This window comes from Chromobacterium haemolyticum (genome assembly GCF_002081825.1).
Taxonomy (GTDB): domain Bacteria; phylum Pseudomonadota; class Gammaproteobacteria; order Burkholderiales; family Chromobacteriaceae; genus Chromobacterium; species Chromobacterium fluminis.
Window position 1 is genome coordinate 110,359 of sequence record NZ_MUKU01000010.1, and the last position, 54,565, is coordinate 164,923.

Sequence of the window (54,565 nt, forward strand, 5' to 3'; positions counted from 1 at the left end):
GCCGGTGGCGGGCCACCACTTGCGCGGCGCCGGGGAGGATGGTGGCTTCCGCGTCGCCGTCCACTAGCAGGAAGCTGTCGTCGCTGCTGATTTCCGGAGGGTTGACACTGGTCGCCATTCGGTTGGAGCGTTGCAAGGCCCAGGCCAGCCAGTCATCCCAGTCCAGCTTGCGGCGCTCGTCTACGCGCCAGCAGCGATACCAGGCGCAGCGCCGGCCGCTTAAGGGGCTGTAGTTGAGCGCGCCGGGATGGCAGCGGGCCCGGCCGCATAATTCGACCTGACCCAACGCCGCGCTGCCCAGCCTGGAGGTGGGCGTGTCCGCCACCTGGCGATAATGACGGTAGTTCATGCGCCAGCTTATCAGCCCGACGATGGCCGCGATCAGCAGGCCGTGGCGGGCTTCTCCGCCAAGGAGCCATATGGCTGCGGCCAGCAGATACAGGGTCAGCCCCAGGACCTGCAGCACAGAGGGGAGAGCCGGCATGTCAGTCGCGCGCGAACAGCGCTTTCATGTCCACGTCGCGGGTTTCCGAGGCGGCAAAACGCAGCGGCCGGGCCGGCGGGAAGTGAAATAATCGGGCCAGCAGCACATCGGGGAACTGTTCGATGCGGGCGTTGTGGAGTTTGACCGCCTCATTGTAAAGTTCGCGGCGATCCGCCAGCGCTTCTTCCAGTTGGCTGATGCGCGCGCTTAATTGCGAGAATTGCTGATCCGCCTGCAGCGCCGGATAGGCTTCGACCACCGCGTACAGCTGGCTGATCAGACCGTGCAGGCGGCCTTCCGCTGCGCCGAGGGCTTCCGGATCCCGGGCCCGGGCGGAATCGGCCACCGCGCCGCGGGCGGCCATGACCTGAGTCAGGGTTTCCTGTTCGAACTGGGCGTATTGCCGGCACACCTCCACCAGCTTAGGCAACTCGTCGTGTCGCTGTTTGAGGATGACATCGATATTGGCCCAGCTTTGCGTCAACTGGTGCTTCAAATTGATCAGCGCGTTGTATAGCGTGATCAGGTAGAGAAAGACGGCGGCGATGACGCCGAGAAAAACGGCGAGCTTCATGGTGGGATCTCTCCGGAGGCAGGCGTCGCCGATGCGCGGCGTCCTTGCATCGCATTATCGTGCAACGATGTTTTTTTGTCTGCGCCCGGGTCGGGTCTCGCCCAGGCGGTTGAGATATTCAGGGGGGGGCAGCGTGATTCGGATCAACATCATAGGCGCGGGGCGCCTGGGCAAGACCTTGGCGGCGTTGGCGCGGCGTTCCGGCCGCTACAGCGTGCAGGACGTGATGACGCGCAATATGGACTCCGCCGCCGCCGCCTGCGCCTTCATCGGCATGGGCCGGCCGGTGACGGAGTGGGCGGATTTGGCCGCCGCCGATCTTTATCTGCTGGCGGTGCCGGATGCGGCGATCGCCGATTGCGCCCAGCGGCTGGCCGCGTCCGGCGTGCCGTCCGGCGCTGTGGTGTTTCACGCCAGCGGCGTCAGCGGGTCCGAATTATTGCGGCCGACGGCGGCGCGCGGCGCGCATATCGGCAGCCTGCATCCGGCATTTTCCTTCGCCGATCCCGCTGTCGCGCTTGAAGGGTTTTCCGGCGTGCTGTGCGCGCTGGAGGGCGATGCCGAGGCGTGCGCCGCTTTGCGGGCGCTGGCGCAGGCCATAGGCGGCCTGCCGTTTCGGTTGGCCGACGGCGGCAAACCGGCCTATCACGCGGCCTTGTCGGTGGCGTCCAATTATCTAGTGACGCTGATGGCCATCGCGCGGCGTTTAGCCTGCCAGGGCGGCGTGCCGGAAGAATTGTTGACGCCTTTGCTGGGAGGGTTGATGCGGCAGACCTTGGGCAATGCGTTGGCGCTAGGGCCGCAAGCGGCCTTGACCGGGCCGATCGCGCGGGGCGACGCGTCGACGGTGGCCCTGCATTTGCAGGCGATGGACGATGGCGAGTTGCGCGCCGTCTATCAAGCCTTGGGCAGGCAGACGGTCGCGCTGGCCGGCGAAGGGTTGCCAGAACCGGCGCGCCGGCAAGTGCTGAGCGCGCTGGCGTCCGAGGAGGGCTCCGAGCCTGTTCAAGGTCTCGCGAGCTAGGGCGAGACAGGCGAAAACGGCTGAGAAAGCGGAATGTACGCATGGTACATGAGCATTTCGAAGCCGGCATTCATCGCACAATTTCCCTTCCGACGCGCAGCGGACTTTGAGTACGCTCTCAGGTTGGCAGCGCCACCTTGAATACCTGGCGCAGATAGGCGAGGAAGGTTTCGTCGCTGCACATGGTCTTGCCCGGGCTGTCGGACAGCTTGGCCACCGGCTGGCCGTTGCAGCTGACCAATTTGAGGACGATTTGCAGCGGCTCAAGCCCCATGTCGTTGGTGAAATGAGTGCCGATGCCGAAGCTGACTTGTATGTTGGGGCTGAAGTGGCGGTGCAGGTCCAGCGCGCTGTCCACGCTCAGGCCGTCGCTGAAGGTCAGCATTTTGGTGGCCGGGTCGATGCGCAGCTTGCGGTAATGCGCGATCGCCTTTTCGCCCCATTGATAGGGGTCGCCGCTGTCATGGCGCAGGCCGTCGAACAGCTTGGCGAAATAAAGGTCAAAGTCCGCCAGGAAGGCGTCCATGCCCACCACGTCGGTTAGCGCGATGCCGAGGTCGCCGCGATATTCCTGCACCCAGGACTCCAATGCCGCCTTCTGGAAATCGCGCAGCCGCACCCCCAGCGCCTGGAAGGCTTGGAAAAACTCATGCGCCATGGTGCCTATCGGGGTGATGCCCAGTTTCCAGGCCAGATAAACATTGCTGGTGCCGCGGAAAATGTCCGGCAGCGCGTTGTTCAGGCGTTCCACCACGTGCTGCTGCCATTCCCGACTGAAGCGGCGGCGGGTGCCGAAATCGGCGATCAGCAAGGGGAAGCGTTGCTGTTCGGCCTCGCTGTCGCGGAAGCGTTCCAGCACGGCGATTTTCGCTTCCAGCCGGCGCAGGCCCTCGGCGCGGACCTCGGCTGAATCGAGGCGGCGGAAATACAGTTCGTTGACGATGGCGAGCACGAAGATTTCAAAGAACATCGCTTGCACCAGCGGGCCCTTGATGCGAATCACCAGTTCCTCGTCTTGGCAGGACACAGTGATGAAGCGCCGCTGCAGGTGGAACAGCTCCAGGTAATCGACGAAATCGCTCTTGATGAAGCGTAGCGTGCGCAGATGGGCCAGCTCTTCCTGGGTGAAGTGCAACTGGCACAGCCAGTCCAGTTGCGCTTCCAACTCCTTCTTCAGCTGGGTCAGCGGCATGTCTGGACGGTTGCGGCACTTGAACTCGTACTCTCCGTGCGAGGCGGGGAACTGGTGCAGCACCACTTGCAGCATGGTGAACTTGTAAAGATCGGTATCCAGCAGGGAGTGGATCAGCGGCGGAATTTTGGCCATGGGCGGGCTCAGGCGGCGTGAATGATGAAAATGGCCGGACGTTTGTGCAGATCCGGCGCGTCTTTGGGCCAGTCCTTGACCCGGCGACTGACGATGGTCTGGCTCGGCAAAGTCAGGTCGCAAGCCACTGCCAGCCGGGTGGCGGGGGATAGCGTGTCCCGCAGCTGTTGCAGCAAGGCGTTGTTGCGGTACGGCGTTTCGATGAAGACTTGAGTTTCGTTGCGCTGGCGCGAACGCAGCTCCAGTTCCTTGACGATTTTGGCCTTGTCCGCGGCGTCCACCGGCAGATAGCCGTGGAAGGCGAAGCACTGTCCATTGGCGCCGCTGGCCATCAGCGCCAGCAGGATGGAGGAGGGGCCGATCAAGGGCTCCACTCGCAAGCCGCGTTCGTGCGCCAGCGCCACCAGTTGCGCGCCGGGGTCGGCCACCGCCGGGCAGCCGGCTTCGGAAATCAGGCCGAGGTCGTGGCCGTCCAGCAGCGGCTGGAGCAAGGCGGCCACGTCGGCGGCCGGGGTGTGCTCGTTCAGCGTGCTCATGGCGAGTTCGCGGATGGGCGCGCTGACGCCCAGCGCCTTCAGATGCTTGCGCGCGGTTTTTTCGGCCTCCACCACGAAGCGGGTCAGGTGCAGCACCTTGGCGCGTTCGGCTTCGGGCAGCCAGGCGATGGATTCGTCGCCCAAGGGGGCGGGGATTAGAAACAGGGTGCCGCTCATCGCAAAATCTCCACGCCTTCGTTGGCCAGCATCGTAATCAATTTGAACAAGGGCACGCCGATCAACGCGTTGGGGTCGTCGGATTCCACGCGTTCCAGCAGCGCGCCGCCCAGGCCTTCGCTCTTGGCGCTGCCGGCGCAGTGCAGCGCGTCCGGTTCGCGTTCCAGGTAGTTGCGGATTTGCGCTTCGCTCAGTTCGCGTAAGGTAACGCGGGTGATGCCCACCGTTTCCTGCAGGCGGCCTTCGGCGCTGTTGTACAAGGCCAGCGCCGAATGGAAGACGACGGTACGGCCGCTCATCCATTGCAACATCTTGACGCCGTTTTCAAACGATCCTGGCTTGCCTATCTGCTGTCCGTCAAGCAAAGCCACTTGGTCGGAACCTATAATCAGCGCTTGCGGATGCTTCTCCGCCAGCGATTGCGCCTTGGCGCGCGCCAGCCTCAGCGCGGTTTCCAGCGCGGTTTCGCCCGGCAGCGGGGTTTCGTCGCACACCGGCGGTTCAGCGTGGAAGGGCAGGCCCAGACGGGCGATGATTTCTTGGCGATAGCGGGAAGTGGAGGCCAGTACGATCTGCATGGTGTGGACGTCGCTTGTTGCGGAGCCGGGGCGGCCTGGCGGCGCGCGCGGAGGGCTCCTTGTTTCTTTTGACAAATCAGGGGAATGGATTGTACCATGCGAGGTTTATGTCTAAACCGATTTTGATCGATCCGCTCAAGTTCGCCCGGGAAGGGCGTTCGCAAGCCGGCAAACTGCCGGTTGGCGAGCTGGATGAGCGTGTGCACAGCGACCTGTCCGACGCCTCCGGGGAAGTAAAATACGCCCTGGACGGTTTTCGCGACCGGTTGAACCGTTTGTCGCTGCGTCTTCATTTGTCGGCGGAACTCAAAGTGACTTGCCAGCGCTGCATGGAAAGCATGCCGTACAGCCTGGACACCGATTCGGTGGTCACCTTGTTTACCGATCCGGACAAGCTGGAAGAAGCTTGCGAGCAAGACGAAGAGCTGGACGCGATCATCGCCGAGCCGGAACTGAACCTGACTGCGCTGATCGAAGACGAAATCATTATGGGCTTGCCGTTGTCGCCGAAACACGACGATTGCGGCAGGGAAACTCTCTCGCTCGCCAAGGCTGACAAGCCCAATCCGTTTGCGGTGCTGGCGGCGCTTAAGAGACCCAAGTCCGAGTAAAACCCGGATTCGAACCGAATCTACTTGAATTTCTTAGGAGTCGACCATGGCTGTTCAACAGAACAAAAAGTCCCCGTCCAAGCGCGGCATGCATCGTGCACACGATTTTCTGACCGCCCCGGCATTGGCCGTAGAAGCCAGCACCGGTGAAGCACACCTGCGCCACCACATCAGCCCGAACGGTTTTTACCGCGGCCGCAAAGTTGTGAAGACCAAGGGCGAGTAATCTCCCCGTTTTCCTACTTTCCTCACTGATTAGGCAGCACTATTACCGCACTCGTTGATGACTATCACCGTCGCGGTTGATGCAATGGGCGGTGACGTTGGCCTCAAGGTTACCGTCCCTGCATCGATCCAATTCCTGCAGAACCATCCCGACACCCGTTTGATTCTTGTTGGCGACCAGCCTGCCCTAGAGGCGGAACTGGACGCGCACCAAGGCGTCGCGCGTGAACGCATCCGCATCCAGCACGCTACCCAAGTGGTGGGCATGGATGAGGCGCCTCAGCTCGCCTTGAAAAACAAGAAAGACTCGTCGATGCGGGTGGCCATCAATCTGGTCAAAGAAGGCGAGGCTCAGGCCGCCGTGTCCGCCGGCAATACCGGCGCTCTAATGGCGACCGCGCGTTTCGTGCTCAAGACCATTCCCGGCATCGACCGGCCCGCCATCGCCAAGATGCTGCCCACCGTCAAGGGCTTGTCTTGCGTGCTGGACTTGGGCGCCAACGTCGATTGCACTCCAGAACAACTGTTGCAGTTCGGCATCATGGGGTCCGAACTGGTGGTGTGCCTTAGCGGCATCGCCACTCCTAGCGTGGGCCTGCTGAACATCGGCTCGGAAGACATCAAGGGCAACGACAATATCAAGAAGACCGCTGAACTGCTGCGCCAGTCCGAACTCAATTTCCACGGCAACGTGGAGGGCGACGACATCTGTAAAGGCACGGTGGATGTGGTAGTCTGCGACGGTTTCACCGGCAATGTGGCTTTGAAGACAGCTGAGGGGCTGGCTCACATGTTCGCCGTGTTCCTGAGAGAAGAGTTTGGCCGCAGTTGGTGGACGCGCTTGTGCGCGCTGGCCGCGCTGCCGGTGCTCAAGCTCTTCAAGAAACGCATCGATCCTCGCCGCTACAACGGCGCCAGCTTGCTGGGGTTGCGCGGCATCGTGGTGAAAAGCCACGGCGGGACCGATGTCACAGGATTCCGTTACGCGCTGGAGCAGGCTTGCGAGGAAGCCGGCTCCGACGTGATTGGTCACATCGCCGACCGGATTGCTCACCAATTAAACAATCTCAAGCAGTCCGAGGCGGAAGCGAACTGACAACCATGGGCTATTCCCGCATTCTAGGCACCGGCAGCTTTCTGCCCGAGCAGGTGCTCACCAATGCGCAGTTGGCCGAACGCGTGGATACCAGCGACGAGTGGATAGTCTCGCGCACTGGCATCCACGCGCGCCATATTGCGGCAGAGGAACACAAAACCAGCGATCTCGCGCTCAAGGCGGCGGAAGCCGCGATCCAGAGCGCGGGCATCGACAAGCACGAGATCGATCTGATCATCGTCGCCACCACCACTCCCGACATGGTCTTCCCCAGCACCGCCTGTTTGCTGCAGGAAAAAATGGGCATTCCCGGCTGCGCGGCTTTCGACGTGCAGGCGGTGTGCGCCGGCTTCATGTTCGCCTTGGTGACCGCCAACAACTACATCAAGAGCGGCATGGCCCGTCGCGCCTTGGTAGTGGGCGCGGAAATCATGTCGCGGGTGCTGGATTGGGACGACCGCCGCACCTGCGTGCTGTTCGGCGACGGCGCCGGCGCGGTGATTCTCGGCGATTCCGACGAGCCGGGCATTCTGCACGCCAAGCTGGCGGCGGATGGACGCTACAAGGACATTCTCAATACTCCGGCTCAGATTTCAGGCGGCAAGATCCAGGGCATGCCCTATCTGCACATGGATGGCCCGGCTGTGTTCAAATTCGCGGTCAAGGCCTTGTCCGACATCGCCGTCAAGACGCTGGCGGAAGCCGGCGTCGACAAGAGCGAAGTGGACTGGCTGGTGCCGCATCAGGCCAATTTGCGCATCATCGAATCCACCGCCAAGCATTTGGGCTTGCCGATGGACCGCGTGATCGTCACATTGCCGCAACAGGGCAATACTTCCGCCGCATCGATTCCGCTGGCCTTGGACAGCGCGGTGCGAGACGGGCGCATTCATCGAGGCCAGACCGTATTGCTTGAAGGTATAGGCGGCGGTTTCGCCTGGGGCGCTGTATTGTTGAAGATCTGATCCAAACATTGGCGCGCAAGCCGCCGACGGCTGACCGTGAGGTCACTAGCTTGAGCGATATTTGATCGTTAGGCTTGGCAGACGTCGCCGGTTTGCGTCATTCTTGCGTCGAATTCTCAGGAGTCGACTATGGCGTTTGCATTTCTGTTCCCGGGCCAAGGCTCGCAAAGCTTGAAAATGATGGATGGCTTTGCTGATCTGCCCGTGGTGAAACACACTTTTGACGAAGCATCGGATGCCTTGAGCGTCGACCTGTGGGCGATGCTGCAGGCGGACTCGGCCGACGAGATCAACGCCACCGTCAATACCCAGCCCATCATGCTGGCCGCCGGCTACGCCACTTACCTGGCTTGGCAGGAGTTGAACGGCCGGCAGCCGACGCTGGTGGCCGGCCACAGCTTGGGCGAATACACCGCCCTGGTGGCGGCGGCGGCGCTGCCCTTCGCCGAGGCGGTGAAACTGGTGCGCCTGCGCGCCGAGGCGATGCAATCCGCGGTGCCGGTGGGCGTCGGCGCGATGGCAGCCATCCTGAACTTGTCCGACGAGGACATCCGCGCCGCTTGCGCGGAAGCGGCTCAGGGCGAAGTGGTGGAAGCGGTCAATTTCAATTCGCCGGGCCAGGTGGTGATCGCCGGGCATAAAGGCGCGGTGGAACGGGCCATGGAGCAGTGCAAGGCCCGCGGCGCCAAGCGCGCCTTGCCCTTGCCGGTGTCCGTGCCCTCGCATTGCGCGTTGATGCGGCCTGCGGCGGTGCAGTTGGCCGCGGCGCTGGCGCAAGCGGATATCAGCGCTCCGGCCATCCCGGTGCTGCACAACGCCGACGTCGCCAGCTATAGCGAGCCGGCCCAGATCCGCGACGCGCTGACCCGTCAGCTGTACATGCCGGTGCGTTGGACCGAGACCATCCAGAAGCTGGTTGTCGACGGCGTGACACAGATGGCGGAATGCGGGCCGGGCAGGGTGCTGGCCGGTTTGGCCAAGCGCATCGACGGCAACGTCAAATGCCTGGCGCTGACCGATGTGGCGGCGGTGGAAGCCGCCCGCGGCGAACTGAACTGAATGCAATGCGGCCTCGCCAAGACGGGGCCGGGAATAACGATAAGGAGACTGCAATGAGCCTGCAAGGCAAAGTGGCATTGGTCACCGGCGCGTCGCGCGGCATCGGCGCGGCGATCGCCTCGGCGCTGGCCGCCGAAGGCGCTGTGGTGATCGGCACCGCGACCAGCGAGGCCGGCGCAGCGAGCATCCATGAGCGTCTATCCGCACAGGGCGGCGCCGGCAGGGTGCTAAATGTGACCGAGGCCGGCGCGATCGACGCGCTGGTCGAATCCATCGAGAAAGAATTCGGCGCAATCGCGATCCTAGTCAATAATGCCGGCATCACTCGCGACGGCTTGCTGATGCGGATGAAGGACGAGGACTGGGACGACATCATGGACACCAATCTGAAGTCGGTGTTCAAGGCGTCCAAGGCTGTGCTGCGGGGCATGATGAAGGCGCGCTTCGGCCGCATCATCAACATCGCCTCGGTAGTGGGCGTGTCCGGCAATCCGGGCCAGACCAACTACTCGGCGGCCAAGGCCGGCATCATCGGTTTCACCAAGTCGATGGCGCGCGAAGTGGGTAGCCGCAACATCACCGTCAATTGCGTGGCGCCCGGCTTCATCGACACAGACATGACCCGCGCGCTGCCGGAAGCGCAACGCGCGGCGCTGGTCGAGCAGATTGCCCTGGGCCGCCTGGGCGACGCCAAGGATATCGCCGACGCCACCGCGTTTTTGGCGTCGGATCGCGCTGGCTATATCACCGGCCAGACGCTACATGTCAACGGCGGCATGTTGATGCCGTGAACGAGTTTGCGGCCTGCCTGGAGATTTAGGTAGGCTGCTCTAATTTTTTTTTGTAGAATACCGGGGTTTTGTTATCCCGAATCAGAAAGGTCAAGGGTTTAAACAAATGGAAAACATCGAAGCGCGCGTTAAGAAGATCGTTGCCGAACAACTGGGCGTGAACGAAGCCGAAGTGAAAATCGAATCTTCGTTCGTGGACGATCTGGGCGCCGACTCCCTCGACACCGTTGAGCTGGTAATGGCTCTGGAAGAAGAGTTCGAGTGCGAAATTCCGGATGAAGAGGCCGAGAAGATCACCACCGTTCAGCAAGCCGTCGACTACGTCACTGCTCACTTGAACAAGTAATTCCTTCCCTTTCGAGGGGTATTAGGACCTCTGCCCGGAGCCTTCTGGTCTCTTCGCAGAGGTCTTTTGCCAAGAGGATGCCAAACGCGCGTTTGATCCCTGCCAAACCGTAGGGCATCGTAATGCGTGGACGGTCTCGTCGGGAGACTGCCCTCCCATCTCTCACGGAGATTCTTCGTGTCAAAACGCAGAGTTGTAGTAACCGGCCTGGGCCATGTGTCCCCGGTCGGCAACGATGTCGTCACCGGTTGGGCCAATTTGCTGGCCGGCCACAGTGGCATCGCCAAGATTACCCGTTTCGACGCCAGCGACATGGCTTGCCAGATCGCGGGCGAAGTGAAGGGCTTTGAGATCAGCGACTATATCTCGCCGAAGGAAGCCCGCCGCAACGACCTGTTCATCCACTACGGCATCGCCGCGGCCTTGCAGGCGGTGGCGGACGCTGGGCTGGATGATATTCCGGGCCTGGACAAGACCCGGGTCGGCGTCAACATCGGCTCCGGCATCGGCGGCTTGCCGCTGATCGAGGACACCGGCGTGGCCTTGCTGGAAGGCGGCCCGCGCAAGATCGGCCCGTTCTTCATTCCGGGTTCGTTGATCAATTTGATCGCCGGCCAGGTGTCCATCCTGAAAGGCTATCAGGGCCCGACCTACGGCATTGTGTCCGCCTGCACCACCGGCGCGCATTGCATCGGCGACGCGGCGCGGATGATCCAGTACGGCGACGCCGACGTGATGGTGGCCGGCGGTTCTGAAGGCGCGGTTTCGCGGCTGGGCATCGGCGGCTTCGCCGCGATGAAGGCCTTGTCCACGCGCAACGACGATCCGGCCACGGCTTCCCGTCCCTGGGACAAGGGCCGGGATGGCTTCGTGATGGGCGAGGGCGCCGGCGTGCTGGTGCTGGAAGACTATGAGCACGCGGTCAAACGCGGCGCCAAGATCTACGCCGAGTTGATCGGCTTCGGCATGAGTTCGGACGCCCACCACATCACGGCGCCCAGCGCCGAGGGTCCGGCGCGCGGCGTAAGCAACGCGCTGCGCGACGCCGGCATCAACGCCGACCAAGTGCAGTACGTGAACGCCCACGGCACGTCCACGCCTTTGGGCGACGCCAATGAAACCACGGCGCTCAAACTGGCCTTCGGCGACCACGCCAAGAAGCTGGTGGTCAACTCCACCAAGTCGATGACCGGCCACTTGCTGGGCGGCGCCGGCGGCGTGGAGGCGATCTACACCATTTTGGCGGTGCACAATCAGGTTTCGCCGCCCACCATCAACCTGCATGATCAGGATGTGGAGGCCGGCTGCGATCTGGACTACGTGCCCAATACCGCTCGCGAGATGAAGATTGACATCGGCATCTCCAACTCCTTCGGTTTTGGCGGCACCAACGGCACGCTGGTGTTCAAGCGCGTCTGATCGTAGTCTTGTCGATTGACAGCCCGAACCGCTGCGCTACACTCGCAGCGGTTTTTCTTTGTTTTCACGCCGTCCGGGTCAAAGCGGGCGGCAAGCTGCGCCGGGCTGCCGGCCCGGGACTTTCTCGATGTTCACTCAGAAACTGGATTTTGCGCCGGACCTGCTGGCGATGCACGCGGCGGATCCGCAAACCTTTCCCTATTTGATGATGTCCTCCGGCGACGCCGGCTGGGATCTTTTGTTGCTGGAAGACGGGCGCGAGCTGTTTTACGCCGGCGAAGGCGGCGACTTTCTGCGCCGCTTGGCGGAGTTCAAGCCCCAAGCGGTCGATAACCGTCATCAACTGCCTTTTGTCGGCGGGCATTTTCTTTACTTGGGCTACGATCTGCTGTCCGAGTTCGAGCCCAGCGTGCCCGAAGCGTTGCCGGACAGCTTTCCGCTGGCGGCGTTGGCGCGTACCCCGGCCGCGGTGCTGGTGGATCGCCGCGAGGGCTGCGGCTGGATCGTGGCGGAAAGCGCCGAACTGTGGCAGCGGGTGTTGAGCCTGGCCCAAGCGGCGCCGGTGTTCGCGCCGCGTCCGGTGGCCCTGCGAGGTTTGGAAGAAGATCCGCCGCAGTGGTACACCGACGCGGTAGTCCGCCTCAAGCGCTACATCTACGAAGGCGATGTGTTCCAGGTGAATATTTCGCGCGGCTGGCGCGCCGAGCTGGAAGCCGGCGTGGCCGCTGCCGATCTGTTCTCCGCCCTGCGTCGCGCCAACCCGGCGCCGTTTTCCGCCTTGGCGGATTTCGGCGACGCGCAGATCGTCAGCTCCTCGCCGGAGCGGCTGGTGCGGGTGCGCGACGGATGGGCGGAAACGCGGCCGATTGCCGGCACCCATCCACGCTCGCAGGATCCAGCGGAAGACGCCGCCTTGAAGCAGCGATTGATTTCCAGCGTCAAGGAGAGGGCGGAGCATGTGATGCTGATCGATCTGGAGCGCAACGATCTGGGGCGTATTTGCCTGCCCGGCAGCGTTGAGGTCAACGAATTGATGGCCGTGGCAAGCTACGCTTATGTCCATCACATCGAATCCAATGTTCGAGGCCGCCTGCGTTCCGGCGTGGGTCCGGCTGACACGCTGCGTGCGTTGTTTCCCGGCGGCACCATCACCGGCTGCCCCAAGGTGCGCACCATGCAAATTATTCGCGAACTGGAAAACAGCGCTAGGCGCGCCTATACCGGCAGCCTTGGCTACCTCAACCGCGACGGCAGCATGGACTTGAACATCCTGATCCGCACTTTCATGCAAGAGGGCGCCTCGCTGCGTTTTCGCGCCGGCGGCGGCATCGTCGCCGATTCCGATCCCGAGCGCGAACTGCAGGAAACCCGCCACAAGGCGCGCGGCCTGCTGCGGGCGCTGGGCGTGGAGCAGGCCTGATGGCGATGCTGATCAACGGCCGCGCCGACGAGAGGGTCGCTGCTGCGGATCGCGGCCTGGCCTACGGCGACGGCGTGTTTCGGACGCTGGAGCTGATAGAGGGCAAGCCCAGGTTGTGGGCGTGGCAATACGCGCGTTTGTGCGACGACGCGCGCAGGCTGCGCCTGCCCCCGCCTGAGGAGAGCTTGCTGCTGGCGGAACTGGCCGCGGCGGGAGACGGCCTGCCGCGCGCTGCGGCCAAGATTATGCTGACCCGCGGCGCAGGCGCGCGTGGTTATGCGATGCCGGAGGCCCCGTCCTGCACTCGGATCGTCAGCGCCGCGGCCTGGAACGGCTATCCGCCGGAGCGATCTGAACAGGGCGTGACGGCGCGCTGGTGCGAAACCCGCTTGGCCTTGCAGCCGGCTTTGGCCGGCATCAAGCACCTAAACCGGCTGGAGAACGTGCTGGCGCGCTCTGAGTGGCAAGACCCCGCCGTCGCCGAGGGCCTGATGCTGGACATGGAGGGTTGGGTGGCCGAGGGCACGATGAGCAATGTCTACGTGCTGGAAGGCGAAGCGATCGTCACGCCGAGGCTGGACCGTTGCGGTGTGAACGGAGCGGTGCGGGATTGGTTGACCGCGTATTGTTTGGATATCGGACGCTCTTTTACTGAAACGCGACTTTCCACGTCGCGCTTGATTGACGCCGATGCGGTGTTTCTCTCCAATAGCCTGATGGGTATCTGGCAGATTACCCGCTTGGGCGAGCGCAGCTGGACACCTCATCCACTGCTGCGCGCCCTGCAACACAGCCTGTCGCTTCAAGCCTGAAGGTTGAAGCCTGGCGCCGGGAGGGCAGTTCCCGGCGTTGTCGGCAGGCCTGCCCAGACCGCGTCTGCTTTCTTGTCCAAGCCGCCCTTGCCGGGCGGATTCCATTCTTCCGACTGGCGTGCCGTGTCCGGACCGGGCATGGCGGCAAGCGCATGCGCGGATCGCGAACAATATTAAGACCAAGCTCAGAGAGGTTGCCGTGAAATTGATCCTTAAACTACTGGCCGGCATGGCGGTTGGCCTGGCGCTGGGGCTATGGGCCCCGGATGGGCCGCTGGCCTTGCTGATGACTTTCAAAGCCCTGTTCGGGCAGTTCATCGGCTTTATGATTCCGCTGATTATCGTGTTTTACATCATGAGCGGCATCGCCGCGTTGGAGTCCAACTCCGGCAAGATGCTGGGCTGGACCGTGGGGCTGGCCTATTGCTCCACTATTCTGTCCGGTTTGGCGGCCTTCGCCGTCTCCTCCGGCGTGCTGCCGTCGCTGATCGCTCAGGGGGTGCACGCCACCGATAAGCCGGCGGCGATCAAGGCCTTGTTCACGTTGGAGATCAAGCCGCTGTTCGATGTGATGACCGCCTTGATGCTGGCCTTCGTGTTTGGCCTGGGCATCGCCGTCACCCGCGCGCAGCGCCTCAAGGAAGTGGTGGATCAAGGCAAGGACATCGTCGAACTGGTGTTGGCAAAAGTGCTGATTCCGTTGTTGCCTGCCTATATCGCCTGCGTTTTCGCGGAGATGGCGGCCGACGGCTCCGTGTTCTCCACGCTGAAGACCTTTGGCGTGGTACTGGTGCTGGCCATCGCCATGCATTGGATCTGGCTGACCCTGCTGTACACGGTGACGGGCCTCGCCAGCGGCCGCAACCCCTGGTCTTTGATCCGCAATATGCTGCCGGCCTATCTGACCGCGTTGGGCACCATGTCGTCGGCGGCGACGATTCCGGTAGCGTTGCGCTCGGCCAAGCAGATGAAAGTCTCCGGCCCGGTGGCGGATTTCGTGATGCCGCTGTGCGCCACGATCCACCTGTGCGGTTCCACCATCACGCTGGTGACTTGCGCCACAGCGGTGATGTTGATGACGGCCGGCCTGGATGTGCCTAGCTGGGATGTGATGTTCCCCTTCATCCTGCTCTTGGGCGTGACCATGGTGGCGGCGCCGGGCGCGCCGGGCGGCGCGGTGATGTCGGCGCTGGGCATCCTGGCCAGCATGTTGCATTTCCCCGAGGCCAGCCTGGCCCTGATGATTGCGCTCTACTTGGCGCAGGACAGTTTCGGCACCGCCTGCAATGTCACCGGCGACGGTGTGATCGCATTGTGGCTGGACCGCATTATGGGAAGGCCGGCGGAGGAGACGGAAGGCAAGCCGGCTTCGCAGCAGGCTTGAGTTCGACTCATAGATTTATGTGAACTATACAACGAGCATTTAATTATTTTTAGAGATAAAGAGGGCCATGTATATTGAGCGGGTCTTTCTGGCGCAGTAGCGCGCTGGCGGCTTTCGGCGGCGCTGTCGCCTGAAAGCCGGCCTTTTTCTGTTTGCCGGTTCCACGGAACCGCATACAGGTTTCTCTCGTATCCTGTTTGGGCCGAACGATGTTCGGCCTTTTTTCTTGTTTGTTTTCTTGGCGCATGCCGGGAGGCGCAATGTCGGCGATGGCGGAGTGTGAGGCGGCGGTTTGGGACCTGGGGGCGCAGCGCGCGCAGGCGGCGTTGCCGCGCTTGAATCAGATGCTGGCGCGGCATGGCTTCGAGGAGGAGCCCTTGTCCTGGCGCGAAGAGCGCGTGCGCGGACAGCACGAGGACTGGCGCTTTCGCAGCGTCTTCCAGCCGGTGTTCCGCTTGCAAGACGGCGAGCCGAAGTTGTGGTCGGTAGAGGCGCTGGCGCGGGTGTCGGACCGCTTCGGCGGCCCATTGATTCCCACGGTGCTGTTCGCCGCGGAAACCACGCCGCGCCGCACCGTGTATGTGGACCGGCAGCTGCGCTGTCTGCATCTGCTCAATTTCTTGCTGCAAGCGCCGCCGCCGGGCCTGGTGCTGTCGCTCAACGTCAATGCCCAGCATTTGGTGAACGTCAGCGAGGCGCATGGACAGTTTTTCGCCGAGGCCTTGCAACTGTTGGGCGTGGAACCTAGCCATGTTTGCCTGGAGATCGTCGAGGACGCGGTCAGCGACCCGGTGAGGCTGCACGGCGCGGTACAGCGCTACCGCGATCTGGGCTTCCTGATTTCCCTGGACGATTTTGGCCAGGGCGCGTCCAATCTGGAACGGGTGTGGCTGCTGGAGCCCGATTACGTCAAGTTGGACAAGGTGCTGATGCGGCGGGCCTTGATGCGGCCGGCGCTGCGAGACAAATTGGCCGAGCTGGTGGCCATCTTGAAGCTGCACGGGGCCAAGGTGGTGGGCGAGGGCATTGAAAGCGAGATGCAGCTGGACATCGCTCGCGCCGCCGGCTGCGATTTCGTCCAGGGGTTCCACTTGGCGCGGCCGGTGGACAGCCTGAGCTGGCCCATTTCTTAGAGCCTGTTTACGTTCTGCTGCGCGTCGGCGATACGGCGTTGAAAACGAGCTCAAAATGCTCATGTACCACGTGTACATTCCGCTTTTTCGCTCGTTTTCGCCTTATCTCGCGAGCTAAGGCGAAAACGGCTGATACGCTACATGAGCATTTCGAAGGGGTACTCTCCGTATCACGCTCCACAACGCGCAGCAGATCGTGAACAGCTTCTTAATCCAGCGGCTGAAACCACTCTTCATGGCGGCTTAACGCCGCCAACCCGCATTCGGCGCTGGCTTCCAGCCAGACGCGACGGAAAGCATCCGCGTCGGCTATCTCCTCATAAACTTCCATCCAGGTGCCGGCGTCGTCGCGTCGACGCAGCAGGCGGCCGGCGACACCAGCGCGGGCCAGAACGCCGGCTTGCAGCGCCCGCAGCCGCGCAAGCAGGGGCGCGTTGTCCGTGTCGACCTTGAAATAGCAATAAAAACTGTAGCTCATCGGATGTCCTATGCAGGGCGCGCGCTTGATGCGTCGCAACGGAGTGGTTGTCAGCCAACACTAGGCAGGTATGATAGCCGTTCTAGGTTCCAAGGCGATGGATAGAGGAGAAGCGGTGCAGCAAGGGATGGATACCCTGGTGGTGGTGGGCGTGGGCCTGATTGGCGGTTCGTTCGCCCTGTCGCTGAAGCGCGCCGGGATGGCGCGGCATGTGATCGGCGTCGGCCGCACCCGGGAAAACCTGGAGCGGGCGCTGGAACTGGGCGTGGTGGACGAAATCAGCCAGGATTTGGCCGAGGTGGCCGGGCGCGCCGATCTGGTGTTGCTGGCCTCGCCGGTGGGGCAGATGGGCGCGCTGATGGCGGCGATGGCGCCGCGGCTGCGTCCGGAGACGGTCGTTACCGACGCCGGCAGCACCAAGGGCGACGTGGTGGAGTTGTACCGCCGGCATTTGCCGGACCAGTTAGCGCATTGCGTGCCGGCGCATCCCATTGCCGGCTCCGATCTATCCGGGGCCGCCGCCGCGCAGTACGGCTTGTACGAAAACCGCAAAGTCGTGCTGACGCCGTTGCCGGAGACCCTGCCTTCCGTCGCCGAGCGAGTGGCGGCGCTATGGCGCGCCTGCGGCGCGGAAATCCACTGCATGACGGCGCAGGAGCACGACGCGGTGTTCGCCACCGTCAGCCACCTGCCGCACTTGCTGGCCTTCGCCTATGTGGACATGGTGGCGGGCAAGGCCGACGCCGAGCGCTGCTTTGATTTCGCCGCCACCGGTTTTCGCGACTTCACTCGCATTGCCGGCAGCCATCCGGAAATGTGGACCGACATCAGCCTGGCCAACCGGGACGCCTTGCTTGAGGAACTCGACCGCTATCGCGCCGGTTTGGACCAATTGCGTCAAATGCTGGCGGCGGGAGACGGAGAGCGCTTGGCGGAGCGTTTCGGCGCGGCGCGCGGCGCGCGCACGCGCTGGCATCAGCAATTCATGCGCAAGGGGTGAAGATGAGCGTCAAAGTGGTGTTGATTACCGGCGCTTCGCGCGGCATAGGCGCGGCGACCGCGCGTCTGGCGGCAGTAGAGGGCTGGCGCGTTGCAGTCAATTACCGCCTTGACCAAACCGGAGCGGAGGCGGTTGTGGCCGAGCTGCGGCAAGCGGGCGCGGACGCCGAAGCGTTTTGCGCAGATGTCTCGCTCGAGGCGGACATCGTGGGCTTGTTCGACGCGGTGGCGGCGCATTTTGGCCGCCTGGACGCGCTGGTCAACAATGCCGGCGTCACCGCGCCGATTGGCCGGCTGGAGGATTACTCGGCGCAACGGGTGGAGCAAGTCTTGCGCAGCAATGTGTTGGGCCCCGTTCTCTGTTGTCGCGAGGCGGTGCGCCGGATGTCCACCCGCCATGGCGGCGTTGGCGGCGCCATCGTCAACGTCTCTTCCGCCGCGTCGCGGCTGGGCTCGGCCGGAGAGTATGTCGATTACGCCGCTAGCAAGGGGGCCATCGATACCCTGACCCTGGGCCTGGCGCGGGAGGTGGCCGCCGAAGGCATCCGCGTCAACGCAGTGCGGCCGGGGCTGATCCATACCGGCATTCATGCCGCCAGCGGCGAGCCCGGCCGGGTGGAGCGCCTGGCCGGCAGCGTGCCGATGGGGCGCGGCGGCGCGGTTGAGGAGGTGGCCGCCGCCATTGTCTGGCTGTTGTCCGACGCCAGCTCTTTCTGTACAGGCAGCTTGCTGGACGTCAGCGGCGGTCGTTGAGCCAGCGCTCGCGCATCAAATTGAGAAACTGGGCCACCAGCGGCGAATCTTCGTCCAGACGGGTGGCCAAGCCCATCGCCAGATAAGCGCCCTCGTCCAACAGCGGCACATAGCGCACGCCGGGGAGCCGCACGTATTCCAGCGGAGAGGGCAGGATGGCGATGCCGAGTCCGGCGGCCACCAAGCCGATTTGGGTGATCGCCTCGCCCGCCTCCTGTCGCGGCCGCCAGTCCATGCCTTGGCGGCGCGCCAGTTCGCGCAGCACCGTGTTCAAGCCGGTGCCGGCCTCCTGGGGATAGCCGATCAGGCTTTCCCCGCGTAATTGCTCAAGCCGCAGCGCCGGCAGGCCAGCCAGCGGATGCTCGGCGCTGATTACCACTCGCAACGCGTCTCGCTGTAATTCCACCATCGCGATGTCCGCCATGGGCTCCAGGCCGTTGAAGCGCACGAAGCCGATGTCCAGCCGCCGTTGCTGCAAAGCCTGGTACTGGTCGGTGGTGAACATCTCGCGCAACTTGAGGCCGACCTCCGGGAAACGCAGACGATAGTCGTGCAGGCCGGCGTGCAGGATGGGGGACAGCGGCAGAGAAGAAGTGAAGCCTATGCTCAACTCCCCGATTTCGCCGCGCGCGGCACGCCGGGCTTCCATCGCGGCCAGTTCCGCGTCGGCCAGAATGCGTTGGGCGCGGCCCAGGAATTGGCGGCCGGCCTCGGTCAGCTCCACCTTGCGCTGGTGGCGGCGCAGCAGCCGCACACCCAGTTCGGATTCCAGGGCCTGGATCTGCTGGCTGAGCGGAGGCTGGCCAATGTGCAGGCGCTGGGCCGCGCGGGTGAAGTGGAGCTCCTCGGCAACCGCAACGAAGTAGCGTAGATGGCGCAGTTCCATGATTGATATTTCAAAAGTATCAAATGATGTTTAAATATATATTGGACTGCGCTTTCGGCCAAGACTAAGCTCAAAGCCATATTTCGCATTGAAAGCTTTTCATGTCCGCCGATTCGTCGTCTCCTTGCCTTCGCGGCCTTGCGCCGCCACCGTCCGAACCCAGCTTTCCCCCGGCCAAATTGCATGCCGGCACCCCAGAATTTCGCGCCACCGCGCGAGCCATGTTTGTCGGCGGCTATTGCACCTTCGCCATGCTTTACGGCGCGCAGCCGCTGATGCCGATGTTCGCTCAGGAGTTCGCCCTGTCGCCGGCCGCCTCCAGCGGCGTGGTGTCGCTGGCCACCGGCAGTCTGGCCCTGAGCCTGATTCCCGCCGGCCTGCTGGCGGATCGCCTGGGCCGGCGCCCCTTGATGAACGCGGCGCTGGCGCTGGGCGCGCTGCTGATGTTGCTGTCGGCGCTGGCGGACAGCTTCCAGCATCTGCTGTGGCTGCGTGCGGCGTTCGGGGTGGCTCTGGCCGGCTTGCCTGCGGTGGCGATGACCTATTTGAGCGAAGAGGTGGACGCCAAGTCGTTGGGCCACTCTATGGGCCTGTATATCGCCGGCAATGCGCTGGGCGGGATGAGCGGCCGTTTCATCGCTTCCTTGCTGGCCGATCATCTAGGCTGGCGCTGGGCGTTGCTGACGCTGACCTTGCTTGGCGTGGCGGGGGCTTGCTTGTTCTGGCGCAATCTGCCCCCGTCGCGTCATTTCCAGCCGCGCAGGCATGATTTCGGCCGCATGTGGCGGGAAGCCAAGGGCTTGTTCCGCGATCCAGGACTGCCCTGGTTGTTCGTCAGCGCCTTTTTGTTGTCCGGTTGTTTCGTCAGCTTGTACAACTATTTGGGTTTTCGTCTGTTGGCCGCGCCGTTCAATATGAGCCAGAGCTTGTTGGGGCTGGTGTTTTCGCTGTATATCGTCGGCGTCTGGTCATCGGCCTGGGTTGGCAAGTTGTCGGACCGCCTGGGCCGGCGCAATGTGCTGTGGCTGATGGTCCTGTCCATGTTGCTGGGGCTGGGCTTGACCCTGAGCGACCGCGTGACGCTGCTGGTGGCCGGCATCGCCTTGTTCACCTTCGGTTTTTTCGCCGGTCATTCGGTGGCCAGCAGCTGGGTGGGGCTGCGGGCGCGGCAGGGGCGGGCGCTGGCCTCGGCCATTTATCTGAGCGCCTACTATCTGGGCTCCAGCTTGGTGGGGTCTTTGTCCGGCCTGATGTGGGGGAAGGGCGGTTGGCAAGGCGTTGCCGCGGTGCTGGCGGCCAGCCTGGCGGCGATGCTGGCGATCAGCCTGGGCTTGAGGTGGCTGCAGCCCTTGCCGCAATCTTGAGCCTGAAAGAAAAAAGCCCTGCGGCTTGGCGCAGGGCTTTTTCATTGTGCCGTCGGCACGCAGCGGACTTTGAACCGCTTCTTATTGGATGATGCCGCCGCCCAAGCAGACATCGCCGTCGTACAGGACCGCGGACTGGCCGGGGGTGACCGCCCATTGCTTGTCGCGGAAGGTCAGCGTGGCCTGGCCGTCGACGATGGCGGATAGATTGCAGTTGGCGTCGGCCATGCGGTAGCGGTTCTTGGCGGCGTATTCGCCTGCCGCCGGCGGCGCCGGCAGCGTCCAGCTCAGGTCAGCCATCGCCAAGGTGGGCTTCAGCAGCAGCGGGTGGTCATGGCCTTGCACCACGATCAGCTTGTTGCCGGGAATGTCCTTGCCGGCGACGAACCACGGTTCGCCGGTGCCGTCGCGCGCGCCGCCTATGTTAAGCCCCTTGCGCTGACCCAGGGTGTAATACATCAGGCCGATGTGCTCGCCCACCACCTTGCCGTCCGGAAGGATCATTTCGCCGGGCTGGGTGGGCAGATAGCGCTGCAGGAATTCGCGGAACGGCCGCTCGCCGATGAAGCAGATGCCGGTGGAGTCCTTCTTGGCCGCAGTGGGCAGGCCGGCTTCCTCGGCCAGCTTGCGCACCTCGGTCTTGCGGATGTCGCCAAGCGGGAAAATGGCCTTGGCCAACTGATGCTGCTGCAGCCGGTACAGGAAGTAGCTCTGATCCTTGGTGTGGTCCACCGCCTTCATCAGATAGTGGGTGCCGTCTTTTTCCAGCTTGCGCGCATAGTGGCCGGTGGCGATGCAGTCGGCGCCCAGCTCCATCGCATAGTCTAGAAAGGCCTTGAACTTGATTTCGGCGTTGCACAGCACGTCGGGGTTGGGCGTGCGGCCGGCGGAGTATTCCTTCAAGAAGTAGGAGAACACGCGGTCCTTGTACTCCTTGGCGAAGTTGACGATTTCCATGTCGATGCCGACGATGTCAGCCACGCTCATCGCGTCCAGCGCATCTTGTTTGATCGAGCAGTATTCGTCGTCGTTGTCATCTTCCCAGTTCTGCATGAAGACGCCGATCACCTCGTGCCCTTGCTGTTTTAGCAGCGAAGCGGTCACCGAGGAGTCCACGCCGCCGGACATGCCGACGACAATTCTTTTCTTACCCGTCACGGGGAATATCCTTCCATCCAAATATCAAGGGCAAGCACCACCGGGGCTTGCCCAAAGTCCTTGAACCAGCTGTCCACCGCCCAGTCCTGGCCGGAAAGCATGTCGCGCAGCACCGCGGTGTAATGCAGATCGAGCAGGCGCGGCGCGCGCCAGGCCGGTTTGCCCACCGTGTGGTATTGCAGCCAGCCGTGATCCTGCAGATAAGTGAGGAAAGTGGTGACATTGCTGCTGTGGTCCACGCAGTCCATGCGGCCTTCGGCGGGTCCGTCGCGGAAATTGCCGCCCTTGTCCTGCCAGATGGGCAGCGTGCGCGCGGCGATGTGATAGAGCGCGGTGACCGCGGCGCCGACGGCGGAACGTTCGGTTTCCGGGCTGTTGGCCTCGGACAGGCGAGCGGCGAGCCAGGCGTCGGCCTCGGCGGAGATGTTTACGTAGGCATGTCTGGAACAGCCGTAATGGTAGCAGATATTGATGGCGCTGGCTTGCGCGGCCCATGGAAACCAGGCCAGCATAGCCAATAGGAAAGGCAATGATCTCAAGGACATGCAGACTCCGGGCTGCGGGCTAAGGCGCCCGCTAGCGGTCGAGGTGGTGGATGAGCGACAGGGGGTGGCGCTTGCCGGCGCGGTAATCGTCCAGGCATTGCTGCACCACGGGGCTGCGATGCCGGGGGCGCAACGCGACGATGTCATCGTGGCTCAGCCATTGCGCGGACAGGATGCCCTCGTCCAGCCGCGGGTAGTCCTCGCGGCGCAAGGGGTGGCCGTAGAAGGCGAAACGCAGATAGGTGATGTCGCTGTTGGGGCGGTCCACCAGATAAATGCCCACCAGCCCCAAGGGCCGGAAGTGCCAGCCGGTTTCTTCCAAAACTTCGCGCTTTACCGCGTCTTCCAGTGTTTCGCCGTATTCCAGATGGCCGGCGGGCTGGTTGAAACAAATGCCATCGCTGGTCACCTCTTCCACCATCAGGTAGCGCCCATCCAGCTCAATGACTGCCGCAACTGTCGCATTTGGTTTCCACTGCGTCATGGTCTGCGCTTTCTTGTTGACAATGATTCTTGTTTGAATCTATATTCTTGATAACGATTCTCGATTACTTTAACTCAATCCCGAGTTAACTCACCACCGGAACTGCCATGTACGTTTGCCTCTGCCACGCTGTGACTGACAAGCAAATCCGCGAAGCGGTGCACAATGGGGCAACCCGAATGTGCGATCTGAGCCGCGAGCTCGGGGTGGCGACAGAGTGCGGCAAATGCGCCTGCATGGCTAACCAACTTCGCAAGGAGGCTGTCCACGCGCTTGGACCGGCTTCGACCGCGCGCAGCGCCGCCTAACTCCTGACCTCGCCTGTTGCTAGTCTCGGCCAAGGCCGAGCGAACTGCAAATCTCCCACGCACCGCACCTCGCGGCGCGTAGTCCTTTATTTTGCTTGTGATAACTTGAGACTGGCTCGCGCTATGTCATAATGGAAGAATCATTTCTTCCCGGAGAGCGCGATGCAAGGCGATAAAAAAGTTATCAAGTATCTGAACCAGATCCTCAAGAACGAACTGACCGCGATCAACCAGTACTTTTTGCATGCCCGCATGTACAAGAACTGGGGTTTGAAGAAACTGAACGAGCACGAATACCACGAGTCCATCGATGAGATGAAGCATGCCGACGCGTTGATCGAGCGCGTGCTGTTTCTGGAAGGTTTGCCGAATCTGCAGGATCTGGGCAAGTTGCATATCGGCGAGAATCCGAAGGAAATGCTGGAATGCGACTTGAAGCTGGAAATGGACGCGCTGCCGGTGTTGCGCGAAGCCATTGCCTACTGTGAAAGCGCCAAGGACTATGTGACCCGCGACTTGCTGGAAGACATTCTGGAGAGCGAGGAAGAGCACGTGGACTGGCTGGAGACGCAACTGGGCTTGATCGAAAGCGTGGGGCTGCAGAACTACCTGCAAAGCCAGATGCACGACGATTAAACGCGGCCGGGTTTCGACCGGGTCGGGAAAGAAAAAGGGCTGTCTTGCGACAGCCCTTTTTGCATGCGGCGTCCGCCGCCTTATTTCTTTTTGTCCGTATTCTTGTCGGTGCTGGGTTGGGAGGCGTCGCGTGGGGGTTCCGTCTCGGCTTCCTCCCAAGGCAGGGCCACTTTCTTTTTATTGATGGTCAGCACGCCGCTGCCGTAATTGAGCTCGGTGTTGATCTGGCCCTTGTCTTCGACGATGTACTGCTCGCTCTTCCACTGCGCCAACTGGCTGTCCAGCAGGTTCTTGGCCAGGTCTTCCACTTCCTTCATGTTCGGCTGGTCCTCGGCGCTCTGATCGACGGTGAACAGCGTGCGCGCCTGGGCGATCACCAGGTCTTCCAGCGTCTGGCGCGGCAGGCTGAGCTTGGCGTCCACTTCGAAGCGCCGGATGAACTGCGCCGCGTCGTTGAGGTCCGCGGGCTGCAGGCCCTTGACGCCCAGGCTGCCTTCCAGCTTGGCTTCGCCGTTGGGCATTTTCAGGTAGAACTCGTTGATCACCACCTTGGGGTCGTTCTGCAGCAGCGGAATGCCGTTCTTCTTGATGGTGTCGATGTATTGCTTGCGCAGCAGCGCGGGGTCTACGCCCTCGAACGGGATTTGGCCGATGGCCTGGTCCAGCTTGACCAGCGTCGGGCCGTGCAGGTGGTTGGCCGAGATGTCCAGGCGCATCGGGCCGTAGCGGTGGTCGTTGAAGTTGAACTCGGCGAAGTTGAGCTTGCCGCGGGTGTTGACGTAGTCGTCCTGCTCGCTGGTGACGATTTGATAGCGGAAATCCTTCAGCGTCACCGCGGACGGCTTGAATTCGCCGGACGGGTTGATGAACTCCCCAACGCGCACGCGGGTCATCAGATAGACCAGCTCGTTCAGCTTGATGCTGTAGGGCACGCTTTCGCGGGAGTTGAGCCGGACATTGCCCACGGTCAGTTCGCTGGTGCCCAGCTTGACGCCGGTGCTGCCCGGACGGATGTCGGAAACGTAGCGCACGCCGTCGAAGGCGACCGTGCCTTTGCTGGCGGCTTCCAGCAGGAAGCCGGGAGACAGAGCTTCGGTTTTGTATTCCTTGTAGCCGTTTGCGTAGTCGAGCTTCAGGTCAAAGCCCTTCCATTTCATCTTCACGCCGGACAGCGCTTCCTCATAGTCGAAGGCCGGAACCTTGACGTCCAGTTCGCCGCCGCCGCCGAAGCCCAGACGGTTGAAGATGGTGATGGGTTCCTTGTCGCCGAAGAAGCTGGCCAGCGTCTTGCGGGTGGAGTCGCTCATCGCGAACTCGGTGAGTACCAGCGCGCGGCCGGGCCGGAAGTCGAAATCGCCGATGCCGGGAAGGGGGCCGTGCTTGACGTGGTTGGTGAACTTGATGGTGGCGTTCAGCAAGGGCTTCACATTGTCGGGCAGCATGTTTTCATACGGGCCGGACAAATGGCGGTTGAACACCAGTTCTGTGGTTTCCGTGGAGGAGAACCAACCGCGTTGGTAGCTGTGGGATTTGACTTTGAACAGCGGCAGGTCGGCCAGCATCTTGTGCTGTTCCTGCAAGGTCTGCTCCGCCTTGACGCCGGCCCACAGGGTTGCGCCTCCATACAGAACGAACAGGCCACCGAGGGTGGCGCCGGCAATGATCAGACGACGATTTGGCAACACTAGCGCTTTTTCTTAACTAGGATGGAATGAGGCCCTATGGTACACCATCGTCCGCCGCTTGCGTTACTGCCGCCGAGTGAACCCAAGGGCGTCGGCGGGGTCCAAATTCGCGTTTGCGGCGGACAGATAGCCGGCGCAAACGCAAAACGGTCTGACATCGGCGGACCGCTTGTATAGAATAGAGTCTTTCTTCTAGATTGATTTACGAGGCGCGATTAGTACATGAATTGGATAAACGGCGTGCTTGACCTCCCCTGGTGGGGCTATATCGTGGTCGCTTTGGCGCTGACCCACATCACCATCGCAGCGGTCACCATCTTTCTGCATCGTCACCAAGCGCACCGCGCGCTCGATTTGCATCCCATCCCCAGTCACTTCTTCCGCTTCTGGTTGTGGCTGACCACCGGCATGGTCACCAAGCAGTGGGCGGCCATCCATCGCAAGCATCATGCCAAGTGCGAGACCGCGGACGATCCGCACAGCCCGCAGGTATTGGGCATCAAGAAAGTATTGTGGGAGGGCGCGGAACTGTACCGCGGCGCCTGCAAGGATCAGGCCATCATGGACAAGTTCGGCCACGGCACGCCGGACGATTGGCTGGAGCGCAATGTCTACACTCGTCACAGCGCCAAGGGCATCGTGCTGATGCTGCTGATCAATCTGGTCTTGTTCGGACCGGCGGGGCTGACGATCTGGGCGGTGCAGATGATCTGGATCCCGTTCTGGGCGGCTGGGGTCATCAACGGTATTGGCCACTTCTGGGGCTATCGCAATTTCGAGAACGAGGACGCGTCCACCAATATCTTCCCCTGGGGCATCCTGGTGGGCGGCGAGGAGCTGCACAACAACCACCATACCTTCGGCACCTCGGCCAAGCTGTCGTATAAATGGTACGAGTTCGACATCGGCTGGATGTATATCCGCATTCTGGAAATCCTGGGCCTGGCCAAGGTACGCAAGGTGGCGCCGCGCTTGGCCGAGGACGCTTCGCGTCAGCAACTGGACCTCGAGCATCTGCAGGCCATCATTTCCAATCGCTACGCCATCGCTTCCCGTTACGCGCGTGAGTTGAAGGAGGTGTATCGCAGCGAGTTGGACAAGATCAATCTGCCTGACTTTTCCGGCAGCAAGCTCAGCCGCAAGATGAAAGTGTGGTTGAAGCAGGATGCTAAGGACACGCCGGAAACCGAGCGCATGCAGTTGGCGGCTTTGATGGAACACAGCCAGGTGTTGGCCACGGTGTATTCGATGCGTCAGGAGTTGACCCGTTTGTGGGAGCGTTCCACGCTGAGCCGCGAGCAGCTGCTCAAGGAGCTGCAGGATTGGTGCGCCCGCGCCGAGGCTTCCGGAATCGCCGCCTTGCAGCGTTTCTCGATCAGCTTGCGTCAGGCCGCGATGGTTTAAGCCGGTTTGATTCGATAAAAACCCGCAGCGCGCTGCGGGTTTTTTTGCGTCCACGCCGGTCGGCGATTATGTTTGATTCATGACGATTAGATTTATTTTTTATATAAAAATAAGAAATAAAAGTTATATTTGTAATAATATTTGGAAATATAATGAGCCATGTTGATGCAACTCTGCGAGATGGACATGGCCACACTGCAACTGACCGACGGGGCGAGCGAGCTGCCCTATATTCATGGTTTTTCCGCCGCCGAGCAGGCGCGTTTGGTGCGTCAGGCGCGCTTCTCGGAGTCCGTTGTGTACCGGGACATCGATTTCTCCGGCGTCGGCCAACTGCTGGAGGTGGGGTGCGGGGTGGGCGCGCAGACCGAGATCCTGTTGCGGCGTTATCCTGATCTGGAGGTGACCGGCGTCGACTTCAGTCAGCGTCAGTTGGCGGTGGCGCGCCAGCGTCTGCAAGGCAGCCCATGCCAGGACCGCGCCCGCTTGCTGCATATGGACGCCGAGGATTTGGACTTCCAGCCGGCCAGCTTCGATGCCGCCTTCCTGTGCTGGGTGTTGGAGCACGTATTGTCGCCGGAGAGGGTGTTGGCCGAGGTGCGCCGCGTCTTGAAGCCGGGCGCGCGGCTGTACGCTACCGAGGCGATGAACGCCTCCTTCTTCCTGTCGCCTTATTCCTCCCATCTGCAGCAATACTGGCTGGCTTTCAACGATCACCAACTGGCGGTGGGAGGGGATCCCTTCGTAGGCGCCAAGTTGGGCAATATGCTGCTGCGGCTGGGTTTTCGCCATGTTGAAACCCAGGTCAAGACCTGGCATCTGGACAGCCGCGACCCGCACCGCCGACAGCAAGTGCTGGACTACTGGACCGAGTTGTTGTTGTCGGCCGCGGATCAGTTGATCGAGGCCGGGCGAGTGGACGCCGCGCTGGTGGCGGCGATGACGCGGGAACTGCGCCAATTGCGCAGCAATCCGGAGCTGGTGTTTTTCTATAGTTTTCTGCAAGCCACCGCCGTGGTGTGAAGCGGCGGTTTTTTTATTCTCTCTATATAACTATAAGTTTTTAAAAATAATATTTATATGCGGTAGCTAGGAGATTTCAATATGCAAGACCAATCCGTTTTGTCCTTGATCGGCAATACGCCGCTGGTGAAGGTGGCGCATCTGGACACCGGCCTGTGCGAGCTGTATTTGAAACTGGAAAGCCACAATCCAGGCGGTTCGATCAAGGACCGGGTGGCGCTGTCGATGATTGCCGCGGCCGAGCGCGAAGGCAAGCTGAAACCGGGCGGCACCATCGTGGAGGCCACCGCCGGCAACACCGGTTTGGGGTTGGCGCTAGTGGCTTCGCAAAAAGGCTACCGGCTGGTGCTGGTGGTGCCGGACAAGATGAGCCGGGAGAAGATTCTGCATCTGCAGGCCTTGGGCGCGGAAGTGGTGCTGACCCGATCCGACGTGGGCAAGGGGCATCCGGAGTATTACCAGGACTTGGCCGCGCGCATAGCTAAGGAAACGCCGGACGCTTACTACATCGACCAATTCAACAACCCGGCCAATCCGCTGGCGCATGAAATCGGCACCGGTCCGGAGATCTGGGAGCAGATGCGTCATGAACTGGACGCGGTGGTGGTGGGCGTGGGCTCCAGCGGCACCTTGACCGGGCTGACGCGTTTTTTCAGCCGAGAGGCGCCGCAAGTGGAGATCGTGCTGGCGGATCCGGTGGGCTCGGTATTGGCCGACCATGTTGAAACCGGACGGCACGGCGAGGCCGGCAGCTGGCTGATCGAAGGCATAGGCGAGGACTTCATTCCGCCGCAAACCGATTTCAGCCTGGTCAAGCGCGCTTATCGCATCAGCGACCAGGAAAGCTTCGACAGCGCCCGTCTTTTGCTGAGCCGGGAGGGCATTTTGGCCGGATCCTCGTCCGGCGCGCTGCTGGCGGCGGCCTTGCGTTATTGCCGCGCCCAAACCGAGCCCAAACGCGTGGTGACGCTGGTGTGCGACAGCGGCAACAAGTATCTGTCCAAGATGTACAACGACGATTGGCTGGTGGACAACGGCCTGGTGGAGCTGCCGCGGCTGGGCGATCTGACCGACTTGATCGTGCGCCGACACGCCGACGGCAGCACCGTTTCCTGCCACCCGGACGAGCCCTTGAACGTGGTCTACCAGCGCATGCGTTTGCACGATGTGTCGCAGTTGCCGGTGCTGGCCGACGATAAGGTGGTCGGTATCCTGGACGAATGGGATTTGCTGCTGTCGGTGCACGGCGAGCCGGAAAACTTCCGCCAGAACGTGCGCAGCGCGATGACCAGCGAGGTGCGCACCCTGTCGCCGCGCGCTTCGCTGCAAGACCTGCTGCATATTTTCAACGATGGCCACGTCGCCCTGATGGTGGACGGCGAGCGCTATCTGGGCCTGATCACTCAGGCCGACCTGCTGGCCTTCTGGCGCCGTCAGCCGCGCTCGCGTTCCGTCTAGTCCCGCCTCATCCCGGCCGGTCCAAGCGGGGCCGGCCATCCGCATTGAAAGTAAACGCCATGACTGATTTCAACACTTTATCCATCACCGCCGGCCTGCATCAGGACGCCTTCGGCGCGGTGATTCCGCCCATTTACGCCACCTCCACCTACCGGCAGCACGCGCCGGGCGAGCACAGCGGCTACGAGTATTCCCGCTCGCAGAACCCGACGCGCGAAGCCTTGGAGCGGGCCTTGGCGGAGCTGGAGGACGGCGCGCGCGGCTACGCCTTCCCTTCCGGGCTGGCGGCCATCGCCACGGTGCTGGAGCTGCTGCCGGCGGGCAGCCACCTGATCGCGGTCAACGATCTGTACGGCGGCACTTACCGATTGTTCGAACAGGTGCGCAAGCAAAGCGCGCAGCTGGAGATCAGCTATGTGGCGTCGGAAGACCTAGGTGCCTTGCAGGCGGCGATCCGGCCGAACACCCGGATGATCTGGGTGGAAACCCCGTCCAATCCGCTGAACCAACTGGTGGACCTGGCGGCGGTGGCCGATCTGGGGCAGCGGCACGGCCTGATCACGGTGGCGGACAACACCTTCGCCTCGCCGGTGGTGCAGCGCCCGCTGGCTTTCGGTTTCGACATCGTCGTGCATTCCGCCACTAAATATCTGAACGGCCATTCCGACGTGATCGCCGGCGCGGCGGTGGTCAGCCGCCAGCGGCCGGAGCTGGCCGAGCAACTGGCTTTCCTGCACAACGCCGTCGGCGCGGTGCTGGACCCGTTCGCCAGCTTCCTGGTGCTGCGTGGCTTGCGCACGCTGGCCCTGCGGGTAGAGCGCCACAACAGCAACGCGCTGGCGGTGGCGCGCTGGCTGGAAGCCCAGACACAGGTGGAGCGGGTGTTGTATCCGGGCCTGGCCAGCCATCCGCAGCATGAGCTGGCGCGCAGGCAGATGCAGGGTTTCGGCGGCGTGGTGTCTTTCTATTTGAAAGGCGACGCCGAAGAAACGCGGAGGGTGTTGGCGCGGCTGAAGCTGTTCACGCTGGCGGAAAGCTTGGGCGGAGTGGAGAGCCTGGTGTGCCTGCCGGCGGCGATGACGCATGCGTCGATTCCGCTTGAACGTCGGCGCGAACTAGGCATCGCCGATAATCTGATTCGTTTGTCGGTGGGCATCGAGGGCGAGGCGGCGCTGATCGAGGACTTGCGCCAGGCATGGCAATAGCCGGCGCGGCCGGGTTAGAAACTTCGTCTTGATCCGACTCACCCAAGGGGAATCCGCATGAGCATTTATCGTCACAAGCAAGGCGCGCGTCTGGCAGAAGCCGTGGTCACCAACGGCCTGATCTTCCTGGCTGGCCAAGTGCCGGAAAACACCGAGGCCGACGCCAAGGCGCAAACTGAAAACGTGCTGGGCCAGATCGACGCATTGTTGGCGGAGCTGGATTCGGACAAGAGCAAGATCGTCGACGTCACCATCTTCCTGGCCAGCTTGGCCGATTACGATGCGATGAACGCCGCCTGGGATGCTTGGGTGCCGGCCGGCAACGTGTCTGCGCGTGCCACGGTGGAAGCCAAGCTGGCCAATCCGGCCTGGAAAGTGGAAATCAAGCTGGTGGCGGCACGCTGAGCAGGCCTCACTCCGCTAAGCGCCCACGTCATGCGACGTGGGCTTTTTTTATCGAATTTGCCTGAATGTCTGCTGGGCCAAAGGCCAGCAGGAAATAAGAGCGGGTCTTTCTATAACCCTATGGTTTGCGGCGCAATGTCATTGGCATTGCGTCGCTTTGGTTTTTCCCAACCAGGAATGGAGCCCGAAATGAAACAAGCAGCTCTAATGATGGCCGTATTGGCGGCCTTGGCCGGCGGCGCGCAGGCGGAGTCGAAGCAGCCGGATCCCCTGTTGCGACAGGCGGCGGTCAAAGCCTTGCAGCCCATGTTGCCGCTGGCCAAGGGGGAGGCGCTGGACATGCTGGTGGAGGTCAACCGCGACAGCGAGGACGGAGGCTGGGTGTTGGGGTCGGTAACCCAGCCCCTGCCGACGATGACCACGATCGCGGCGATGGATCATGTGCCGGTGTCCAGGCTGTTCCTGGCGCGCCGCGACGCGCAGGGCTGGACGCTGGAACTGGAAGGCAGTCCGGGCTTCGCCGCGATGCTGAGCCTGGCGCCGGCCGATTGGCTCAACGCGGACGAGCGCCGCGCCTGGGGCAGCCAGTCGGCCAGGCCGGGCTTGCCGTTCGCGCCCAACGCCACCGGTCTGGGCCTGCCGTGGCGGCAAGGCGCGGCCTGGCGCATGACCGGCGGCCCGCACGGCTATAGCGGGGAAAGCCAGCCTTACGATTCCATCGACTTCGCCGGCGGCGACGGCAGGGTGTTGGCGCCGCAGGCCGGGGTGATCTACAAGAGCTGCGTGCGCGGCGGCAGCGGCTTGGTCAAGCTGGTGCACGACAACGGCTTCTCGTCCACTTACTACCATATGATCAATCTGAACACGCTGGCGGACGGGACGCGGGTCAATCCGGGCGCGTATCTCGGCACCATAGGCAACGGCCTGCCGTGCGGCGGCAGCACCACCGGCCCGCATGTACATTTTTCCTTGTTGTATCAAGGCCGGGCCGAGCCGGTGAACGGCAAGCTGTTTGGCGGCTGGCAGTTCTTCGCCGGCAACCGCGCCTATCAGGGCTATGCCTTGCGCAACGGGACGCGGGTCAATGTCGGCGGCTTGCTGAACAATTACGGCGGCGGAGGCGCGCCGGCCGGCGCCAGCGGCGTGGCGACGCCGGCGAAGGGCGAGGGAAGGGTGAACCTGCGCAGCGCGCCCAGCCTGAGCGCCGGCATCACCGGCGCGGTCAGCCGCGGCGACAGCGTCGCCTTGCAGTGCCATGTGCGCGCCGAGGCGGTGGAGGGGGTGTGGGGCCGCACCGATGTGTGGAACCGCACCCGCGGCGGCGACTGGATCAGCGACGGCTTCCTGGACACCGGCAGCAACGGGCCGGTGGTGCCGCTGTGCGCGTCGGCCAGCCGGCCCTGGTGAGCCATTAATACACGCCGTCGAAACGCAGGCCGGCGGGCAGGGGCTCGCCGGCCTGGAAGGCGGCGACGGCGGCGCCCAGCGCTTCGGCCAGGCCGGCCCGCTGGGCGTTGACTGGAACCAGGTCCAGGCTGCGCATCCAGGTTAGCTGACGCTTGGCCAACTGACGGGTGGCGGCGACGCCCTTGTCGATGAAGGTTTGCTCATCGCCGGCGCCGTCCAGATATTCCCAGGCCTGGCGATAGCCGACGCAGCGCATCGACGGCAGCTCCAGCGTCAGCGCCGGATAATCGGCGCGCAGGCGCCGCACTTCGGCCAGGAAGTTCTGCTCCAGCATCAGTTCGAAGCGTTGTGCGATGCGTTGGTGCAGCCAGCCGCGTTCCGCAGGCACCAGACCCAGCGACAGCAGGCGGAAATCCGCCGCGGCTTCCTTGCCGCGAGCCAGCAAGCGCGACATCGGCTCGCCGCTGAGCAGGCAGACTTCCAGCGCGCGGTGGATGCGTTGCGAATCATTGGGGTTGAGGCGGGCGGCGGTGTCCGGGTCCAGCTGTGCCAGCCGCGCATGCATCGCCGGCCAGCCGGCTTGCGCGGCGTCGGCGTCCAATTGCGCGCGCAGCGCGGCGTCGGCGCGCGGCAGGTCGGACAAGCCTTCCAGCAAGGCCTTGTAGTAAAGCATGGTGCCGCCCACCAGCAAGGGCAGCCGCCCGCGGGCGTTGATCTCGCGGATCAGCCGGTTGGCGTCGGCGTGGAACTGAGCGGCGGAATAGCTTTGCAGCGGGCTGATGATGTCGATCAGGTGATGCGGGCATTGCGCCATTTCCGCCGCGCTGGGCTTGGCGGTACCGATGTCCATGTCGCGATAGACCAGCGCGGAGTCCACGCTGATGATCTCCACCGGAAAATGTCGAGCCAATTCCAGCGCCAGGCCGGTTTTTCCGGAGGCGGTGGGGCCCATCAGCAGGATGGCGTGCGGAATGTCGTTCATGAGCGGGTCTTGCGATTCAATCGGCGGATTGTCGCATAAGTGGATCATGGGCGGACAGCGCCGCCCATGACTCAGAATCTGTTTACGATCTGCTGCGCGTCGTGAGGCGCCCCACGGTGAGTACGGCTTCGAAATGCTCATATACCACGCGTACATTCCGCTTTCCCGGCCGTTGTCGCCTTGTCTCGCCCTGCTCGCAGATCGTCAACACGTTCTCAAGAGCCGGATTCTGGCGCCGGCAGCGCCCGGCGGCGGCTGGCGCGCCACCAGCCGCCCAGGGTGATCAGGAACCACATGCACTGGTTGACGAAGGAAGCCAGATTGAAGTGGTTGGACAGCGATACCAGAATACAGACCGGGCCGAGCAGGTTCAGGACGAAATAGCGAAGGTCCGATGTGCGCAGGCCGAATAACTGACTGCCCAAATAAGCGCCCAGATAGCTGATGACGCCGATCAGGCCGATGAGGTCGTACATGGCGAAGCTCCTGGGAAAACGGCTATAGGGGAAGCGTTTGCGCGTCGGCCGTCGCGGGGGCTTGCTCGCGGGCGGCCTGGTAGAACGGCGCGTCCGAGCGCGGCAACGGCGGCAGTTGGCGGATCTGATCGGCGATCTTCTCCGCCATCATGATGGTGGGCGCGTTCAGATTGCCGGTGACGATGCGGGGCATGATGGACGCGTCCACCACGCGCAGGCCGGACAAGCCGTGCACCCGGCCCTGATGGTCGACCACCGCCGTCGGGTCGTCGGCGCTGCCCATCTTGCAACTGCCGGACGGATGCAGCGCGGTTTCGGCGTGGGTTTTGACGAAGTGATCGATTTCACTGTCGCTGCTTACCCGCGGCCCGGGCTGGATTTCCCGGCCGCGGAAGGCGGAGAGCGCGCGTTGGCCGATGATCTCGCGCGTCAGCCGCACCGCGGCGCGGAACTCCCGCCAGTCGGTGTCGTGGGCCATGTAATTGAATTGCAATCGCGGCGGGTCGCGCGGGTCGCGGCTGGCCAGCTTGACGTGGCCGACGCTGGGCGAGCGCATTGAGCCGACATGGCACTGGAAGCCGTGCATCTTGACGGCGTGACTGCCGTCGTAATTCACCGCCAGCGGCAGGAAGTGGTATTGCAGATTGGGGAAGGCGAAACGCTCGTCGCTGCGGATGAAGCCACCGGCTTCGAAGTGATTGCTGGCGCCCAGGCCGCCGCCGTTCAGATACCACTGGGCGCCGATGCGGGCCTTGTTCCACCAACGCAGCGACGGGTATAGCGACACCGGCCGCAGGCATTCGTACTGCAGGTACATTTCCAGATGGTCTTGCAAATTGGCGCCGACGCCGGGCAGGTGGGCCGCCACGGCGATGTCGTGGCGGCCGAGCTCGGCGGCGTCGCCGACGCCGGAGCGCAGCAGCAGCTGCGGCGAGGCGATCGCGCCGTTGCAGACGATGACTTCGCGCAAGGCGCGGGCGTGATGGCTGAGGCCGCCCTGCAGGTATTGCACGCCGACGGCGCGCGTGCCGTCGAACAGGACGCGGTCCGCCAGCGCGCGGGTTTTCACCGAAAGGTTGGCGCGGTCGCGGGCGGCGTCCAGATAGGCTAGCGATACGCTGCAGCGCCGTCCCTGAGCGGTGGTGGTGCGGTCCATCGGGCCGAAGCCTTCCTGGCGATAACCGTTGAGATCGTCGGTGCGGCCGTGGCCGGCTTGTTCGCCGGCCTCGATGAAGGCTTCGAACAGGGGGCTGATGCCGGCCTTGGGCGTGGTCACGTGCAGCGGCCCGTCGCCGCCGTGGTAGTCGTCGGCGCCCTTGTCGTAGGTTTCCGCCTTGCGGAAATAAGGCAGGCAGTCGGCGTAGCTCCAGTCGGCCAGGCCGGGCAGCTCGGCCCAGCCCTGGTAATCCAGCGCGTTGCCGCGGATATAGACCATGCCGTTGATCAGCGAGGAACCACCCAGCCCCTTGCCGCGCGCCTGGGCCATGCGGCGTCCGCCCATATGCGGCTCCGGTTCGGTCAGATAGGCCCAGTTATAGGTGGTCCCTTGCAAGGGATAGGCCAGCGCCGCCGGCATTTGCGTGCGCCAGTCCAGCCGCCAATCCGGGCCGCCGGCCTCCAGCAACAGCACGCTGACGTCGCTGTCCTCGCTCAGCCGCGCCGCCAGCACGCCGCCGGCGGAGCCGGCGCCGACGATGATGTAGTCGTATTCCTGAGTGGTGTTCATCTTGATTCTCCTCGGACGTGAACGAAGGCGGGGCCGGACGATGGGAGGTTCAAGCGCCGAACCACCCCATGGGCTTGGGAGCCAGATTGATGTAGCTGTGCTTCAGCTCGGTGTATTCGTCCAGGCCGATGCGCGACAGCTCGCGGCCTATGCCGCTGGATTTGAAGCCGCCCCACGGCGCTTCCGGGAAGTAGGGGTGGTAGTCGTTGACCCAAACCGTGCCGAAGCGCAGCGCACGGCTTATCCGGTTGGCGCGCGCCAGGTCTTGGGTCCACACCGCCGCCGCCAGGCCGTAAGGGGTGTCGTTGGCCAGCCTCAGCGCCTCGGCTTCGTCGCGGAAGCGCTCCACGGTGATGACCGGGCCGAAAATCTCTTCCTTGGCGATGCGCATGTCCGCGTGGACGTCGGCCAGCAGCGTGGGTTGCAGCCAGTAGCCCTTGCGGTAGCGCTCGCCGTCCGGGCGGCCTCCGCCGTAGACCAGACGAGCGCCTTCCTCCACTCCGGCGGCGATCAGGCTCAGGATCTTGTCGTGCTGCTGGGCCGACTGCACTGGTCCCATTTGGGTGTCCGGCTGCTGGCCGGGGCCGACGATGATGCGCGGCAGCCGTTCCGCCAGCCGCTTCACGAAGTCGTCGTGAATCTCGTCTTGCAGCAGCAGCCGCGAACCGGCCGAGCAGACCTGGCCGGCGTGAAAGAAAGCGGCGTTCAGCGCGTAGTCGACGGCGGCGTCCAGATCGGCGTCGGCCCAGACGATGTTGGGGTTCTTGCCGCCCAGCTCCAAGGCGATGCGTTTGAAGTTGCCGCTGGCGGCGCGCATGATGCTGGCCCCCGCCTGGGCGCCGCCGGTGAAGGACAGTAGATCGACATCGGCATGCTCCGCCAATTCGGCCCCCACCTCGGAGCCGCCGCTGACCAGGTTGAACACGCCGGGAGGCAAGTCCAGCTCGGCCAGCAGCTGAGTGAAACGCCAGCTGCTGAGCGGGGTCAGGCTGCTGGGCTTGAGCACAACGCAATTGCCGGCGCCCAGGGCCGGCGCAATCTTCCAGGCTGCTTGCAACAAGGGGTAGTTCCAGGGCGTGATCAGGCCGCAGACGCCCACCGGCTCGTGCAAGGTTCGGCTGATCACGTGCTCGGGGGCTGAATTGACCTGGCCGCTTTCGGTGGCCACCAGGCCGGCGAAATAACGGAAGGTGGCGGCGATGTCGCCCATGTCGGTCCGACTCTCGCTTAGGGTCTTGCCGGTGTTCAGGGTCTCCAACGCGGCGAGGCTTTCGCTATCGCGTTCCACCCGTTGGGCGATGTCCAGCAGCAGACGGCTGCGCTGGCGCTGAGTGCTGGAGCGCCAGGGGCCGTGATCGAAAGCCGCGCGCGCGGCGGCGATGGCGATCCGGGCGTCGGCGCGGCCGCCGTCCGCGGCGGCGGCGATCACGCTTTCGTCGCAGGGGTTGAGAATCGGACGGGTTTGCCTGTTGGCGGCGTCGCGCCATTGGCCATCGATGAAGAGCTGAGTAGAGATCATGGCGGCCTCGCACAAAATGTTAAATTAACTATTGGTAAATTAATTTACCTTTGGTTTAATTGTAGTGGCGATTGGCCATGGACTGCAATCCGGAGCCAGCTATGGTGGTGAGGATTTGATTTGCTTTGGCTATATCGTTCATGTTTCAGCCAGGCTGGAGGCCCGCTGCGGTTTGGCGCCGTCGGGCTCTTTAGTCCGCTTCGGGATTTTTCCAGCCTGAGTTAACATGGCCGGCTGACAGCCGCAGGCTGTGGCGCGCGCGCATCGGCGCGCCGTGTTCGCATTCAATTACCCAGGAGGCGCGGCCGTCGCCGCGACCAGTTGCGTGTCGTCAAATCAACTCAGTCAAACCCTTGTTCCCGCCGGGGATGAAACCTTCGCCACCCGCCTGAAGGCCGTGCTGGGGCGCAAGCGCGTCATGCTTAAACAGGTGGCGGAAGCCCTGGGCGTATCGTCCGCCGCCGTGCACAAATGGACGCGCGGCGGGGAAATCGAATACCGCAAACTGCGGGTGTTGGCGGATTTTCTGGGCGTGAACTGGATCTGGCTGCGCTACGGCGAGCAGGCGGTGCTGGATCTGGCGACGACGACGGATGCGCAATTGACGGAGATCCGCCGCAAGCATCTGGCGGAGATCATGGAAAGCGAAGCGCGGATGAAGTTCGCGCAGAAGGTGTCCGGCATCGTCACCTGGGAGTGGAACATTCTGAGCGACGCGGTGGCTTACTCCGCCAACGCCGAGCAATTGTTTGGCCGCCCGGTGCGCCTGCTGTCCGATTTCTGGCTGGCGCTGGATCCGGCCGACGCGCCGGCCTTGCGCGCCAAACTGGAGGCGTGCCTGAACTCCGGCGCGGCTTACGAGGCCGAGTTCCGCGTGCGCTGGCCGGCGGGCGACACGAGATGGATCGCCTCGCGCGCCACCTGCGTGCTGGACGCCGACCGCCGTCCGGTGAAGATGATAGGCGTCAGCTTCGACATCACCCAGCGTTGCCTGGCCGAGCAGGCCTTGCGTCAGAACCAGGCCATCCTGGACAAGGCGCAGTCCATCGCCCATTTGGGCAGTTGGTTCTGGGATGTGCGCAAGGACGACTGCATCTGGTCGGATGAGGCTTACCGGATTTTCGGCTGGCAGCCGCAGGCCTTCAAGGTGACGATGGAGCGTTACTTTGCCGCGATGGCGCCGGAGGACCGAGATCGCATCGATCGAGCCATCCGGCGGGCGATCGATGAGCGCCAACCCTATTGCGTGGAGTACAGCATCTTGCTGCCTGACGGCCGCCGCCGCCATATTCACGAGGAGGGCGAGGTCTTGTACGGGGAAGGGCGGGCGGAGGCGATGATAGGCGCTACCCAAGATGTGACCGACACCCGACAGGCCGCGCTGGCCTATAGCGAGAGCGAGGAGCGGTTTCGGGAGATTTTCGAGCAGGCGGCGCTGGGCTTGGCGCATCTGGGCCTGGACGGACGTTGGCTCAAGGTGAACCGTCGCCTGGCCGAGATGGCCGGTTATCCGCCGCAGGAGATGGAGGGCATGAGCTTTCAGCAACTGACCCATCCCGATGATCTGGAAGACAATCTGTTGAGGCTGGATAAGCTGCTGAGTGGAGATGTGGCCAGTTTTGCGCTGGAGAAGCGTCTGCTGCGCAAGTCGGGCGGCCATGTCTGGGTGAATGTCAGCGTCTCGCTGAGCCGTCATCCCGTGAGCGGCGAGCCATGGCATTTGATCGCTGTCGTGGAGGAGGTGGCCGAGCGTCGCGCCGCGCGCCGCGCGCTGGAGGAGGCCCGGAGCCGCAGCGAGCTGGCGCTGCAGTCCATTGGCATGGCGAGCTGGGAGTGGGACCTCGCCGCCGGGCGCTTGCGCTTGTCGCCGCAGGCTGCGCGGCTGTTGTTCGGCGAGGCCCTGGAGGACGCCGCTGAACAGCGCTTTCTGGAGGGCTTGCGCATCGCGTCGAGGCAGGGCTGGTTGGATAGCCTGGAGGCGATCTTCACTATTTCCAGCCGCGCGCAGCTGGATGTGCAGTGGCATGCCGAAGGCGGCAAGACGTTGCCGCTGGTGTTGTCCTTGGTGGCGCAGCGTGGAAGCGACGGCGCGGTGGATCGCTTGATAGGGGCCTTGGGGCCGCGCTGATTCCGGCGGTTTGCCAAGGGGGACACGGAGCCTGCCGCTTGTCGGCGGGCTTTTTTGCGCCCGCTTTGCGGCCACGCGTTGGTGGCGGTATTGTGATTTACTATTGGTAAAAAAATTAACTTATGGTAATTTTTATACCTCGTCTGGCAAGGCAGATGGATAGAGTCTTGTTGCGTTTGAACCCAGAGTAGGCGCCGCGGAGAGTGTGAGCGGCGTCCGATAACCGGAGCTGACGCGCTATGAACAGCATGCACAGACAGCAGTATCTCCGCCGCCGGACCCGCTGGGGTTATGGCTGGGCGCTTTGCGCGGCGGTGTTGTGGGGCGCATGGTATGTGCCGGGCGCCGCGGTGTGGCACGAAGCGCCGCTGGCCGGGCTGGCGCAAGGGCGGCCCGAGCAGTTTTTGATGGCGGCCGCGGTGTTGACGGCTTTTCACGCCTGCCTGGTGGCGGCGTTTCAATTGTTGTGGCTGGCGGCCTTGGGCAAGCTGGCCGACTTCTTTCGCACGCTATGGCGTTTCGGCGGCATTTCCAAGTGGTATTTCCTGGCTGCGGTATTGGGCGGTTTGATGGCCAACTTCGGCTCCTACCTGGCGATGGGCTATGTGGGCGCGGTGTTCGCCGCGGTGGCTGGCCTGTTGTACCCGGTGGTGGGCGCGGCGCTGGCGCGCCTGTGGTATCGCGAGCGGATAGGCCGTCGCGCGGCGCTGGGCATCGCGGTGATCGTGTTGGGAGGGGCGGCGATTTACGCGCCGGGCCTGTCAGGCGACCTGGCCGGAGAGGGCGCCGCGCGCTGGCTGGGCTATTTGGGCGGCGCGCTGGCTGCGCTGGGCTGGGGGCTGGAGGGCGCCATCGTTGGGCGGGCGATGGACGTGACCGATCCCGATTGCGGGGTGGCGATCCGTTATCTGGCCGAGGCCCTGTATTGGGTGTTGCTGATTTTGCCGGCGTTGGCCTGGTTGATCCCTTTGCCGGTGTACACGTTGGCCGGCGAGCTATGGTCGTGGCGGCCTATGCTCTATTTGGCGGTGGGCGGGCTCAGTTTCGCTTTCTGCGCGGTGGCCTGGTACAAATCCTTTCCCTTGATCGGCGTTGGGCGCGGCCAGGCTATCGGCGCCTTCTACGCGTTGTTTGCGACGTTGTTCACCGCGGCGTTTACCTTGAACTTTCCCGAGTGGCATTTTCTGATTGGCCTGGCCCTGGTGATTCTGGGCGGCTTCGTCATGGTGTCGGACAGCGAGCGCCATCCGGGCGCGGTGCGCAATGTGGAGGGGGGAGCATGAAGGTGCATATCAAGGGTTTCATTTTGCAGACCCTGGCCGGGCAACCTGGTTTGTGGGATGTGGAGCTGGCCCGGCGCATCTGCCGGGAGTACCGCAAACCGGATGACGACTATTGGCTGGGCATGGTACGGGCCTGCCTGGCTGATTTGAGCGCCAGCGGCCTGGTGGTGGCGCTGTGCGAGCGCTGGCAAGACGAAGGAGCGCGTCTGCTGTTCAACTATCGCGTCAGCGATTTTGGGCTGGAGCGCATGCGCCAGACCGGTTTGGCTTGAGAGCCTGTTTGTTATCGAGCGCGCAAGGGCGAGACAAGGGATGAATGGCTCAGAAGGCGGAATGGCCATGGAGCATGAACTTTTCGAAGGCGCTTCAAGGTCGTACCGCGGCGGCGCGGCAGATTGTGAACAGGTTTTAAAGGGGGATATATGTCCGGTTATTGGGGCTATGAAGGCGCATCGACCTTGGCGATGATTGTGATCGTGGGTTTGAGCTTGGCGGCTCTGTTCATCGCCAGGCGTTATGTGCGGACGCTGTAGTCTTAGAACCTGTTTACGATCTACTGCGCGTCGGCGATACGGCGTTGAAAACCTCGTCGAAATGCTCATGTACCACGTGTACATTCCGCTTTCTCAGCCGTTTTCGCCTTGTCTCGCCTTAGCTCGCGAGATCGTAAACAGGCTCTTAGAACCCACTCACGATCTGCTGCGCTTCGTGAGACGCCCCACGGTGAGTACGGCTTCGAAATGCTCATGTACCACGAGTACACTCCGCTTTCTCAGCCGTTTTCGCCTTGTATCGCCCTTGCTCGCGAGACTTTGATTAGGTTTTTACAGCTGCGCGGCGTAGGCCTCCAACTGTGCCAACACGCTTTGCGCCTGTTCGCTTAGCTCGCCGGCGCGGGCTTCCGCCAGTTCTTGGCGGAGTTGCTGAAAATCACGGCCGGGGCCGCCGTTGAGCTTGGCTTGGCGCCATGTCTGCCACCGTTGTTGCTCCTCGCCGGACAGGGAGCGCGGGAAGTTGCGCGCGCGGTAGCGGAACAAGAGCTCGGCCAGTTGCGGGTCCTCGAAGAAAGCCATCTCGCCGGCGAGCTGGTCGGCCGACATGCGGCGCAGCTTGGTCAGCACTTTGCGGTCGTTGTTGGAAACGAATCCGCCGTAGAGGTTTTCGTCGACGTCGCGGGGCTCGCCGGACTCGCGTTTATAGACCTTTCGCCAGACCGGGGTCAGGTCCGGCAAGGCGCCGGCGTAGTCGGCGTGACGCTGGATTGGCTCCATGTCCAGGCCCCAATGCGCGGCGCGCTCCGGGCTCAGCACCTTGAGATTGGCGACCACGAACGGCGATTTATTGATGTGCACGGTTTTGAGCGGCAAGCGCTGCACGCCTTCGGGCAGGTCCTCGCTGCGGGTGTACAAGCGTTCGCGGATGGCGTCCGGCCCCAGGCCTTGCAGTTCGCGGGGGTCGTGGGACAAGTCCCAGACGATGACCTCGTTGGCGTTGTACGGGTGGGCCGCCAGGGGCCAGACCATGGCCATATTGCCGCGCTCCGCGCCATACATGCCGGAAACGTGGAGCACGGGTTTGGGCGCGTGAAGGCTGAGCTGGACCTTGACCGCGTCTTTTTTGCGCAGCGACAGGTAGAAGTCGAACAGCTTGGGCTGGTGTTGTTTGATCAGACGTGCCAGTGCAATGGTGGCTCGCACGTCGGAGAGCGCGTCGTGGGCGGCTTCGTGGGCCAGGCCGTTGGCGGCGCTTAGATGTTCCAGTTTAAAGCTGGGGCGCCCGTCTTCGTGCTGCGGCCATTGAATGCCGTCCGGGCGCAGCGCGAAGGTGGCGCGTACCAGGTCCAGCAGATCCCAGCGGCCGCACTGGTTCTGCCATTCGCGCGCATAGGGGTCCATCAGATTGCGCCAGAACAGGAAGCGGGTGACTTCGTCGTCGAAGCGGATGGAGTTGTAGCCGACTCCAATGGTGCCCGGCGTCGCCAGCTCGCGTTCGATCACGCCGGCGAATTCGTGCTCGGCCACGCCGTGCTGCAAGCACCACTGCGGAGTGATGCCGGTCAGCAGGCAGGCCACCGGGGACGGCAGGTAATCGGGTGCCGGCCGGGCGTAGAGCATGACCGGCTCGCCGATTTCATTGAGTTCGGCGTCGGTGCGGATGCCGGCGAACTGCGACGGGCGGTCCTGGCGGGGCACGGCGCCGAAGGTTTCATAATCGTGCCAAAAGAAGCTGTGATTGGACATGGCGGCAACAATGCGGTGAAGTTGGCCGCATTGTCGCATCCATGGGGCGGCGGGGCCAGCCGCGCCGCGCCCCTTCGTCCGCGGCGCTCAATCCATCCATGAGGGTTTGCGTGTTTCCAGCATGGCCTGGATGCCTTCGCGCCCTTCTTCGCTCAGGCGGATGGCGACAATGCGCTGGATGCAGATTTCCATGCCGTCTTCCCCCACGCCCATGCCCGCGATGTCGGTCAGCAAGCGTTTGGCTTCCAGCATGGCCGCCGGGCTGTTGATCAACAGATGGTTGATCAAGAAGTCCACCGCCATGTCCAGCTCATCGCTTTCCACCACTTGGTGCACCAGTCCCAGGCGCTTGGCCTTGCCGGCGTTGAAGCGCTCCGCGGTCATGAAGTAGCGGCGCGTCGATCGCTCTCCGATGGCGCGAACCATATAGGGGGCCACCAGCGCGGGGATGACGCCCAGTTTGACTTCGGAAAAGCTGAACAGCGCTTCCGAGCTGGCGATGGATACGTCGCAGCAGGCGACTAGCCCCGCGCCCAAGCCGAAGGCGGATCCCTGAATTTTGGCGATAGTGGGTTTGGGCAAGGTGTCCAGCGTGCGCAGCAGCTTGGCCAGCAGGCGGGCGTGACGTTCCAGCTCTTCGCGTCCGAAACCGGCCATCCGCCGCATCCAGTCGATATCGTGGCCGGCGGAAAAGCTGATGCCGCTGCCGGTCAGCACCACGGCGCGCACGCTTTCGTCTTCGGCCAGGGTTTCCAGCATCGCGGTCAGCAGGCCGACGCTGCTGTCGTCCAGCGCGTTCAGCAGCTCGGCGCGGTTGAGGGTGATGGTGGCGATTCCCTTTGGATCAACGGCAAGCAAAACGGACTCGACGGTCATTCGGTTCTCCTTGTTCTGACGATGGGCGTTTTAGCTGTGGCCAAAACGGATAATGCTGCGGACAAAGGCGTCCGCGGCCTCGATATGCAATACATGGCCGGCGCCCGGCAGGATTTCCAGCTGCGCGCAGGGCAGGCGTTCGCGCAGCAACTCGGCTTGATACAAGGGCGTCAGGCGGTCTTCGTCGCCAACCAGTATATGGCAGGGCATGGCCAGCTCGTGCAGCCAGGTGCGCGCGTCGTGCTCGGTGACGCCGGCGATCAGCCGGATCACCGCGTCCCAGTCCACCATGCCGGCAATCAACTTCATATCGTCCAGCATGGCGGTGTTGCTGGCGAGAAAACGGCTGGAAAACAGCCAGGGCACGCTGACCGCGTAGCGCAAGTCCAGCCCGCCGCTGTGATTGGCCGCGATCCAGCTGTCGCTGATGTGATTGTTGACGCTGTCGGCCCAAGCCAGCGTGGCGGCCAACAGCAGCCTCGACACGCGGTCGGGATGACGGTGCGCGAAGTGCTGCGCCACCATGCCGCCGTAAGACAAGCCGGTGAGATAGACCTCGGCAATGCCCAAATGATTCAATAGACCGGCGGCGAGGTCGGCTTGTTCGCTGAGCGGATATTTGTCGCCGCCGGGATGGTCGCTTTGGCCCTGACCGAGAAAATCGAAGCGCAACAGCTGGAAATGCGGCTCCAACTGAGGCTGGAGCAGAGCCCAGGCTGCGGTGGACATGGTGATGCCGTTGAATAGCACCAGCACTTGGGCGCCCTGCCCGCTGAGTTCGTAATAGACATTGTGTCCGGAGATTTCGGCATAGGGCATGGCGTTGTTCCTTTGATCAGGCGTTGGGCGACGTCAACATGCATGCTTCATTCTAGAGCGCGCCGGCGCTTGCGGGGTAATTTGCTGGCGGCGCGAGCTCAGGAAGACGGGCTGGCGCAGCGCTACCGGCTCCCAAGCCTTGGATAAGGGTAAAGTGTTTGATGAATTAAACAATGTCGATCACGCAGAGCTTGCCGGTCTTTGTGGGCGTGCTGGCCGGATTGGCTGGCCTGTCTGGTCTGTCAGGGTGAGGCGCGCGCGCCACAGAGAGGATAATTTTTCGAGAGCGATTGCACTAGATGTTGTCAAATTTATTAAACGTGTCATAGGCTTCTGTTCAAGACTAAAACGACAAAGGCGCTTACCGCCGTCGCGGCCGTCTGGCCGCGGCAGCTATCGGCGCCGCACAGAGGAGACATCATGTTGGCAACAGACACGGCGGTGGCGGCATGGCCACGCGCTCTCGCGGCGGGGCCGCCGGCCGGCGCGGAAAGCCGGACGGACTCTTGACCCCAAGCGCGCGGGCCTTGGCCAGCGCGATCATCAAGCAAGGCATTCGATTGCCGCCGCACCGCCTCGAGACGAGGGCCGCGCGGCGGACGCAGCAGGCCCGCGCCGCTGTGGGATTGCAATAGAGGGAACGACTCAATGACGCAAGCTGTTGCCGCCAAACCGGCCCAAGCCGCTTTTTCCGCCCACAATGCCCAAGCCGCCGAGACGCAGGCCGACGCAGACAAGGCTTATCTGCGCATTGCCGGCGTGCTGAAAAAGTTCGGCGATCATGTCGCGGTGGATCATGTCGATCTGGATATCCGCAAAAATGAAATTTTCGCCTTGCTCGGGAGCTCCGGCTGCGGCAAGTCCACCCTGTTGCGCATGCTGGCGGGGATGGAGGCGCCGACTTCGGGCCGCATCATCCTGGACGGGGAAGATATGCAGGGCCTGCAGCCGTACGAGCGGCCGGTGAACATGATGTTCCAGAGCTACGCGCTGTTTCCGCATATGACGGTGGAGCAGAACGTGGCGTTTGGCCTGAAGCAGGATAAGGTGTCCCGGGACGAGATCGCGGAGCGGGTGGGCAAGATGCTGGACCTGGTGCAGATGCGCAAGTACGCCAACCGCAAGCCGCATCAGTTGTCCGGCGGCCAGCAGCAACGCGTGGCGCTGGCGCGCAGCCTGGTCAAGCGCCCCAAGCTGCTGCTGCTGGACGAGCCCTTGGGCGCTCTGGACAAAAAACTGCGCCAACAGACCCAGCTGGAACTGGTCAACACCATCGAACAGGTGGGGGTGACCTGCATCATGGTGACCCATGATCAGGAAGAGGCGATGACCATGGCCAGCCGCATCGGCATCATGAGCGAGGGCTCCTTATTGCAAGTGGGCACGCCGTCTGAAATTTACGATTACCCCAACTGTCGCTTCACCGCGGAGTTCATCGGCGAAAGTAATCTTTTCGAAGGCGCGGTAGTGGTGGACGAGCCGGACCTGGTTGAAGTCCGCTCGCCGGAGCTGGGCGGGGATATTCGTATCGACCATGGGATTACCGGCCCCAAGGGCATGCGCGTTTGGGCCAGCATCCGTCCGGAGGATGTGCGGCTGGACATCAAACCGCTGCCGGCGGGGCCTAACATCGCAGCCGGCGTGGTGGAGGACATTGCCTATCTGGGCAGTTATTCCATCTATCACGTGAAACTGGCCAGTGGCAAGGTCGTCAAATCTGTGGTGCCGTCTTCGCGCTGGTATGACGCGGGCGAAACCGCGCCCACCTGGGGCGATGGGGTGTTCGTCAGCTGGCGGCAGGACGTTCCGGTGGTTTTAACCCGGTAAGGGCTGCCCGCAAGCGGATGCCTGCGGCTGGGCATCCGCTTTTTTCATTTCCCATCGCGAAAGGAAAGGCTTTGACGCGTTTTTTCATCCCTTGATCCTGTCGCCGCATCATTTGTTTTCATGAAAGGTTTCCATGCTTCGTTTTGCCCATCAAGCCCATGCGCCATCCTATTACGCCGCCACCGCCCAGCCTTGGGAGCCTGGGGCGACGTTGCAAGGCGTCGTCGACTGCGATGTCTGCGTGGTGGGGGGCGGGCTGGCGGGATTGTCGGCGGCGTTGAACCTGCGGGAGCGGGGGTTTTCCGTCGTGCTGCTGGAGGGCGCGCAGATAGGCTTCGGCGCTTCCGGACGCAACGGCGGACAGGTGATTTCCGGGTTCGCCTGCGGCGTCGACACGCTGCGCGCGCAATTGGGCGACAGCCTGGCCAAGCAGATGTGGAATATGTCGGTGGAGGCGGTGGACATCATCGAGCAGAGGGTGAGCCGGCACCGAATCGACTGCGATTGGCGACGCGGCTATGTCAGCGTGGCGGTGAAGCCGCGGCATATGCAGGAATTGGAGGACTGGCAGCGCGAGGCGGCGCAGACCTATGACTACGGCGGCATGCAGCTGTGGGATAAGGCCGAACTCAGAACGCGGCTAGCCAGCGAGCGCTATCAGGGCGGGCTGTACGATCCGCGCTCGGGTCATCTGCATCCTTTGAACTACGCGCTGGGGTTGGCCCGAGCCGCGCGCGAGGCGGGCGTTGCTATTTATGAGCAAAGCCCGGCATTGCGCCTGACCCGGGGCGCGCGGCCGCGGGTGACGACTGAGCAGGGCATGGTCAATTGCACCCAGGTGGTATTGGCCTGTAATTCCTACATTGGCGCGCTGGTGCCGGAACTGGAGCGGCGGATCATGCCGGCCGGCACCTATGTGATCGCCACCGAACCCTTGGGCAAGGAGCGGGCCGAGGCTCTGATCGCCAACGACATGGCGGTGTGCGACACCAATTTCGTGTTGGATTATTATCGCTTGTCCGCCGACCACCGCTTGTTGTTCGGCGGGAAGGTCAGCTATTCCGGATGCGAGCCGGCCAATCTGGCCGCTGGCATGCGCAGCGATATGTTGCGGGTGTTCCCGCAACTGGCGGACGTCAAGGTCGACTACGCTTGGGGCGGATTCTGCGATATCACGGCGAACCGCGCCCCTGATTTTGGACGGCTGGACGGCAATGTCTATTACCTGCAGGGTTTTTCCGGGCATGGGGTCAACATCACCGGTCTGGCCGGCAAGGTGGTGGCGGAGGCGGTGGCCGGCGACGCTTCGCGCTTCGACCTGTTCGCCAAGATTCGTCATAATCACTTTCCAGGCGGCAGATGGCTGCGCACGCCGGCCTTGGTGCTGGGCATGGCTTACTTCCGGATGCGGGATTATTTATGAACCGGCGCTGACGCGTTGCGGATCATGGGCAGCCTTCGCGCTGCCTTTTTGTTTTTCAGGAGGCGTCCAGATAATCGTAGCCGCCCCAATCCAGCGCGTAGGCGGTATGGTTGTCCGCGGTGCGGACGGGTTTGAGCAAGCCGTTTTGCTGCATGTAGACTAGATGCTCGTGAACGTCGTCCGCGCTGTATTCGCCGCCGGATTCGCGAGAGAGCGCTAGAAACAGTTTGTGTTCGTCCAGGTATTGGATGTGCATGGTCTGCAGCAGGCGCAGCGTGCGGAAAATCAAGGTTTCGTTGCGGGTCATGACAGCGGATATTTTATTTTTATGACTATTCATTTATCTGACACTTTAGTTTGGTGCGTCAAGAAATATGACATTATTGTTTCAAGGAACGGGGCATGACGACGGACCGGCCTGATTCGCCTTGCATCGCCGTGTGTTCCACCGCGGTGGGCGACGATATCTGCCGCGGCTGCGCGCGCAGCTTCGATGAAATCTCGAATTGGTGTTTTATGGACGCAGAAGAGCGGGAACGGGTCTGGTTGCAACTGCCGTTGCGCCAGCGAGGGTTGAAGATCGCCGCGGTTTTCGCCTGCCTGCCGGAGCTTCACCAAGTTGAGGATGGCGAGTGGATGAGCGTGCCTTGCCTGTCCTTATGGTTCCGCATGGATGGAAACTGCCTGCTTTGGCGGGAGAGAGAAGGGGCGGTCTGCCAGCGGGATTGCGCCGGCTGGAGCCCGGCGCAAGTTGCCGCCTTCCTGCGAGAGCAGGCGGGGGCCGAGCATAATTAGGGGGAGAGATGGCGCAGGACAGTTCTTTGACCGAGTTTTGGGATGTGCGTTATCGCGATGGCGTGACGCCGTGGGAAGGCGCGCGAACGAGCCCGGAGGCCTTGGCGTTTTTTCAGCGTCAGCCGGTTAGCCGGATCTTGCTTCCAGGCTGCGGCAGCGCCGGAGATTTGCCCTTGTTGCTGGACTGCGGTCATCAGGTGCAGGCCATCGATTTCAGCGAGCAGGCCGTGGCGATCGCGCGCGCACAATGGCCGCAGGCGGCCGCTCATATCCAGCAGGCGGATTTTTTCGCCGTTGAGCACGAGCCGCCTTTCGACGCGGTGTTTGAGCGTGCCTTTCTCTGTGCGTTGCCGCCTCGTCTGCATGCGCGCTATGCGGAACAAATGGCGCGTTTGTTGCGCCCCGGAGGCGCACTGGCGGGAGTGTTTTTCATCGCGGACACCCAGCGTGGCCCGCCGTTCGGTCTGAGCATGTCTGCCTTGAGCGCTTTGCTGGAACCGGCTTTCGCGCTGGAGAGCTGTCAGCCGCAGGAGGACGGCGTGCCGGTGTTTGGCGGTCAGGAGTTCTGGATGGTCTGGAGAAGGCAACACGGAAGCGAAGATTTGTAATACATTGGCATTGCCTATTTGATGATAATCAATAGTCCGCCAACTATTCCAAAAACAAGGCCGCCATCGCTTAGGATGGCTGATTGAAGTCAATAAACAACAATAATTCTAGATAACAGCAACGAGCGGGCTCAAAGCGCCGGATAGCGCGGGCCTTGCATCAGTCGCTGAACAGGATTGCGGAGCAAGAGGAGAAGTCATGCAGTGGTTCTGGCGCGTGTATACCCTGGTGGAAAAGACTTTCTGGGATACGTTGACCAAGAAATTGTGCAGTTTCTTTTTCATCAGCGTGTTTCAGCTGGGCATGGTGGCTTATGTTTATTATGTGCTGGAGGACATTCGGCGCTCGCTGAAAGGACAAGTCACTTCGCCCCAGGTGTTGGCGGGCATCGAGTCCAGTATAGACGGAGCGCTGTTTTGGACGATGGCGCTGTGGGTGGTCAGCGTTGTCTTCATCGCCTTTATGGTCTGGTATCTGCGCTTTCTAATCGTCAGACCCCTGAAAATGATTATCCGGATTTTCAATGAAATAGGCGCTGGCGAGGGCGACCTATCCAGGGATATCCCCACCATTACCCACGACGAAATCCGCGAGTTGTCGCTGTCGTATAACCGTTTTCTGCTGAAAATGCGCGAAATCATCAGCAATGTGCGGCTGATGACAGTGCGAATCGCGATGGATTCGGCGCGCACCCGAAAGAATGTGGTTGAGTCGCTGGAGGGGGCGCGAAAACAGGATCAGTTGGCGACGCAAGTCCGGGCCGCCAGCGATCAGAGTACTGAAGGCGTGGGCCAGGTCACCGAGCAGACCCAGGCGATTTCATCCACCACGCTGGCCAATCTGGACGTGGCGCGGGAGTCCTACGCCGAGCTCAAGTCCGTGGCGGAGAGCATTTACGGCATTAATCAGAAGGTGGGCCATTTCAACCACACAGTGGATGATTTGAGTCAGCGCTCGTCCAGCATCAAGACCATTGTCGATCTGATCAAGGACGTGTCGGACCAGACCAATCTCTTGGCCTTGAACGCGGCGATCGAAGCGGCGCGGGCCGGCGAGAGCGGACGCGGTTTCGCCGTGGTGGCCGATGAAGTGCGCAAGCTGGCGGAGCGAGTCAAAAAAGCGACGGACGAGATTTCGCATAATATCGACGATATGCTGGGGCTGGTGTCGGAAACCCAGGTGGAAACCGCCCAGATCACCGAGGACACCAAGTCTGCTCGCGAAATCGTCTCCAAGGCGTCGGAGCATTTCAGCAAGATGATGGGCGACTTTGAAACCACGGCGAATAGTCTCAGTCAGATCGCCGCCACCATGTCGGAGTTTGTCGCCTCCAATGGACAGGTCAATCTCCATGTGGCAGAAATTCACGAACTGGGCCATCAGGTGACGGACCGTCTGAACCATACGGAAGACTCGGCCACCAAGCTGTCCGGCGCGGCGGAGCAGGTGCAGCAGTTAGTGGCGCGTTTCATTCTGGGGGAGGGAGAGTTCGACCAGATCATGCAAACGGCCCGCGAGGCGCGGGATGAGTTGCAAACCATCATGGCCGCGCAACTGGCCGCGGGCGCGGCGTTGTTCGACCAGAACTACCTGCCCATCGCCGGCGCCAAGCCGGCCAAGTTCCGCACTCAGTACGACGCCAAGCTGGAAAAACTGATGCAGCCGGTGTACGACCGCGCCGCCAAGTCCGTGCCCGGCGGCGTGTTCTGCCTGGCGGTGGACACCAACGGCTACGCGCCGACCCACAATAGCTGGTATAGCCAGCCTTTGAGCGGAGATGCGGCCAAGGACCTGATCAACAGCCGCGACAAGCGCAAGTTTGCCGATGTTGCCGGTTTGCGGGCCGCGCGCAGCACGCAGTCTTTCTTGCTGCAGACCTATACCCGCGACACCGGAGAAGTGTTGTCGGAAGTGGTGCTGCCCATCATGCTGTCCGGCAAGCATTGGGGGGGCTTCCGTCTGGGATTCAACCCGGAGGAGCTGCTGGAGTCGCTTGGACGCGGAGCCGGCCGGGCCTGATATATTGCCGGGTAAAAGGAAAAACGGAGGCCGCGGCCTCCGTTTTGTGTTGAGCTGTGCTTCAAATCTGCAGCGGGGTCAGTAGAGTGATGATACCCAGGCCAGCAAACAGCAGAGCGGCAATGGTGTGTACCATTTTTTGCGGCAACTTCTTCGCGGCAACCTCGCCCAAGAGCACCGCGGGCACATTGGCCAGCATCATGCCCAGGGTGGTGCCGGCCACCACCAGCAGTAAGGCGTCGGGAAAGCGCGCGGACAGGGCTACGGTGGCCAACTGCGTCTTATCGCCCATTTCCGCGATAAAGAAAGCGATACAGGTGGTGCCGAAAACGCCAAAGCGTTCCATGAGCCGGCTATCTTCATCCAGCTTGTCTGGAATCAGCATCCAGCCCGCCATGGCGAGAAAGGAAAGACCCAGCCCCCAACGCATGAGGTCCGGCCCAATCTTGCTCATCAACCAGTGACCCACCGCGGCGGCGGCGAAATGATTGAGCAAAGTGGCGACGAAGATGCCGAGAACGATGGGAACCGGCTTGCGGTAGCGGCCGGCCAGCATCAGTGCGAGCAATTGAGTTTTGTCGCCGATTTCAGCCAGGGCGACGATTCCGGTGGAAATGAGAAAGGCTTCCATGAAGACTCCGGGGGCTGCGCATACGCCATGACAAGCCCGCGCCGCAGCCCCGCGTTGCGCAGACATGTCATGGGTCTTGCCAAACGGAAGTTTTCGTCGCATGCACCATGGCCGTGATGGCCAAGCCTGTTGATGCATGCCGGCGCTGAAAGTCGCGCCGAGGCTACTCCCCCAGAACCAGCCGATTCTAAATCAGTTGGCGTAGCGAGGCAATCGGGGTGCCTAGAGTTGGGAGGTGCACTGCGGGCAGCGAGAAGCCTTTTCCGGAATATTGGACGCGCAGAACGGACACTCTTTGGTGGTGGGAGCCGGCGCGGCGGCGGCGGGCTCTTCGCGTTTCAGCCGATTGATGGCCTTGACCAGCATGAAAATAGCGAAAGCTACTATGGTAAAGCTGACCATGGCGTTAATGAATAGGCCGATATTCAGCGTGACGGCGCCGGCTTGCTTGGCCGCTGCCACCGAGACATAGGGGCCAAGCTGTTTGCTGCCTTCTTTTAGTACGAAGAACATATTGGAGAAATCAACGTTGCCGATCAGCAGGCCGATGGGGGGCATGATTACATCGTCGACCAGCGATTTGACGATGGCGCCGAAGGCGCCGCCGATAACCACGCCGACCGCCAGATCGATGACATTGCCTTTCATGGCAAATTCTTTGAATTCTTTGATAATGGACATAGTTAACCTCTGTTTAAATAGCGTTAAGCATTATAAGTTATTCAATTGCCGGCGCTTCACCCCAAGCGCGCGCTCAAGCAAGAGAACGTGAACGAACAGGCAGGCTGCCAAGTAGGGCTCCGCCAAGAATCAGCACGATGGCGGTTATTGCAATGGCGTTCAACTGTCCTTGGCCGGTGCCTATCAGCAGCAGGGTGGACAGCAAGGGCGTGGCATAAGACAAAGAGCCTATCTGTCTGGGATCTCCCTCCTTCAGCGCGCGGTCCCATAGGAAGAAGGCGCCGCCCATCGGGCCGATGCCAAGCAGGATCAAGGCCAGCCATTGACCGGCGCTGGGGGTGATGTTGGGTTCGAACAAGACGTGGCATAGTAGAGAAAGCAGGCCGGATAGTAGACAGAAGCCGCCGACCGCGCTATTGGGAAAACGGGGCAACCTGCGGGTCAGCAGGCTAAAAGTCGACCACACCACGGCGGCGCCGATGGCCAGCAGATAGCCGACAAGGTAGTTACTGGACAAGGCGAGCTTGCCCCCGCTGACAATCAGCGCCGCGCCGCTGAAGCCCAGCGCGCCGGCCAGTATGTGGCGGCCATGCAGCACGGTGCCCGGCACCAGGATGGGGGAGAGCATGACGATCAGCAGCGGCCACAGGTAATTCAGCAGATTGGCTTCCATCGCCGGCGCGTGCCGAAACGCGAAGAACAGCAGGAAGTGATAGCCGAACAAGCCGTAGATCCCCACCAGCAGGGTGGGCGTCGGGACTTTCCAGTCGCGGTAATGGCGCAGGCTGAGCAGGCTGCCGATCAGCAGACAGACGCCAACGACGAAGAAAGGGGGAAGCGAGCGTGTTTGAGCGCCAAGCGCGGCCAGAGAGGCCCAGAGCAGGATGGCGCCCCCGGCAAAGGCAATCGGTCTGGAAATCATTATTATTCCAATGGGGAGGGTGGGCCGATTGTAAAACGGAAGCGGAAATGGAAAAAGCCACAATCCGGAGATTGTGGCTTTTGAAATTTTGGCTCCCCGAGCAGGGCTCGAACCTGCGACCTGCGGATTAACAGTCCGTCGCTCTACCAACTGAGCTATCAGGGATCATAATGCGGTGATGCAGGCTTGTTTTGGCTCCCCGAGCAGGGCTCGAACCTGCGACCTGCGGATTAACAGTCCGTCGCTCTACCAACTGAGCTATCAGGGAATGGAAAACAAGCAATTCTCAAACTGGGCCGGAGTGGCTCCCCGAGCAGGGCTCGAACCTGCGACCTGCGGATTAACAGTCCGTCGCTCTACCAACTGAGCTATCAGGGATTTGAGTGAGGGCGAACTATAGCTTCAGCCTGTCGGGCTGTCAACACTTGCGCGGCTGAAAATCGCTTGCGTCCGTCGGGCGGCTTGGACGCGGCGTTGACGCCCGCAATTCACCGCTGGCGAAGGGTGGCGGCGACGCGTTAAAATTTCGTTTGTTGACAATGCGGGAATAGCCGCGTTTTTGAGGTGGGTTAAATGAATCTGGACGGGAAGCTCAGGCTGGATGCGCGCGCAGAGCGGGCAAATAAAGATGCGGCGGAAATGGATGTTCATTTGCGGCAGTTGGAGTCATTGCGCGCCGGCGTCGCAATATCGATTTTGGATAAGCATAAAATCATCCAGGTGGCCGGAGAGGACGCAGAGGCCTTTTTACAAGGGCAGATCTCTAGCGATGTGCGTGAGTTGTCGGGCGAAAGCCGCGCTCAGTACAGCAGTTACTCTACGGCCAAAGGACGGATGCTGGCCAGTTTTCTGGTTTGGCGTATCGACGGAGCTTATTACCTGGCGGTATCTGCGGATTTGGCCGATTACGTGGCCAAGCGCTTGAGCATGTTTGTTCTGCGTTCCAAGGTGAAGGTATCGATTGCGGATAATTTGACCTTGATAGGCCTTGCGGGAAAGGGGGCGCTGGATGCGCTGGCGGTTGAATCCTCATTGGCGTCAAGCGCGGGGCCACGAGAAATGGTTCAGGTTGAGCCGGGCCTGTTGATAGGTTTGCCAGGGGCGGGATGGGCGCTGGTGGTGGACGAGGCCGGAGCGGCGCTGGTAGGGGAAAAGCTGACGGACAGTGCGGGTCTAATTTCCTCCAGCGTTTGGGAATGGCGGGATATCGACGCGGGTATCCCTTGGGTCCGTCTGGCAACTCAGGAGCAATTTGTGCCACAGATGGCGAATATGGAGTTGATTGGGGGGGTGAGCTTTAAAAAAGGCTGTTACCCGGGGCAGGAAATCGTCGCCAGATCGCAGTATTTGGGAAAATTGAAGCGTCGCTTGTTCAAAGTTGCATTTAAACAGTCGCTTGGAGTCGGCGCTAAACTCTATAGTCCGTCTGTGGTGGGGCAGTCGATTGGCA

At 62.3% G+C, this 54,565-nt stretch carries 55 protein-coding genes, 3 tRNA genes and 1 riboswitch (2 of these 59 running past the window's edge); of the genes, 33 read left to right on the forward strand and 25 right to left on the reverse strand.

What is annotated here, in order from left to right; genetic code table 11:
- Together B0T39_RS09805 and B0T39_RS09810 are read right to left on the reverse strand one after the other, a co-directional pair.
- Positions 1 to 484, reverse strand: the 5' portion of a protein-coding gene (locus tag B0T39_RS09805; protein ID WP_081546154.1) for a hypothetical protein. It extends 446 nt beyond the left edge of the window; only the first 484 of its 930 coding nucleotides appear in the window; the start codon lies at positions 482 to 484; its stop codon lies off the left edge, out of view.
- A gap of 1 nt (position 485) precedes the next feature.
- Positions 486 to 1,058, reverse strand: a complete 573-nt coding sequence (locus B0T39_RS09810) for a LemA family protein (protein WP_081546156.1) — start codon at positions 1,056 to 1,058, stop codon at positions 486 to 488.
- A 133-nt stretch (positions 1,059 to 1,191) separates the two neighbouring features.
- Here B0T39_RS09810 and B0T39_RS09815 point away from each other — a divergent pair, with 133 nt between their 5' ends.
- Complete coding sequence (locus B0T39_RS09815) at positions 1,192 to 2,082, forward strand: Rossmann-like and DUF2520 domain-containing protein (protein WP_081546158.1); 891 nt, start codon at positions 1,192 to 1,194, stop codon at positions 2,080 to 2,082.
- Positions 2,083 to 2,200: 118 nt separating this feature from the next.
- Here the strand turns inward: B0T39_RS09815 and pncB are convergent, their stop codons facing one another.
- The 3 genes from pncB to B0T39_RS09830 are packed head-to-tail and all read right to left on the reverse strand — an operon-like array spanning position 2,201 to position 4,700.
- On the reverse strand, positions 2,201 to 3,400 hold the full coding sequence (pncB, locus tag B0T39_RS09820; protein WP_039756072.1) for a nicotinate phosphoribosyltransferase: 1,200 nt from the start codon (positions 3,398 to 3,400) through the stop codon (positions 2,201 to 2,203).
- Between the two features lie 17 nt (positions 3,401 to 3,417).
- Positions 3,418 to 4,122, reverse strand: coding sequence for an SAM-dependent methyltransferase (locus B0T39_RS09825; RefSeq protein WP_081546160.1), 705 nt, complete (start codon positions 4,120 to 4,122; stop codon positions 3,418 to 3,420).
- A complete protein-coding gene (locus B0T39_RS09830) occupies positions 4,119 to 4,700 on the reverse strand; it encodes a Maf family protein (protein ID WP_043591835.1) in 582 nt (193 codons plus the stop codon). Before B0T39_RS09830 ends, B0T39_RS09825 begins: the two co-directional genes overlap by 4 nt.
- A 107-nt stretch (positions 4,701 to 4,807) precedes the next feature.
- Between B0T39_RS09830 and B0T39_RS09835 the strand changes: the two genes are divergently transcribed.
- From B0T39_RS09835 to B0T39_RS09890, 12 genes are all read left to right on the forward strand, one after another.
- Positions 4,808 to 5,311 carry a YceD family protein gene (locus B0T39_RS09835; RefSeq protein ID WP_043591833.1) on the forward strand — a complete coding sequence of 168 codons (504 nt, stop codon included), beginning with the start codon at positions 4,808 to 4,810 and terminating at the stop codon, positions 5,309 to 5,311.
- Positions 5,312 to 5,357: 46 nt separating this feature from the next.
- A complete protein-coding gene (gene rpmF / locus B0T39_RS09840) occupies positions 5,358 to 5,537 on the forward strand; it encodes a 50S ribosomal protein L32 (RefSeq protein ID WP_011136965.1) in 180 nt (59 codons plus the stop codon).
- A 57-nt stretch (positions 5,538 to 5,594) separates the two neighbouring features.
- A complete protein-coding gene (gene plsX, locus B0T39_RS09845) occupies positions 5,595 to 6,632 on the forward strand; it encodes a phosphate acyltransferase PlsX (RefSeq protein WP_043635858.1) in 1,038 nt (345 codons plus the stop codon).
- A gap of 5 nt (positions 6,633 to 6,637) precedes the next feature.
- Positions 6,638 to 7,597 carry a beta-ketoacyl-ACP synthase III gene (locus B0T39_RS09850; RefSeq protein ID WP_081546162.1) on the forward strand — a complete coding sequence of 320 codons (960 nt, stop codon included), beginning with the start codon at positions 6,638 to 6,640 and terminating at the stop codon, positions 7,595 to 7,597.
- A 129-nt stretch (positions 7,598 to 7,726) separates the two neighbouring features.
- On the forward strand, positions 7,727 to 8,656 hold the full coding sequence (gene fabD / locus B0T39_RS09855; RefSeq protein ID WP_081546164.1) for an ACP S-malonyltransferase: 930 nt from the start codon (positions 7,727 to 7,729) through the stop codon (positions 8,654 to 8,656).
- Between the two features lie 53 nt (positions 8,657 to 8,709).
- Positions 8,710 to 9,447: a 3-oxoacyl-ACP reductase FabG gene (fabG, locus tag B0T39_RS09860; protein WP_081546166.1), complete on the forward strand. Its 738-nt coding sequence runs from the start codon at positions 8,710 to 8,712 to the stop codon at positions 9,445 to 9,447.
- Positions 9,448 to 9,553: 106 nt separating this feature from the next.
- Positions 9,554 to 9,793, forward strand: coding sequence for an acyl carrier protein (gene acpP, locus B0T39_RS09865; protein WP_019103041.1), 240 nt, complete (start codon positions 9,554 to 9,556; stop codon positions 9,791 to 9,793).
- A gap of 177 nt (positions 9,794 to 9,970) precedes the next feature.
- Positions 9,971 to 11,212 carry a beta-ketoacyl-ACP synthase II gene (fabF, locus tag B0T39_RS09870; protein ID WP_081546168.1) on the forward strand — a complete coding sequence of 414 codons (1,242 nt, stop codon included), beginning with the start codon at positions 9,971 to 9,973 and terminating at the stop codon, positions 11,210 to 11,212.
- A gap of 127 nt (positions 11,213 to 11,339) precedes the next feature.
- Positions 11,340 to 12,632 carry an aminodeoxychorismate synthase component I gene (locus tag B0T39_RS09875; protein ID WP_081546170.1) on the forward strand — a complete coding sequence of 431 codons (1,293 nt, stop codon included), beginning with the start codon at positions 11,340 to 11,342 and terminating at the stop codon, positions 12,630 to 12,632.
- On the forward strand, positions 12,632 to 13,444 hold the full coding sequence (gene pabC, locus B0T39_RS09880; protein WP_081546172.1) for an aminodeoxychorismate lyase: 813 nt from the start codon (positions 12,632 to 12,634) through the stop codon (positions 13,442 to 13,444). The genes B0T39_RS09875 and pabC overlap by 1 nt, the downstream gene beginning before the upstream one ends.
- A gap of 199 nt (positions 13,445 to 13,643) precedes the next feature.
- Entirely contained in the window at positions 13,644 to 14,828 is a 1,185-nt protein-coding gene (locus tag B0T39_RS09885; protein ID WP_081546174.1) for a dicarboxylate/amino acid:cation symporter, read from the forward strand.
- Positions 14,829 to 15,088: 260 nt separating this feature from the next.
- Entirely contained in the window at positions 15,089 to 15,961 is an 873-nt protein-coding gene (locus tag B0T39_RS09890; protein ID WP_176219532.1) for an EAL domain-containing protein, read from the forward strand.
- Between the two features lie 208 nt (positions 15,962 to 16,169).
- Here B0T39_RS09890 and B0T39_RS09895 read toward each other — a convergent pair whose 3' ends face one another.
- Positions 16,170 to 16,439, reverse strand: coding sequence for a DUF4936 family protein (locus tag B0T39_RS09895; protein WP_081546178.1), 270 nt, complete (start codon positions 16,437 to 16,439; stop codon positions 16,170 to 16,172).
- Between the two features lie 70 nt (positions 16,440 to 16,509).
- Between B0T39_RS09895 and B0T39_RS09900 the strand changes: the two genes are divergently transcribed.
- Entirely contained in the window at positions 16,510 to 17,439 is a 930-nt protein-coding gene (locus tag B0T39_RS09900) for a prephenate dehydrogenase (RefSeq protein ID WP_231138232.1), read from the forward strand.
- Positions 17,440 to 17,441: 2 nt separating this feature from the next.
- On the forward strand, positions 17,442 to 18,191 hold the full coding sequence (locus B0T39_RS09905; protein ID WP_081546180.1) for an SDR family oxidoreductase: 750 nt from the start codon (positions 17,442 to 17,444) through the stop codon (positions 18,189 to 18,191).
- Here B0T39_RS09905 and B0T39_RS09910 read toward each other — a convergent pair.
- Positions 18,175 to 19,077 carry a LysR substrate-binding domain-containing protein gene (locus B0T39_RS09910; protein ID WP_081546182.1) on the reverse strand — a complete coding sequence of 301 codons (903 nt, stop codon included), beginning with the start codon at positions 19,075 to 19,077 and terminating at the stop codon, positions 18,175 to 18,177. The two genes, B0T39_RS09905 and B0T39_RS09910, sit on opposite strands and share 17 nt — an antisense overlap.
- A gap of 101 nt (positions 19,078 to 19,178) precedes the next feature.
- Here B0T39_RS09910 and B0T39_RS09915 point away from each other — a divergent pair, with 101 nt between their 5' ends.
- Positions 19,179 to 20,441, forward strand: coding sequence for an MFS transporter (locus B0T39_RS09915; RefSeq protein WP_081546184.1), 1,263 nt, complete (start codon positions 19,179 to 19,181; stop codon positions 20,439 to 20,441).
- An 81-nt stretch (positions 20,442 to 20,522) separates the two neighbouring features.
- On the opposite strand, the gene mnmA is transcribed toward B0T39_RS09915, so the two are convergent.
- From mnmA to B0T39_RS09930, 3 genes are read right to left on the reverse strand one after another with little or no spacing between them, the layout of a single operon-like run.
- On the reverse strand, positions 20,523 to 21,599 hold the full coding sequence (mnmA, locus tag B0T39_RS09920; protein WP_081546186.1) for a tRNA 2-thiouridine(34) synthase MnmA: 1,077 nt from the start codon (positions 21,597 to 21,599) through the stop codon (positions 20,523 to 20,525).
- On the reverse strand, positions 21,596 to 22,144 hold the full coding sequence (locus tag B0T39_RS09925) for a hypothetical protein (RefSeq protein WP_231138230.1): 549 nt from the start codon (positions 22,142 to 22,144) through the stop codon (positions 21,596 to 21,598). Before B0T39_RS09925 ends, mnmA begins: the two co-directional genes overlap by 4 nt.
- 31 nt (positions 22,145 to 22,175) lie before the next feature.
- A complete protein-coding gene (locus tag B0T39_RS09930) occupies positions 22,176 to 22,628 on the reverse strand; it encodes an NUDIX hydrolase (RefSeq protein ID WP_043635827.1) in 453 nt (150 codons plus the stop codon).
- 107 nt (positions 22,629 to 22,735) lie between these two features.
- Between B0T39_RS09930 and B0T39_RS26470 the strand changes: the two genes are divergently transcribed.
- Complete coding sequence (locus B0T39_RS26470; RefSeq protein ID WP_043635824.1) at positions 22,736 to 22,936, forward strand: (2Fe-2S)-binding protein; 201 nt, start codon at positions 22,736 to 22,738, stop codon at positions 22,934 to 22,936.
- Positions 22,937 to 23,098: 162 nt separating this feature from the next.
- Positions 23,099 to 23,572, forward strand: a complete 474-nt coding sequence (gene bfr, locus B0T39_RS09940) for a bacterioferritin (RefSeq protein WP_019103979.1) — start codon at positions 23,099 to 23,101, stop codon at positions 23,570 to 23,572.
- Between the two features lie 80 nt (positions 23,573 to 23,652).
- Here the strand turns inward: bfr and B0T39_RS09945 are convergent, their stop codons facing one another.
- Entirely contained in the window at positions 23,653 to 25,257 is a 1,605-nt protein-coding gene (locus B0T39_RS09945) for a YdgA family protein (protein ID WP_081546190.1), read from the reverse strand.
- A 222-nt stretch (positions 25,258 to 25,479) separates the two neighbouring features.
- Here B0T39_RS09945 and B0T39_RS09950 point away from each other — a divergent pair, with 222 nt between their 5' ends.
- The 6 genes from B0T39_RS09950 to B0T39_RS09975 all read left to right on the forward strand — a co-directional run bounded on the left by B0T39_RS09950 (position 25,480) and on the right by B0T39_RS09975 (position 32,159).
- Positions 25,480 to 26,661: a DesA family fatty acid desaturase gene (locus B0T39_RS09950; protein ID WP_081546192.1), complete on the forward strand. Its 1,182-nt coding sequence runs from the start codon at positions 25,480 to 25,482 to the stop codon at positions 26,659 to 26,661.
- Between the two features lie 159 nt (positions 26,662 to 26,820).
- Positions 26,821 to 27,684 (forward strand): class I SAM-dependent methyltransferase, encoded by an 864-nt coding sequence (locus tag B0T39_RS09955; RefSeq protein ID WP_254894533.1) that lies wholly within the window; start codon positions 26,821 to 26,823, stop codon positions 27,682 to 27,684.
- A gap of 81 nt (positions 27,685 to 27,765) precedes the next feature.
- Positions 27,766 to 29,142 carry a pyridoxal-phosphate dependent enzyme gene (locus tag B0T39_RS09960; RefSeq protein ID WP_081546194.1) on the forward strand — a complete coding sequence of 459 codons (1,377 nt, stop codon included), beginning with the start codon at positions 27,766 to 27,768 and terminating at the stop codon, positions 29,140 to 29,142.
- Between the two features lie 59 nt (positions 29,143 to 29,201).
- Entirely contained in the window at positions 29,202 to 30,347 is a 1,146-nt protein-coding gene (locus tag B0T39_RS09965; protein WP_081546196.1) for a trans-sulfuration enzyme family protein, read from the forward strand.
- Positions 30,348 to 30,404: 57 nt separating this feature from the next.
- Positions 30,405 to 30,752: a RidA family protein gene (locus tag B0T39_RS09970; protein WP_081546198.1), complete on the forward strand. Its 348-nt coding sequence runs from the start codon at positions 30,405 to 30,407 to the stop codon at positions 30,750 to 30,752.
- 189 nt (positions 30,753 to 30,941) lie between these two features.
- Complete coding sequence (locus B0T39_RS09975; protein WP_176219533.1) at positions 30,942 to 32,159, forward strand: M23 family metallopeptidase; 1,218 nt, start codon at positions 30,942 to 30,944, stop codon at positions 32,157 to 32,159.
- A 4-nt stretch (positions 32,160 to 32,163) separates the two neighbouring features.
- On the opposite strand, the gene miaA is transcribed toward B0T39_RS09975, so the two are convergent.
- The 4 genes from miaA to B0T39_RS09995 form a co-directional block, all read right to left on the reverse strand.
- A complete protein-coding gene (gene miaA, locus B0T39_RS09980) occupies positions 32,164 to 33,141 on the reverse strand; it encodes a tRNA (adenosine(37)-N6)-dimethylallyltransferase MiaA (RefSeq protein ID WP_081546248.1) in 978 nt (325 codons plus the stop codon).
- Between the two features lie 215 nt (positions 33,142 to 33,356).
- Positions 33,357 to 33,617, reverse strand: coding sequence for a CBU_0592 family membrane protein (locus B0T39_RS09985; protein WP_019103463.1), 261 nt, complete (start codon positions 33,615 to 33,617; stop codon positions 33,357 to 33,359).
- Positions 33,618 to 33,639: 22 nt separating this feature from the next.
- Positions 33,640 to 35,343: a choline dehydrogenase gene (gene betA, locus B0T39_RS09990; protein ID WP_081546202.1), complete on the reverse strand. Its 1,704-nt coding sequence runs from the start codon at positions 35,341 to 35,343 to the stop codon at positions 33,640 to 33,642.
- Positions 35,344 to 35,392: 49 nt separating this feature from the next.
- Positions 35,393 to 36,862, reverse strand: a complete 1,470-nt coding sequence (locus B0T39_RS09995; RefSeq protein WP_081546204.1) for an aldehyde dehydrogenase family protein — start codon at positions 36,860 to 36,862, stop codon at positions 35,393 to 35,395.
- A 325-nt stretch (positions 36,863 to 37,187) separates the two neighbouring features.
- Here B0T39_RS09995 and B0T39_RS25630 point away from each other — a divergent pair, with 325 nt between their 5' ends.
- The 3 genes from B0T39_RS25630 to B0T39_RS10010 all read left to right on the forward strand — a co-directional run bounded on the left by B0T39_RS25630 (position 37,188) and on the right by B0T39_RS10010 (position 40,545).
- A complete protein-coding gene (locus tag B0T39_RS25630) occupies positions 37,188 to 38,990 on the forward strand; it encodes a PAS domain-containing protein (protein ID WP_176219534.1) in 1,803 nt (600 codons plus the stop codon).
- Between the two features lie 239 nt (positions 38,991 to 39,229).
- Complete coding sequence (locus tag B0T39_RS10005) at positions 39,230 to 40,273, forward strand: DMT family transporter (protein WP_081546206.1); 1,044 nt, start codon at positions 39,230 to 39,232, stop codon at positions 40,271 to 40,273.
- Positions 40,270 to 40,545 carry a hypothetical protein gene (locus tag B0T39_RS10010; protein WP_081546208.1) on the forward strand — a complete coding sequence of 92 codons (276 nt, stop codon included), beginning with the start codon at positions 40,270 to 40,272 and terminating at the stop codon, positions 40,543 to 40,545. Before B0T39_RS10005 ends, B0T39_RS10010 begins: the two co-directional genes overlap by 4 nt.
- Before the next feature lie 552 nt (positions 40,546 to 41,097).
- On the opposite strand, the gene sbcB is transcribed toward B0T39_RS10010, so the two are convergent.
- The 3 genes from sbcB to B0T39_RS10025 all read right to left on the reverse strand — a co-directional run bounded on the left by sbcB (position 41,098) and on the right by B0T39_RS10025 (position 44,208).
- The gene (sbcB, locus tag B0T39_RS10015) at positions 41,098 to 42,513 is read right to left on the reverse strand and encodes an exodeoxyribonuclease I (protein WP_081546210.1); all 1,416 of its coding nucleotides are present in this window, start codon (positions 42,511 to 42,513) and stop codon (positions 41,098 to 41,100) included.
- A gap of 87 nt (positions 42,514 to 42,600) precedes the next feature.
- On the reverse strand, positions 42,601 to 43,389 hold the full coding sequence (locus B0T39_RS10020) for an enoyl-CoA hydratase-related protein (RefSeq protein ID WP_081546212.1): 789 nt from the start codon (positions 43,387 to 43,389) through the stop codon (positions 42,601 to 42,603).
- Positions 43,390 to 43,419: 30 nt separating this feature from the next.
- Complete coding sequence (locus B0T39_RS10025) at positions 43,420 to 44,208, reverse strand: alpha/beta fold hydrolase (protein ID WP_081546214.1); 789 nt, start codon at positions 44,206 to 44,208, stop codon at positions 43,420 to 43,422.
- Positions 44,209 to 44,856: 648 nt separating this feature from the next.
- On the opposite strand from B0T39_RS10025, the gene B0T39_RS10035 reads away from it, so the two are divergent.
- Together B0T39_RS10035 and B0T39_RS10040 are read left to right on the forward strand one after the other, a co-directional pair.
- Positions 44,857 to 46,035: an ABC transporter ATP-binding protein gene (locus B0T39_RS10035; RefSeq protein ID WP_081546218.1), complete on the forward strand. Its 1,179-nt coding sequence runs from the start codon at positions 44,857 to 44,859 to the stop codon at positions 46,033 to 46,035.
- Between the two features lie 133 nt (positions 46,036 to 46,168).
- On the forward strand, positions 46,169 to 47,458 hold the full coding sequence (locus B0T39_RS10040) for an NAD(P)/FAD-dependent oxidoreductase (RefSeq protein ID WP_081546220.1): 1,290 nt from the start codon (positions 46,169 to 46,171) through the stop codon (positions 47,456 to 47,458).
- A 55-nt stretch (positions 47,459 to 47,513) separates the two neighbouring features.
- Here the strand turns inward: B0T39_RS10040 and B0T39_RS10045 are convergent, their stop codons facing one another.
- On the reverse strand, positions 47,514 to 47,765 hold the full coding sequence (locus B0T39_RS10045; RefSeq protein WP_081546222.1) for a hypothetical protein: 252 nt from the start codon (positions 47,763 to 47,765) through the stop codon (positions 47,514 to 47,516).
- Between the two features lie 95 nt (positions 47,766 to 47,860).
- Here B0T39_RS10045 and B0T39_RS10050 point away from each other — a divergent pair, with 95 nt between their 5' ends.
- The 3 genes from B0T39_RS10050 to B0T39_RS10060 all read left to right on the forward strand — a co-directional run bounded on the left by B0T39_RS10050 (position 47,861) and on the right by B0T39_RS10060 (position 50,881).
- Positions 47,861 to 48,253 carry a DUF1289 domain-containing protein gene (locus B0T39_RS10050; RefSeq protein ID WP_081546224.1) on the forward strand — a complete coding sequence of 131 codons (393 nt, stop codon included), beginning with the start codon at positions 47,861 to 47,863 and terminating at the stop codon, positions 48,251 to 48,253.
- An 8-nt stretch (positions 48,254 to 48,261) separates the two neighbouring features.
- Positions 48,262 to 48,861, forward strand: coding sequence for a methyltransferase domain-containing protein (locus B0T39_RS10055; protein WP_081546226.1), 600 nt, complete (start codon positions 48,262 to 48,264; stop codon positions 48,859 to 48,861).
- A 199-nt stretch (positions 48,862 to 49,060) separates the two neighbouring features.
- Positions 49,061 to 50,881, forward strand: a complete 1,821-nt coding sequence (locus B0T39_RS10060; RefSeq protein ID WP_081546228.1) for a methyl-accepting chemotaxis protein — start codon at positions 49,061 to 49,063, stop codon at positions 50,879 to 50,881.
- 61 nt (positions 50,882 to 50,942) lie between these two features.
- On the opposite strand, the gene B0T39_RS10065 is transcribed toward B0T39_RS10060, so the two are convergent.
- The 6 genes from B0T39_RS10065 to B0T39_RS10090 all read right to left on the reverse strand — a co-directional run bounded on the left by B0T39_RS10065 (position 50,943) and on the right by B0T39_RS10090 (position 53,493).
- Positions 50,943 to 51,512, reverse strand: a complete 570-nt coding sequence (locus B0T39_RS10065; protein ID WP_081546230.1) for a TMEM165/GDT1 family protein — start codon at positions 51,510 to 51,512, stop codon at positions 50,943 to 50,945.
- A gap of 1 nt (position 51,513) precedes the next feature.
- Positions 51,514 to 51,696, reverse strand: a riboswitch (yybP-ykoY riboswitch).
- A 38-nt stretch (positions 51,697 to 51,734) separates the two neighbouring features.
- Positions 51,735 to 52,193, reverse strand: a complete 459-nt coding sequence (mscL, locus tag B0T39_RS10070) for a large conductance mechanosensitive channel protein MscL (RefSeq protein ID WP_081546232.1) — start codon at positions 52,191 to 52,193, stop codon at positions 51,735 to 51,737.
- Between the two features lie 73 nt (positions 52,194 to 52,266).
- Positions 52,267 to 53,115 carry a DMT family transporter gene (locus B0T39_RS10075; protein WP_081546234.1) on the reverse strand — a complete coding sequence of 283 codons (849 nt, stop codon included), beginning with the start codon at positions 53,113 to 53,115 and terminating at the stop codon, positions 52,267 to 52,269.
- Positions 53,116 to 53,204: 89 nt separating this feature from the next.
- A tRNA-Asn gene (locus B0T39_RS10080) sits at positions 53,205 to 53,280 on the reverse strand.
- Positions 53,281 to 53,307: 27 nt separating this feature from the next.
- Positions 53,308 to 53,383 (reverse strand) — tRNA-Asn (locus tag B0T39_RS10085).
- Positions 53,384 to 53,417: 34 nt separating this feature from the next.
- Positions 53,418 to 53,493: transfer RNA gene (locus B0T39_RS10090), tRNA-Asn, on the reverse strand.
- Positions 53,494 to 53,688: 195 nt separating this feature from the next.
- On the opposite strand from B0T39_RS10090, the gene ygfZ reads away from it, so the two are divergent.
- Positions 53,689 to 54,565, forward strand: the 5' portion of a protein-coding gene (gene ygfZ / locus B0T39_RS10095; protein WP_081546236.1) for a CAF17-like 4Fe-4S cluster assembly/insertion protein YgfZ. It continues 161 nt past the right edge of the window; the window shows 877 of its 1,038 coding nt (coding positions 1-877); the start codon lies at positions 53,689 to 53,691; the stop codon falls past the right edge of the window.

Excerpts from the sequence above, each read along its gene's own strand:
- B0T39_RS10050 (WP_081546224.1), top strand. The coding sequence starts at position 47,861 with ATGACGACGGACCGGCCTGATTCGCCTTGCATCGCCGTGTGTTCCACC.
- B0T39_RS09910 (WP_081546182.1), bottom strand. The coding sequence starts at position 19,077 with ATGGAACTGCGCCATCTACGCTACTTCGTTGCGGTTGCCGAGGAGCTC.
- B0T39_RS09835 (WP_043591833.1), top strand. The coding sequence starts at position 4,808 with ATGTCTAAACCGATTTTGATCGATCCGCTCAAGTTCGCCCGGGAAGGG.
- miaA (WP_081546248.1), bottom strand. The coding sequence starts at position 33,141 with ATGAACGACATTCCGCACGCCATCCTGCTGATGGGCCCCACCGCCTCC.
- betA (WP_081546202.1), bottom strand. The coding sequence starts at position 35,343 with ATGAACACCACTCAGGAATACGACTACATCATCGTCGGCGCCGGCTCC.
- B0T39_RS10035 (WP_081546218.1), top strand. The coding sequence starts at position 44,857 with ATGACGCAAGCTGTTGCCGCCAAACCGGCCCAAGCCGCTTTTTCCGCC.
- B0T39_RS09960 (WP_081546194.1), top strand. The coding sequence starts at position 27,766 with ATGCAAGACCAATCCGTTTTGTCCTTGATCGGCAATACGCCGCTGGTG.
- fabD (WP_081546164.1), top strand. The coding sequence starts at position 7,727 with ATGGCGTTTGCATTTCTGTTCCCGGGCCAAGGCTCGCAAAGCTTGAAA.
- B0T39_RS10010 (WP_081546208.1), top strand. The coding sequence starts at position 40,270 with ATGAAGGTGCATATCAAGGGTTTCATTTTGCAGACCCTGGCCGGGCAA.
- B0T39_RS09995 (WP_081546204.1), bottom strand. The coding sequence starts at position 36,862 with ATGATCTCTACTCAGCTCTTCATCGATGGCCAATGGCGCGACGCCGCC.
- B0T39_RS09970 (WP_081546198.1), top strand. The coding sequence starts at position 30,405 with ATGAGCATTTATCGTCACAAGCAAGGCGCGCGTCTGGCAGAAGCCGTG.
- B0T39_RS09985 (WP_019103463.1), bottom strand. The coding sequence starts at position 33,617 with ATGTACGACCTCATCGGCCTGATCGGCGTCATCAGCTATCTGGGCGCT.
- B0T39_RS10060 (WP_081546228.1), top strand. The coding sequence starts at position 49,061 with ATGCAGTGGTTCTGGCGCGTGTATACCCTGGTGGAAAAGACTTTCTGG.
- mscL (WP_081546232.1), bottom strand. The coding sequence starts at position 52,193 with ATGTCCATTATCAAAGAATTCAAAGAATTTGCCATGAAAGGCAATGTC.
- pabC (WP_081546172.1), top strand. The coding sequence starts at position 12,632 with ATGGCGATGCTGATCAACGGCCGCGCCGACGAGAGGGTCGCTGCTGCG.
- B0T39_RS09965 (WP_081546196.1), top strand. The coding sequence starts at position 29,202 with ATGACTGATTTCAACACTTTATCCATCACCGCCGGCCTGCATCAGGAC.
- B0T39_RS09900 (WP_231138232.1), top strand. The coding sequence starts at position 16,510 with ATGATAGCCGTTCTAGGTTCCAAGGCGATGGATAGAGGAGAAGCGGTG.
- B0T39_RS26470 (WP_043635824.1), top strand. The coding sequence starts at position 22,736 with ATGTACGTTTGCCTCTGCCACGCTGTGACTGACAAGCAAATCCGCGAA.
- B0T39_RS09810 (WP_081546156.1), bottom strand. The coding sequence starts at position 1,058 with ATGAAGCTCGCCGTTTTTCTCGGCGTCATCGCCGCCGTCTTTCTCTAC.
- rpmF (WP_011136965.1), top strand. The coding sequence starts at position 5,358 with ATGGCTGTTCAACAGAACAAAAAGTCCCCGTCCAAGCGCGGCATGCAT.
- fabG (WP_081546166.1), top strand. The coding sequence starts at position 8,710 with ATGAGCCTGCAAGGCAAAGTGGCATTGGTCACCGGCGCGTCGCGCGGC.
- B0T39_RS09930 (WP_043635827.1), bottom strand. The coding sequence starts at position 22,628 with ATGACGCAGTGGAAACCAAATGCGACAGTTGCGGCAGTCATTGAGCTG.
- B0T39_RS09975 (WP_176219533.1), top strand. The coding sequence starts at position 30,942 with ATGAAACAAGCAGCTCTAATGATGGCCGTATTGGCGGCCTTGGCCGGC.
- B0T39_RS10025 (WP_081546214.1), bottom strand. The coding sequence starts at position 44,208 with ATGCCCTATGCCGAAATCTCCGGACACAATGTCTATTACGAACTCAGC.
- B0T39_RS09830 (WP_043591835.1), bottom strand. The coding sequence starts at position 4,700 with ATGCAGATCGTACTGGCCTCCACTTCCCGCTATCGCCAAGAAATCATC.
- plsX (WP_043635858.1), top strand. The coding sequence starts at position 5,595 with ATGACTATCACCGTCGCGGTTGATGCAATGGGCGGTGACGTTGGCCTC.
- B0T39_RS09895 (WP_081546178.1), bottom strand. The coding sequence starts at position 16,439 with ATGAGCTACAGTTTTTATTGCTATTTCAAGGTCGACACGGACAACGCG.
- B0T39_RS10055 (WP_081546226.1), top strand. The coding sequence starts at position 48,262 with ATGGCGCAGGACAGTTCTTTGACCGAGTTTTGGGATGTGCGTTATCGC.
- B0T39_RS09955 (WP_254894533.1), top strand. The coding sequence starts at position 26,821 with ATGTTGATGCAACTCTGCGAGATGGACATGGCCACACTGCAACTGACC.
- B0T39_RS10065 (WP_081546230.1), bottom strand. The coding sequence starts at position 51,512 with ATGGAAGCCTTTCTCATTTCCACCGGAATCGTCGCCCTGGCTGAAATC.
- B0T39_RS10005 (WP_081546206.1), top strand. The coding sequence starts at position 39,230 with ATGAACAGCATGCACAGACAGCAGTATCTCCGCCGCCGGACCCGCTGG.
- B0T39_RS09875 (WP_081546170.1), top strand. The coding sequence starts at position 11,340 with ATGTTCACTCAGAAACTGGATTTTGCGCCGGACCTGCTGGCGATGCAC.
- sbcB (WP_081546210.1), bottom strand. The coding sequence starts at position 42,513 with ATGTCCAATCACAGCTTCTTTTGGCACGATTATGAAACCTTCGGCGCC.
- B0T39_RS10075 (WP_081546234.1), bottom strand. The coding sequence starts at position 53,115 with ATGATTTCCAGACCGATTGCCTTTGCCGGGGGCGCCATCCTGCTCTGG.
- B0T39_RS09915 (WP_081546184.1), top strand. The coding sequence starts at position 19,179 with ATGTCCGCCGATTCGTCGTCTCCTTGCCTTCGCGGCCTTGCGCCGCCA.
- bfr (WP_019103979.1), top strand. The coding sequence starts at position 23,099 with ATGCAAGGCGATAAAAAAGTTATCAAGTATCTGAACCAGATCCTCAAG.
- B0T39_RS10045 (WP_081546222.1), bottom strand. The coding sequence starts at position 47,765 with ATGACCCGCAACGAAACCTTGATTTTCCGCACGCTGCGCCTGCTGCAG.
- B0T39_RS09925 (WP_231138230.1), bottom strand. The coding sequence starts at position 22,144 with ATGTCCTTGAGATCATTGCCTTTCCTATTGGCTATGCTGGCCTGGTTT.
- B0T39_RS09850 (WP_081546162.1), top strand. The coding sequence starts at position 6,638 with ATGGGCTATTCCCGCATTCTAGGCACCGGCAGCTTTCTGCCCGAGCAG.
- acpP (WP_019103041.1), top strand. The coding sequence starts at position 9,554 with ATGGAAAACATCGAAGCGCGCGTTAAGAAGATCGTTGCCGAACAACTG.
- B0T39_RS10040 (WP_081546220.1), top strand. The coding sequence starts at position 46,169 with ATGCTTCGTTTTGCCCATCAAGCCCATGCGCCATCCTATTACGCCGCC.
- B0T39_RS09950 (WP_081546192.1), top strand. The coding sequence starts at position 25,480 with ATGAATTGGATAAACGGCGTGCTTGACCTCCCCTGGTGGGGCTATATC.
- B0T39_RS09825 (WP_081546160.1), bottom strand. The coding sequence starts at position 4,122 with ATGAGCGGCACCCTGTTTCTAATCCCCGCCCCCTTGGGCGACGAATCC.
- B0T39_RS09890 (WP_176219532.1), top strand. The coding sequence starts at position 15,089 with ATGTCGGCGATGGCGGAGTGTGAGGCGGCGGTTTGGGACCTGGGGGCG.
- B0T39_RS10020 (WP_081546212.1), bottom strand. The coding sequence starts at position 43,389 with ATGACCGTCGAGTCCGTTTTGCTTGCCGTTGATCCAAAGGGAATCGCC.
- B0T39_RS09905 (WP_081546180.1), top strand. The coding sequence starts at position 17,442 with ATGAGCGTCAAAGTGGTGTTGATTACCGGCGCTTCGCGCGGCATAGGC.